Source organism: Nocardia sp. NPDC050712, assembly GCF_040654295.1.
Classification (GTDB): domain Bacteria; phylum Actinomycetota; class Actinomycetes; order Mycobacteriales; family Mycobacteriaceae; genus Nocardia.
Map to the genome: position 1 here is coordinate 1,307,304 of NZ_JBFAHT010000003.1, position 54,941 is coordinate 1,362,244.

Genomic DNA, 54,941 nt, shown 5'->3' on the forward strand with positions numbered 1-54,941 from the left:
GAATGAGCTCGATCAAGGCCTCGCGGCGCAGGGTCTGGGCATCGGGCAAATATTCCGCGATCTGCGGGACCTCGGGTGTACCCTGCCCGGCCGCGACCGCACGAGCAGCGGATTCCCAAGCGGCGGAGAATGCTTCCACCGCACCGAAGTCGGTCCGGACCGCGCCGAAGCTGTCGGAACCCGTGTCGGGACTGGAATCTCTTTCGGACTCGGCACTCATTCTCATGACCTACTGGCTCGGCGGATGTTCACAGTGTCCGCTCTGTCGGTCGGAAGGGTGTGCTGGAGAAAAATCTCCGCCACACCCGACGTCATCATGCCCCGAGCAGTATTCGGAATGATAACTTGCGGCTCTATAGCAATCACCCGATTTCGACTACGAGCGATGGGGGCGATTCAACACATGTACGAAGAGCGTACGGCGGTTGCCTGGAACATGGCTTCCGAAGATGTAATCGCCGAAAACACCTCTGCTGACAACAACTCTGAGCCGATCGAAGAAGACCACTCGGTTTGTAGTGACCTCTCGGGCGCCGCCCGGGGTCCGGCCGGGGCCATCGCCGCCGGCATCCACGAGGCCACCGTGGCCCCGACCGAGGTGGTCGACACCGCCCTGTGGCGGATCGCCGAGCAGAACCGGAAGACCAACGCCTTCAGCGTCATCCGCACCGAGCAGGCCAAGACCGAGGCCGCCGAGCTGGAGCAGCGTTCGGATCTGGAGGAGCTGCCGATGGCCGGCGTGCCCGTCGCGGTGGAGCACACCATCGCGGTAGCGGGCGAGACGATGCTGGCCGGCTCGGCCGCCAGCGATCCGGCTCCGGCCCGCTCCGACGATCCGCTGGTGCGCCGACTACGCGCGGCCGGCGCGGTCGTGGTCGGCCTGACCTCGGTGTCGGAACTGGGTCTGTGGGCCACCACCGACGGCGCGGGCCACATCACCCGTAATCCCTGGAATCCCAAGCGCACCGCGGGTGGCGCCTCCGGTGGCGCGGCGGCGGCGGTGGCCGCCGGGCTGGTGCCGGTGGCGCACGGCACCGACGGGCTCGGCTCGGTCCGCGTCCCCGCCGCCTGCTGTGGCGTCTACGGATTCAAACCGGGCCGCTACATCGTGCCGAATGCCGACGATCGGTCCGGAATGTCCGAAAGCGGCGTGCTGGCAACCACTGTCGGCGACGCGGCGCTGATGCTCTCGGTGCTGGCGGCGCGCCCGAACCTAGCGGAGGTGGACCCGCCCGGGCGACTACGCATCGCCCTGGTGGTGGCTCCACCGCTGCGCTTCCTGCGGGTCGACCGGCACTGGGCCACCGCGGCCCGGACCGCGGCGGCCGTCGCCGCCGCCGGTGGGCATCGCGTCGAACTCACCACCCTGCCCTACGGCAACGCCATGCTGGTGTCGCTGCTGCGCTGGCTGACCGCGGCGGTCCCCGCGGCGGCGCGGCTCATCTATCCCGAACGCCTGCAAACCCGGACCCGCTGGCACCTCGCGCTCGGCGAACTGGTGCTGCGCCTGCGGCTGGTGCGCCCCGCGCAGATCGATCGGATCGAGGCGCGCCTGCTGGAATTCTTCGAACGCTACGACGTCGTGATCACCCCGACGCTGGCCACCGCACCGCCGCGAGCCCGGGCCTGGAGCGCCCGCGGCTGGTTCGCGAATGTGCTGTCGGGCACCTGTTTCGCGCCGTTCGTCGCGATCTGGAACCTGGTCGGCTGGCCTGCCGCCTCGATCCCGATGGGCATGCATCCCCGCTCGAACACCCCGGTCGCCGCGCAATTGGCGGGGCCGCCCGGAAGCGAAGTCACCCTGTTGCGCCTCTCGGCGCAGCTGGAGGAGCTACGCCCCTGGGCCCGCACCGTGCACTGAGCTACCGGCGAGCGCTACCGCCTACGAGGCCGCCGCGGCGGCGGCGGGGCGCTCTCCGGTGGCCGAGAAGCCGCCGGTGACAGCCCGTCCGGCGAATTCCAGGATGGTCGGGCGGCTGTCGTCGGCACGCCAGGCCACCGCGAGCTCGCACGGCGCGAGCCCGGTGACCGGCCGGGCCGTCAGGCCGGGCCAGCGGTACATCGGCACGTTGTTCTCGGCGAGCAGGCAGACGCCGAGCCCGAGGCCGACAGCCTCCAGCTTGTCCTCGGTGGTGGCCGCTTCGGCGCCGATCTTGGCCTGGCGCCCGTTGCGGGCGTCGTTGCCGAGCCAGAAGTCGCGCACCGCACCGGCTTCGGAGGGCAGCGCGACGAACGGCTCGTCCAGCAGATCGCTGAACGCGATGCTCTCCTGCTCGGCGAGCGCGTGGTTCTCCGGCAGCAGCACCCAGCGCTGTTCGGTGCGCAGCACCTGCCAGCGGTAGCGGTTCTGGTCCGGCAGCGGCAGCCAGACCAGTGCCAGGTCGGCCTGGCGGCCGGACAGGCCGCTGGAGGGGTCGGTCCAGGAGGCGGCGTGCAAGGCGAGGCGGTGCCCGCTGGCGCTCTCCAGATCGTTGAGAAGCCCGCGCCCGAGCGCGGATTGGATGCCGACGCGCAGCACCTCACCCGCTTCCTGCAGCGAGACGTTGGTGACTTCCCAGAGTTCGAGAATCTTGCGGGCGCCTTCGAGCAGCTCCTTGCCGGCGACGGTCAGCGCGACACTGCGCTGGTTGCGGTCGAACAGGACCACGTCGAGCTGGCGTTCCAGCTGACGGATCTGACGCGAAAGGGTGGGTTGAGCGATGTGCAGGCGTTGTGCCGCGTTGGTGAAGTGCAGTTCTTCAGCGACGGCGACGAAATACCGCAGGTCGCGCAAATGCGGGTCCATAGCCCCTTGCTATCAGAATCAGTCCTGAATTTCCAGCCTTATCAGGCCAGAAAGTTCGGATACGGGTACCGAAACAAACGACAGGTTTGTTAGGGACAGCATATTCGCTCGACGGTTCGCATGCACCACCGCCTCCGCGAACTGATGGCATCCGCATCCCGGGTGTTGGGAACGATCTTTGCTGGTCGTTTGACCAGCGGTGATGCGATCGTGACCTGACCAGGCGGGCGAGGAGGCGCGCGGCCAGTGATCGGCCGGAAAACCGACGCTGACCGGGTGGTGATCGGAACACTTGGTACATTGTGAGATTAGTCACAAATGGTTTGGCCGGTGGCTCAGATGAGCCACCGGCCGCTGTGTCATCCGCCCGTTCAGACGTTGCGGGCGCGATCCTCGTAGGCCTTGCGCTTGGCCGCGTCGACATCGTCGAGGAACGCGTGGCTCGCGCCGAGCGCCCGCGCGATGCCGTCGCCCACCGCCTCCGGCAGCAGTCCGACCACCTGCGAGATGATGCCCGCCACCGCGGTCACCCGGACCTTGGACTTGGGCGCCGCGATCAACGCCACGATCGCGTCCGCGATCTCCTCCGGCTCGGCCGGACGCAGCAACTTCGGCGCGGTGACGCCGGCGCCGAGTTCGGTATTGGTCAGCGTCGGCAGCACCGAGGAGAAATGCACCCCGGTCTCCCGGTATTCCTCGCGCAGCGTGTCGGTGAAACCGAGCACCGCGTGCTTACTCGCGTTGTATGTAGCCAGTCCCGGAATATGGGTCTCACCGGCCAGCGAGGCGATATTGATGACGTGCCCGCTGCGCCGCGGCAGCATTCGCTTCAACGCCAGTTTGGAACCGAGAATCACGCCGTAGACATTGATATCGAGAATCCGGCGGGTGATCTGATCCGGCTCGTCGGCCAGCTTGCCGGTCGGCATGATGCCCGCGTTGTTGATCAGCACATCGATCGGGCCGACGGTGCGCTCCACCTCGTCCAGAAACGCCTCGAACGAGGCGGACTCGGTGACGTCGAGCTTGCCGTACAGCTCGAAATCCCGGGCCGCGCCCGACTCCTTGACGGTGGTCTCGTCGATATCGCCGATCGCCACCTTCGCGCCCAGCGCCTGCAGCGCGGTGGCGGTGGCCAGCCCGATGCCGCGCGCGCCGCCGGTGATGACGACGACCTTGCCGCGGATTTTCGTCGAGTCCATTGCTACCCCTTGAGTTTCAGCAGAGCGGGAATATCGATCCGGCGCAGGCCGCGCGCACCCGCGGCCCGCATCGCGCCCAGCGCGAACAGCAGATTCGCCGGCTTGGCCGGGTACCAGAACAGTTCCTTCTGCTGGGTCGGCAGGATCGGCTTGGTGATGGCCTGGGTCCGGCAGTACTTGCGCACGCCGTTGGCCCCGCCCCAGCGCGCACCGACGCCGGACTGACCCCAGCCGCCCATCGGCAGCGCGTAACTGAACAGGTTGGAGAAGACGTCGTTGATGTTGACCGCGCCCGCGGTCAGCTGCCGGGCGACGCGCTCGCCGCGCTCCTTGTCCCCGGTCCACACCGAGGCCGACAGCCCGTAGATCGAATCGTTGGCCAGCCGCACGGCTTCGGCCTCGTCGGCCACCTTGACCACCGGCAGCGTCGGACCGAAGGTCTCCTCGGTGATGCAGGACATGGTGTGGTCGACATCGACCAGCACGGTCGGCTCGAAGAAGGTGCCCTGCCCGGTCCGCTTGCCGCCGGTCAGCACCTTCGCACCGGCCGCGACGGCCTCCTCGACGTGGCGCTGCACGATGCTCACCTGGTTCTCGTTGGCCAGCGCGCCGACATCGTGCGCGATCTCGCGGCCGTCGATGCCCTGACGCAGCGCCCGCACGTTCGCGGTGAGCTTGGCGACGAACTCGTCGTAGACCGGCGCCTCCACGTAGACCCGCTCCACCGAGATGCAGACCTGGCCCGCGTTGAACATGCCGCCGAAGGCGATGCCGTGCGCGGCCCGGTCGATATCGGCGTCGGCCAGCACGATCGCCGGATCCTTGCCGCCGAGTTCGAGCGAGTAGGGGACCAGCCGCTCGACGCAGGCGGCGGCGATCTTCTTACCGGTCGCGGTCGACCCGGTGAACTGGATGTAGTCGGCGTTGCCGACCACCGCGGCGCCTGTCGCCCCGGCGCCGGTGACCACGGCGAATACCGGCGGCGCCCCGATTTCGGCCCAGCCCCGGGCCAATTCGAGCGCCGAGAGCGGCGTCACCTCCGACGGCTTCAGGATGACCGCGGCGCCCGCGGCCAGCGCCGGGATGACATCCATGATCGGCATGGCCAGCGGGAAGTTCCACGGCGTGATCACCCCGACCACCGGATACGGCTTGTAGGTGATGGTGAGCTTCTTGACCCGGGCCAGCGGGCTGTGCGGCGAGGGATGATCGTCGGTGAGGAAGCCGCCGGCCCGGCGCGCGTAGTAGCCGATCAGATCGCAGCCGAAGGCCGGGTCGATGAGTGCGTCGGCGCGCGGCTTGGAGGTCTCCGACTGCAGCACGTCGGCCAGGTGCTCGGTGTTGTCGATCAGCCAATCCTGCAGTTTCAGCAGCCATTCCTTGCGACCCTCCGGGCCGATCGCCTCCCACTCCGGCTGGTACAGCCGCAGCTCGCGCACCGTGGCGGCGACCTCGTCGGCGGACTGCACCGGCACGCTGCCGACCAGTTCACCGGTGCCGGGGTTGTGCACCTCGATGACGGACGGCGCCTCGGCCTTCTTGGATTCGGTATTGGTCACGCTGTTCTCCCACTGCATTGCGCTGAACACTGTGCTTCAACTCACTCGTCTATGATCGTGGCACAATCCGGACAGAGCTTCTTGGCCCAATCTGTCAATGGAACCGGGCTGATTTGTATCCAAAGCACAAATGGAGGTGGCCATGCCCGAGCCCGGCAGCGAGGAGATCCGGGACTGGCTGGCCGACTACGTCTACGAGACGATGCGCACCGAATCGCTGGAGCAGGTGGTCGATCGGCTCAACTCGGTCATCGTCGCGCGCATCCCGGAGCTCGCCGACCGCGATATGCGCCGCGACCTCACCGCCAGCACCCGCGCGCACGCCCGCGCCATGCTGCCCGGATTGACCAGTGACACCTTCGAATTCACGATTCCGGAGGAGGCGCACGCCTTCGCGCGCACCATCGCCCGGCGCGGCTTCGAGCTGCGGTTGCTGCTGCGGATCTATCACGTCGGCCAGGAGGCCGTGCTCGATTACATGACCGACGCCATCGATCAGCGGCAGGCGCCCTACGAGATCGAGCGCGCGGTGCTGCTGCGTCTGTTCGGTCGCTCCTCGAAATGGGTGAGCACCTCGGTCGAGTTGCTCACCGACACCTATATGGAGGAGCGCGAGCGAGTCTTCCGCGCCGCCCTGAACCGGCGCACCGAAACCGTGCACGCCCTGCTGAGCGATCTCGACGCCGCGAGCGCCGGGGCGGATACCGAGCAGGCCTCGATCCGGCTCGGCTACCGGTTGGCCGGCCAGCACCTGGCCTTCGTGCTGTGGACCGACGAACCCGGCGGCGAGATCCCGGGGGAGGGCGAGGCGATCGGGCTGCTCGATCGGGTCGCCGCGCGGCTGGCCGCCGCGCTCGGCACCGCCCGGGTGCTCACCGTGCCGTCGGGATCGAGCGACATGTGGGCGTGGGCCGGACTGGACGACGGTGCGCAGGCCGCGAAACTGACCGCGCCGGAGGAACTTACCCGGCTGGCCGACCTGGTGGAGGCGCCGGTGCGGGTGGCGTTCGGGGTGCCGGGCGCGCACGTGGCCGGGTTCCGGGCGAGTCATCGGGAGGCGGTGGCGGCGCGCAATGTCGCCGATCGAGGCGAGCCGGGGGCGCCGCGAGTGCACGCCTATCGGGAGGTCGAGATCGCTTATCTGGCCGGCGTCGACGACGCGGCGATGCGCGGCCTGATCGGCCGGGAATTACGCGCGCTCGCCGGGCGCGACAGCAACGCCGCCCGCCTGCGCGAGACACTGCACGCCTACCTGAGCAGCCATCGCAGCCCGGAGGCCACGGCCAAAGTGCTCGGCGTACACAAGAACACGGTCCGCTATCGGATCCAGCGGATCGAAGAATTACTCGGGCATTCGATCGAGGCACGCAGTCTCGCCTTGGCGACCGCGCTGGCCTGTGTGGCCGCGTACGGCCCCGATGCGCTGCCTTGATCGATCAGTCCAGGGAATCTCCGGCGCCGACCCGGCGCAGCGGCGGCTCGGCGGTCGGTGCCACCGGGGCCACTCTGGTATCGGGTAGGTCGGTCAGCAATTGGGTGGTGGCCGCCGCGATCGTGGCGACCGCTCGGTCGACGGCCGCCTTGGTCGTGCTGCTCAAGCCGGAAACCCCACCGACCTTGCGCACGTACTGCAGTGCGGCGGCATAGATTTCCTGTTCGGTAGCGGCAGGTTCCAGGCCACGCAGGAGGGTGATGTTGTCACGCATGCGTGCAGATTAGCCCGCTATGGGGCAATGCGGCAGGGTCAGAATTAAAGAAGGGGTAAATCCTCGCCCCGGTGCAGACTCCGAGCCGGGATTGCCCCGCGAACACGCGCAACGCATTCGCGATAAGACGAGCTAGCCCGGGATCTTTCAGGAACAATCGACGGTATGCCTGCCCGCGGGATACCTACCTTGACAACCTTCCCCTACGAGGAGCTCGACAAGCGGGAGGAAGACCACTGGTCCGGTGCCGCCGTCTCCGATGACGAACTGCGTGCCCTCGCGCTCGGCGGCTTCTACTCCGCCCGCTGGGACGCCTTCCACGACGCGCTGCTGCTCGGCCCGGAGCGCGAGCATCCGCTCGGCGACCGCCGCGAGCTCGCCATCGACACCCTGACCGGCGCCTGGGGCATCACCGACGGCACCGAGGCGCAGGCCTCGATGGAACAGCTGCTCGACGGCATGCACGGCCCGCTCTACGCGCTGGTGCATCCGCTGGTGATGGCCTCCATCAACGCCAGCGAACGGGACCGCTTCGGCGAGCGCGCCGATCGGCATCGCGCCTTCCTGCGGCAGGTCGGTTCCTTCCGCGGCATGGACAATCCGGAGGCGCTGGTCCGCGACTACGACATTTGGTCCCAGGCCATCAAGATCGGTTTCACCGATCACCTCTCCAAGCCGCTGCCCACCGATATCCACGCCTGGGATCTGGCCCGCGTGGTCGCGGTGGCCCGGATGGCGTTCACCGCCGGCTACCTCGACGCCGATGTGGCCTGGGCCTATTTGATGCGCGCGCTGCCCATCGCCCAGCGGAAATACCGGAACTGGCGGCAATTCGGCGACGCCTACCTGACCGGCTGGACCTACTGGCAGGCCTGTGAGGATCTGGCCGAGCTCAAGAACGGCGGCGTCGATCGCCGGATGGAACTGCTGCGGCTGTGGACCCGGCCGACCAGCCCGTGGCGGCGCATCGCGCTCAACGACCCGGCCTGACCCGGGCAGCGAAAACGCCGCGCGGAGTACCGCGCGGCGTTTTCGGCGTCTATCCGCTACAGCCCGTCGGGCAGTGAGCGCAGGATGCCGCGGCCGTAACGCTGGAACTGGGTGTCGTCCACCATGCCCAGCGAATGCCGCTCGACCAGCAGCTCCCACTCCGAATACAGCTGCGACACACTGGGATCCGCCGGACCCATGGCGCCGTCGGTGGCGGCGCGCCGGATCGCGAAGTTCAGCGCCAGGCTGACCCGCTCGGTGTCGGCGCGGTCGCTGCCGGTGAAGCGCAACGTCAGCTTGCCGTCGTTGACCTCGAGCGCGGGCTCGTGCCGGGTGGTGCCGATCTCGCCCGGCGAGGCCTTGGTGCCGTCGGTGCTGTGCGCCCACAGCACGGCCGCGATCGGCAGCTCGTGGGCGTAGCGGGTGCCGGAACCGATAGAGATGAACAGCAGCCGCTCGGTGGTGGCGGCCAGCAGACCCGGGCCGGTGCCGGCGGGAGGATGGGCCACGGCGACCGCGGTCTCGAGCACGTACTCCTCGGGCGTGACGAAGCGGTGCAGGGCGGCCACCGCCGACTTGGCTTCGCGCTTGGTCGCCATCCGGCGCACGGCGCGATCCACATCGGCGCGAACCGGGCCGTTCTTGTCCCAGGTCGGGTCGGGCGGGTGCAGATCGGGGGCGGCCACGTCGACGCGCTGGGTGGCCAGGATCTGCGCGTTGATCTTGTCGACGATCTCGCTGGCCTGCGGCACATCGTGCTCGGCGATCAGGACGGGCAGGGGAGTGCGGTCCGCGGGCACGCCGGTCAGCACCGGAGTCGGGTATCGCAGGTAGATTTCGATGACAACCGCGTCGTCGGCACGCCGATTCAGCCGGACCTTGAGTAGATCGGTGACCGGGACGTCCAGCACGCGCTCGCCATCGGTGCCGGGGCGTAGCACGATCAACCGCCCGCGGCCGTGACGCACAATCGCTGTGGGTGTCCGTAGCTCGACTATGTCCATACCCCCTGCGTTCGTTTCGGCATGATCGGGGCCCTCCACGGTTACACCTGCTGCCTTCTCCGGGCCGGACCTCTCATGTTCATGCTCTTGATGTGTCGTCGCCCACGATAGGCCGAACATGCCATGATTGTGAGCACTTGAGTTAACCCGGACCGGTGAGATCGGGAACCGACTGGGCCTCCCGGCCGTTTAGCTCACGAACTGCACCAACTGCCGAACTGCGCGATGTATCGAGTAGAACCGTACGCGGTAACGTGGCATGTCCGCATCCGAACCCGTCCGAGCGGGGCCCGGACGGGGACGGGATTTATGCCGCTGGGCATGTCGAAACACCGACGGGCCCGACGTTCTCGCTAGGCAGAACCGGAGACACCGGAAAGGACTGGCCGCCCGGCCGACGCTCTATGAACCGCAAGACAGTGTTTCGCACCCTGGCCATAATCGTGGGCATCTTGCTCGTGGTTATGCTGTTCAGCTATTTCGGTAACGACACGCGCGGGTGGAAGAACGTCGACACCTCCGTGGCGCTGCAACAGCTGAACGACAAAGGCAACGTCAAGAACGTGCAGATCGATGACCGCGAGCAGCAGTTGCGGATCGAGCTGAACAACGGAAACGACGCCACCAAAGGCTCGAACAAGATCCTCGCGAAGTACCCGAGCGGTACCTCCAACCAGATCTTCGACGCGGTGAAGGCGACCGGCACGCAATACAACACGGTCGTCAAGACCGAGGGCTGGCTGACCCAGATCCTGTTGTTCGTGCTGCCGATGATCATCCTGCTCGGCCTGTTCGTCTTCGTGATGGGGCGCATGCAGGGTGGCGGCCGCGGCGGCATGATGGGCTTCGGTAAGTCCAAGGCCAAGCAGCTGTCCAAGGACATGCCCAAGACCACCTTCGCGGACGTGGCCGGCGCCGACGAGGCCGTCGAAGAGCTGTACGAGATCAAGGATTTCCTGCAGAACCCGGTGCGCTACCAGGCCCTCGGCGCGAAGATCCCGAAGGGCGTGCTGCTCTACGGTCCGCCCGGCACCGGTAAGACGCTGCTCGCGCGCGCCGTCGCCGGTGAGGCCGGCGTTCCGTTCTTCACCATCTCCGGTTCGGACTTCGTCGAGATGTTCGTCGGTGTCGGCGCCTCCCGGGTGCGCGACCTGTTCGATCAGGCCAAGCAGAACAGCCCCTGCATCATCTTCGTCGACGAGATCGACGCCGTCGGCCGCCAGCGCGGCGCCGGCCTGGGCGGCGGTCACGACGAACGCGAGCAGACGCTGAACCAGCTGCTCGTCGAGATGGACGGCTTCGGCGATCGCACGGGTGTCATCCTGATCGCGGCCACCAACCGTCCCGACATCCTGGACCCGGCGCTGCTGCGCCCGGGCCGCTTCGACCGCCAGATCCCGGTCAGCAACCCCGATCTGGCCGGCCGCCGCGCCATCCTGCGGGTGCACTCCTCGGGCAAGCCGATCTCGCCCGACGCCGACCTCGAGGGTCTGGCCAAGCGCACCGTCGGCATGTCCGGCGCCGACCTGGCCAACGTCATCAACGAGGCCGCGCTGCTCACCGCCCGCGAGAACGGCACGGTCATCACCGGCGCCAACCTCGAGGAATCGGTGGACCGCGTGATCGGCGGCCCGCGCCGCAAGAGCCGCATCATCAGCGAGCACGAGAAGAAGATCACCGCCTACCACGAGGGCGGCCACACCCTGGCGGCCTGGGCGATGCCCGATATCGAGCCCGTCTACAAGGTCACCATCCTGGCGCGCGGCCGCACCGGCGGCCACGCCATGACGGTGCCCGAGGACGACAAGGGCCTGATGACCCGCTCGGAGATGATCGCCCGCCTGGTCATGGCGATGGGCGGCCGCGCGGCCGAGGAGCTGGTGTTCCACGAGCCGACCACCGGCGCCTCCTCCGATATCGATCAGGCCACCAAGATCGCCCGCGCGATGGTCACCGAGTACGGCATGAGCGGGCGCCTGGGCGCGGTGCGCTACGGCCAGGAGGCCGGCGATCCGTTCCTCGGCCGCTCGATGGGGCAGTCCTCGGATTACTCGCACGAGGTCGCCGGCGCCATCGACGAGGAGGTGCGCAACCTGATCGAGGCCGCGCACACCGAGGCGTGGGCCATTCTCAACGAGTACCGCGATGTGCTGGACGTACTGGCCACCGCGCTGCTGGAGAAGGAGACGCTGCACCGGCGCGAGCTCGAAGAGCTGCTCGCCTCGGTCGAGAAGCGGCCGCGGATCACGGCTTTCAACGATTTCGGCGAGCGCCTGCCCTCCGACAAGCCGCCGGTGAAGACCCCGCGTGAGCTGGCGCAGGAGCGCGGCGAGCCGTGGCCGCCCGCCGAGTCGCTGCCCGCCCCGGCGGGCGTCAAGCGCGAGCCCGCTCCGGCCAACGGCTACCAGCCGCAGCCCGAGGGCTACACCGGCCAGCCGCAGTACAACTACCCGCCGCCGGCCGACCCGGGTTACCGTCCGCAGCCGACGCAGGGCTTCCCGCGTCCCGCGAGCGGCACCCACGGTTCGCGCCCGGATTACGGCGCACCGGCCGGCTGGTCCGCGCCGGGCTGGCCGCCGCGCGAGGAGCCGCAGCAACAGCAGCAGCAGTCCGGTCAGCCGCCCTACCAGCCGTGGCGCAATCCGCAGCCGGGTCAGGGTCAGGGCCCCGAACGCGGCTACGACCGCGGCGGTTACGACGAGCCGTCCGACGGCGAGAACGAGAACCGCGATTGGGATGGCCCGAACAGCCGGCACTGAGCGGATTAAAGCGGTGCCCGCCCCCGTTGTCATCAGCGGGAGCGGGCGCCGTTTACGCTCGTACGGTGGGGTGCCGAGGGATTGCCGGTGCCCGGGATTTGGAGGTGTCTCGATTGTCGGCAAACCAGAACGGTGACAGCCACGCGGTCGGCGTCGCGAACGGTGCCGCCGAGCGGGCCCCCGGCAACGCGGTCAACGGCGCGGCGCCCGCGCCGCAGGAGCTGGTCGCCCTCGAAACCGGGAGCACCTTCGATCAACCCCGCGCCGAAGCCGCGATCCGGGAGTTGCTGCTCGCTGTCGGCGAGAACCCGGACCGCCCCGGCCTGCTCGATACTCCGGCCCGCGTGGCCCGCGCCTACCGCGAGATGTTCGCCGGGCTCTATCAGGAGCCGGACGCGGTCCTGAACACCACCTTCGACGAGGGCCATCAGGAATTGGTGCTGGTCCGCGACATCCCGCTGTACTCGACCTGTGAGCATCACCTGGTGTCGTTCCACGGCGTCGCGCACGTCGGCTACATCCCGGGCGCGCACGGCCGGGTGACGGGCCTGTCCAAGCTGGCCCGGCTGGTCGATCTGTACTCCAAGCGCCCGCAGGTCCAGGAGCGGCTGACCAGCCAGATCGCCGACGCTCTGATGCGCAAGCTGGATCCGCGCGGCGCCATCGTCGTGGTCGAGGCCGAGCACCTGTGCATGGCCATGCGCGGCATCCGCAAGCCCGGCGCCAGCACCACCACCTCGGCGGTGCGCGGCATGCTGCAATCCAACGCCGCCTCGCGTTCCGAGGCGCTGGACCTCATCCTGCGGAAGTGAGCGCCGCCCTCATGACCGAAAGCGGGACGCGGGGGACCGGTGTGGTGGTTCCGCGCGACGGTCGCTCCTGCGTGGTGATGGGGGTCGTGAACGTCACCAGCGATTCGTTCTCCGACGGCGGTCGCTACCTGGATCCGGGTGTCGCTGTGGCGCACGGGATCTCGCTGTACGAACTGGGCGCCGACATCATCGATGTGGGCGGCGAGTCGACCCGGCCCGGCGCGGCGCGGGTCGATCCCGAGACCGAGGCGGCGCGCGTGGTCCCGGTGATCCGCGGGTTGGCGGCGGCGGGCGTGCCGACCAGCGTGGACACCATGCGGGCCCGGGTGGCCGAGGCCGCCATCGGCGCGGGTGTCGCCATGGTCAACGACGTCTCCGGCGGCCGTGCCGACGCCGACATGGTGCGGGTCGTCGCCGCGGCCGGGGTGCCGTGGATTCTCATGCACTGGCGCGCCGAGGCGAACTACGAGCACACCGGCCCGGCCGAACACTACGACGACGTGGTTGCCGAGGTGTCGCGGGAACTGCGGCAGCAGGTCGAGCTCGCGGTGGCCGGCGGCGTCGCCTACGACAAATTGATCCTCGATCCCGGCATCGGCTTCGCGAAGAACGCCGACCACAACTGGGAGCTGCTGGGTGCGCTGACGGCCGGGGCCGAGCTGACCGGCATGGGCCTGCCGCTGCTGATCGGCGCCTCCCGCAAACGTTTCCTCGGATCGTTGCTGGGCGGCGCCGACGGCCCGCGCCCGCCGGCCGGCCGGGAGATCGCGACCGCCATTATTTCCGCGCTGGCCGCCGAACACGGTGCATGGGGTGTCCGTGTGCACGACGTGCGCGCCTCGCTGGACGCCATCGCGGTCACCGACGCCTGTACCCGGGCCGCCGCCCGGGTGCGCGACAAGCACCGGCGCGAGCGGGAACTGTGGTCCCGGAGGGAAGTACGGCATTGAGCACCGACCGCATCGAGCTGCGCGGCCTGCGCGTGTTCGCCCATCACGGCGTCTTCGATTTCGAGCGCCGGGACGGCCAGGAATTCGTCGTGGATCTGACGCTGTGGACCGATTTCACGGCTGCGGCGAAGTCCGACGACATCGCCGACACCGTGCACTACGGCGAGCTGGCCGAGAGCGCGGTGCGGATCGTGAGTGGCACGCCGCGCAATCTGATCGAGACGGTGGTGGCCGAGCTGGCCGACGAGGTGATGACCGATCCGCGCGTGCGGGCCTGCGAGGTGGTGCTGCACAAGCCGTCCGCGCCGATCCCGCATACCTTCGCCGATGTCCGGGTGGTCACCAGCCGGAGTCGCGAATGACGCGCGCGGTGCTGTCGATCGGGTCGAATCTCGGCGATCGGCTGGCGCAGCTGCGCAGCGTGGTGGACGGGCTGGGGGAGCGGGTGCGCGCGGTGTCGGCGGTGTACTCGACCGCGCCCTGGGGCGGGGTCGAGCAGGACGACTACCTCAATGCCATTGTCCTGGTGGACGATCCGGAGTTCAGCTGCCTGGACTGGCTGCGCGCCGGGCAGCGGCTGGAGCAGGCCGCCGATCGGGTGCGCGAGGTGCGCTGGGGCGCGCGCACGCTCGACGTCGACGTGGTGTGGTGCGCGGACGGTGCTCGGCCGATCCGCAGCGCCGACCCGGAGCTGACGCTGCCGCATCCGCAGGCCCAGCATCGGGCCTTCGTCCTGGTGCCGTGGCTGGAGGTGGACCCGGCCGCCGAACTCGAGCTCGACGGCGTCGCACACCCGGTGCGCGAACTGCTGCGCGGCCTGGACCCGGCCGAGCGTGACGGCGTGCGCCGCACCGAGCACCTATTGGCCACGACGACCCGCGGGGACGAACCGTGCAACACCAACTGAAGCCGACCCGCATCCTGGATCTGGTCGTGAACCTGCTGGTCGCGGCCGTGGTGGCCTGGGCGGCCACCCGTATCGCCTACGCCAATTTCCCGTCCATCTCGATCTTCGCGGGTGCGTCGTTGTTCCCGGTGGCGGTGATCGAGGCGGTGCTGGCGTTCATGATCCGGGCCAAGGTCAGCAACGACGAGATCGGGGCCGGCAGCTATCGGCTGCATCCGATCACCGCGGCCCGTGCTGTGGCATTGGCCAAGGCGTCGGTGCACGTCGGTTCGATCGCGGCGGGCGTCTGGCTCGGCTTCCTGTGTTGGGTATTACCCCAGCGCGGGACCTTGCGCGCGGCCGCCGCCGATTCGCCCGGCGCCATCGTCGGTCTGCTCGCGGGGCTGGCCCTGGTGGCGGCGGCTTTGTGGCTCGAGTATTGCTGTCGCGCGCCGGACGACCCCTCCGACGACGCCGCAACCACATAGCAAGCTGGTCGGTCGGAATTATTCCGATTGTCCCTGTGCCTGCCGCGTCATCCGAGCTACCCTGGCGGGCATGGTTTCACCCTCCCGTACCAGCACTTCCCGGGGACGACGGGACCAAGCGGGAAAAGTATTCATCGGTTCGCTGATTCTGCTCGGTCTGGTTGCCAGCGTTTTCCTGGTCTTCAGCGATAGCTTGCAATTTGTCAGAATCGGCTTGGTCGCGGCGCTCTGGGCCGCCGTGATCGGCGCGTTGGCCGCGACGCGCTACCGCAAGGAAGCCGCCGTGGACAAAGCCAAGGTGGGTGACCTGCAGAAGGTCTACGAGTTGCAGCTGGAGCGCGAGGTGACCGCGCGGCGCGAATACGAGCTCGGCGTGGAGGCCCGGGTGCGGCACGAGGTCGGGGCCGATGCCGCCGAAATGGCCGCGCTCAGAACCGAACTCAGCGTGCTACGGCACAATCTGCAGCGGCTCTTCGACGGAGAGCTACCCGTGGAACGGCCCGCACTGCGCGCCGACGCCACCAGACTCCAGGAATTACCGGGTGGCCCGGCCAACCCGGCGAACAATAGCTCCGCGAATGCCGACCCGTGGATGATGGGCCTGCCCGGTGCGCCCGCCGAACAAATGCGCAGCACCGTGACCCCGGTCTTCTCGCCGGATCACCCCGAGGCCCCGCAGTTCGCGAGCCCGTTCGACGAGCCGGTGACCGCCGAGACCCAGGCCGTGCCGCGCGAATACTACGAAGACGACGGCATCGAGGACGCCGAGATCACCGACGAACGCCGCTACCCCGAGCCGCCGCGTTCCGGCTCGTCCTGGTCCGGTGCCTTCACCGAGGCCAAGGCGCCCGCGGCCCCGCAGCCCAAGGCCGCCCCGCGCCGGCTGCCGCCGCCGGAGCCCGAGTCCCGCCCGAATCCGCGCCTGCACCCCACCACCACGGCCGCCCCGGCGCCGCACGTCGGCACGCCCACCGCGCGCCGGCGCCGCCGCGTGGACGCCGACGCCGAGTCCGGCCCGGGCTCGCGCAAGCTCTCCGTCGCCGAGATCATGGCCAACCTGCAGTCGGAGGAGAACGGCCGCGCCTAGGTCGCGGCCCTGACGCTCACCTTGGTGCCCTAGATCACCCCCGCCTGCCGTGGCGGCGGCCAACCTCGGGCCGATATCCTTTTGACGTAACGTCTGGTACCCGCACGCCGGGACTGGAACGGAAAACTCGAGAGGACAGTGTTGACCTCTAGAAGCATGACTTCTGACGGTGCCGGAGCCGAGAGCTTCGATCCCGCGCCCGCACGCCTGACGGTGGGAATCGTCTCGGCGGGACGCGTCGGTTCGGCGCTCGGCGTCGCCCTGGAACGCGCCGGGCACGTGGTGTTCGGCGTCGCCGCCATTTCCGACGCGTCCGTGCACCGGGCGCGCACCCGCCTGCCCGATTCGGAGATTCTCCCGGTCGAGGAGGTGGCCGCGCGCAGCGAACTGCTGCTGCTGGCCGTCCCCGACGCCGAACTGGCCGGGCTGGTCCGCGGCTTGGCCACGGCCGGGGTGGTGCGCCCGGGCACGATCGTCGCGCACACCTCCGGCGCCAACGGCGTCGGTGTGCTCGCCCCGCTGACCGCGCTCGGCACGCTGCCGCTGGCCATCCATCCGGCCATGACCTTCACCGGCCACGACGAGGATGTGGCGCGGCTGGGCAACGCCTGCTTCGGCGTCACCGCCGCCGACGACATCGGTTACGCCATCGCGCAGGCGCTGGTGATCGAGATGGGCGGTGAGCCGGTCCGGGTCGCGGAGGAGAACCGCACCCTCTATCACGCCGCGCTCGCGCACGGCAGTAATCACCTGGTCACCGTGATCGTGGACGCGCTCGCGGCGCTGCGCCTGGCCCTGGCCGGTCCCGGCCTGCTCGGCCAGCAACTGGTCGACGAGCAGCCCAACGGCCTGGCCGAACGCCTGCTGGCCCCGCTCGCCTCGGCCGCGCTGGACAACGCGCTGCGCCGCGGCCAGGCCGCGCTCACCGGCCCGGTCGCGCGGGGGGACGCGGCGGCGGTCGCCGCGCACCTGCAGGCGCTGGCCACCGTCGACCAGCGCCTGGCCGCGGGGTATCGCGCCATGTCGCTGCGCACGGCCGAGCGGGCGCAGACCAATCCCGCGTTGATCGAATTGCTGGAAGGACGTCCCTGATGGATCCGAAGATGCGTGACGCTTACCGTCCCGGCGAGCTGAAGCTGCACCACGATCCCGCTGTGGTGTCCGCGATCAGCAAGGCGCTGCGCGGCGTCGGCCGGACCGTCGGCCTGGTGCCCACCATGGGCGCGCTGCACGAGGGCCACCTGGCGATCGTGCGCGAGGCCAAGCGCCGCAACCGCGTCGTCATCGTGTCGATCTTCGTCAACCCGCTGCAGTTCGGCGCGGGCGAGGATCTCGACAAGTACCCGCGCACGCTCGACGCCGATGTCGAACTGCTGCGTGCCGAGGGCGTGGACGTGGTGTTCGCGCCGAGCGCCCTGGACATGTACCCCGACGGCCCGCGCACCACGGTGCAACCGGGCCCGGTCGGCGCCGAGTTGGAGGGCGCGAGCCGCCCCACCCATTTCGCGGGCATGCTGACCGTGGTCGCGAAGCTGCTGCAGATCGTCCACCCGACCGAGGCGTTCTTCGGTGAGAAGGATTACCAGCAGCTCACCCTGATCCGGCAGATGGTCCGCGATCTGAACTTCGACGCCACGATCGTTCCGGTGCCGACCGTGCGCGAATTCGACGGGCTGGCGATGTCCTCGCGCAACCGTTATCTCGATGCGGCGCAACGGGAATCGGCGCTGGCGCTCTCGGCCGCGCTGCTCGCGGGCAAGCTGGCCGGTGGTCTCGGCGCGGACGGCGTGCTCGCGGCCGCGCGCCAGGTGCTCGACGCCGCCGGCATCGAGGTCGACTACCTGGAGCTGCGCTCCACGACCCTCGGCCCGGCACCGGTCACCGGCAACGCCCGCCTGCTGGTCGCGGCCAAGGTCGGCAACACCCGGCTGATCGACAACGTCCCGATCGTGCTGTCGCCGACCGCCGCGGCGCTCGGAACCGCCGCCGGCCACCCGAACTCGAACTCGAACTCCCAGCCTGCCCAGGCGTCCTGAAAGGCCTTTGCGATGTTGCGCACCATGATGAAGTCCAAGATCCACCGCGCCACCGTCACCCACGCCGACCTGCACTACGTCGGCTCGGTCACCGTCGATCAGGATCTGCTCGACGCCGCCGATCTGCTCGAGGGCGAGCAGGTCGCCATCGTCGACATCACCAACGGCGCCCGCCTGGAGACCTACGTGATCGCCGGCGAGCGCGGCTCGGGTGTCATCGGGATCAACGGCGCCGCGGCACATCTCGTGCACCCGGGCGATCTGGTCATCCTGATCGCCTACGGCCAGATGACCGAGCAGGAAGTCCGCGAGTACGACCCGAAGGTGGTCTTCGTCGACGACCGCAACCGCCGGGTCGAGCTGGGTTCGGATCCGGCGCACGCGCCGGAGGGTTCGGATCTGATCTCCCCGCGCACGCTGAGCTTCAACTGACTGCCGTTCCCCACTCCGAGAACAAGGGTGAGCAATGCTGCTGACCATCGACGTCCGGAACACCCATGTCGAACTGGGGCTGTTCTCGGGCTCGGGTAATCACGTCCAGCTGGTGCGGCACTGGCGGTTGCACACCAACCCGCTGCTGACCGCCGACGAGTTCGCCATGCAGGTGCGCGGGCTGGTCGGCGAGCAGGTGGAGCAGGTGATGGGCGTGGCCGCGCTGTCCACGGTGCCGCCGGTGCTGCGCGAGATCCGGCTGATGCTCGAGCGGTACTGGCACCATGTGCCCAACGTCGTGGTGGAGCCCGGGGTGCGCACCGGAATTCCGCTGCTGGTCGACAATCCGAAGGAAATCGGCGCCGACCGGATCATGAATACCCTTGCCGCGCATCACCAATTCGGCACGGCCGCGATCGTCGTGGATTTCGGCACCGCCACCACGGTGGATCTGGTGTCGGCGAAGGGCGAATTCCTGGGCGGGGTGATCGCGCCCGGGGTGGAGATCTCCAGCGAGGCGCTGATCGAGCGGGCCGCGCTGCGCCGGGTGGAGCTGGCCCGGCCGCGGTCGGTGGTCGGCAAGAACACCGTCGAGGCGATCCAGTCGGGGGCGATCTACGGTTTCGCCGGCCTGGTGGACGGGCTGATCGACCGGATCCGCGACGAATTCGACGCCTTCTCCGGCGATGACGTGGCGGTGGTCGCCACCGGCATCAGCGCGCCGCTGATCGTCCCGGAGTCGGAGACCATCGAGCACCACGAACCGAATCTGACCTCCACCGGTCTGCGCCTGGTCTACGAGCGCAACCAGCAGCGCCGGAAGCCGTGATGGCGTGGATCACTGGCCGGGGTGCTGTTGCTCCGGCCGCGCGCGCTGCTATAGTCGCTGGCATGTCTTCCCGCGTGCGCACCCAGGAGTGTTGTCGAGGCTGATCAAGCCTCGACCGATCGAGGCTGACTTCAAGTCCCTCGGCCGATCAAACTCCTGGAGATTCGCTCATGCGTTCTTCTGTTCTTTCCCTTTCTGTTTCCGGTAGAACCGCACCCGGTCCCGCGCTGCCCACCCGGCTGCGCCCCGCCGACCTGCTGCGGCTCACCGACGAGGGCGCCAACGACGTCCTCGCGGGGAAATTCGATCATCTGCTACCCGCCGATGGCGTCTGGCCGGTCGACGAGCGCTGGGCCACTCGCCTGGTCGCCGACGACGAGGTCGATATCTGGCTGATCAGCTGGACCCCCGGGAAATCCACCGAATTGCACGACCACGCCGGCTCGCTCGGCGCACTCACCGTATTGAGCGGCGCGCTCGCGGAATTCCGCTGGGACGGCTCGCAATTGCGCCGCCGCACCCTGGGCGCCGGCGATCAGGCCGCTTTCCCCATCGGCTGGGTGCACGACGTCGAGCGCGCCGCCGAGCCCGCGGGGCTGGGCGATCCCACGCTGAGCGTGCACGCCTATTCCCCGCCCCTGACCGCCATGTCCTATTACGAGGTGACCGATCACGGCACCTTGCGGCGTACCCACACTGTCCTCACCGACCAGCCCGAAGGTGATATCCGATGAGCCATTTGACCATTGATCAGATGCTCGACAACGCCCGCGCGAAGCTGCAACGACGCTACGCATTCGAAATGCCCAGAGCCCTCGCCGACGGCGCGATTCTGGTCGACATCCGGCCGCAGGCCCAGCGCGATCGCGAAGGCACCCTGCCCGGCGCCCTGGTGATCGAACGCAATGTCCTGGAATGGCGGCTCGACCCCACCAGTTCCGCGCGCCTGGCGCTGGCCGCGGACCACGACGTGGAATGGATCATCGTCTGCTCGGAGGGCTATACCTCCAGCCTCGCCGCGGCTGCCCTGCAAGAACTCGGATTGCACCGGGCCACCGATCTGATCGGCGGCTATCAGGCGCTCAAAGCCGCCGGCCTGCTCAGCATCGCCGTCCGGGCCCCGCACTTCGCCCGTGAGGTCCAGTCGCTGGCCTCGTTGTAATCTGGTGGCGGCGCAACGGTTTTCGTTAACCCAGCGCTAATTCCGGGGCGGGCAAACCGGCCCGGGCCGCAAGTGCCCGGGCACCGTTAAATCGATTTCTCGTGACCGCTAGTGTTATCGGACGTGAGCACCGAGAACCCGCCTTCGTCCGGTCGCTCCGCAGGGAAGGGTCCTGCGGGGCAATCCAGTCGTCCCACTCCGGAAGTAGATGTTCCGGAGCAGATGCGGATTCGCCAGGACAAGCGCGAGCGGCTGCTGGCCGCGGGCGTCGAAGCTTATCCGGTGGTAGTGGCGCGTACGCACACCCTCGCCGAAATCCGTGCCGCGCATCCGGATCTGGCGCCGGGCGCCGAGACCGGCGAGCAGGCCGGTGTCGTCGGCCGCGTCATTTTCGTGCGTAATACCGGAAAGCTGTGTTTCGCGACGCTGCAGGAAGGTGACGGCACCAAGCTGCAGGCGATGATCAGCCTCAACGGCGTCGGCGAGGAGTCGCTCGCGGCGTGGAAGTCCGATGTCGACCTCGGTGACTTCGTGTTCGTGCACGGCGAGGTCATCTCCTCACGGACCGGGGAATTGAGCGTGATGGCCGATTCCTGGTCCATGGCGGCCAAGTCGCTGCGCCCGCTGCCGGTCGCGCACAAGGAAATGAACGAGGAGTCGCGGGTCCGGCAGCGCTATGTCGACCTGATCGTGCGCCCCGAGGCCCGGGAGATGGCCCGGACCAGGGTCGCCGTGGTGCGCGCGCTGCGCGCCGCGCTGGAGCGCCGCGGTTTCCTCGAGGTCGAGACCCCGATGCTGCAGACCCTGCACGGCGGCGCCGCGGCCCGGCCCTTCGTCACCCATTCCAATGCCCTGGATATGGACCTTTTCCTGCGTATCGCCCCGGAGCTGTTCCTCAAGCGCTGCGTGGTCGGTGGCTTGGAGAAGGTCTTCGAGGTCAACCGGAACTTCCGTAACGAGGGCGCCGACTCCACGCATTCCCCGGAGTTCGCGATGCTGGAAACCTACGAGGCGTACGGCACCTACGACACCTCCGCGGTGATGATCCGGGAATTGGTCCAGGAAGTCGCGCAGGAGGCGTTCGGCACCCAGGTTCTTACCCTTGCCGATGGCACCGAATACGACCTCAGCGGCGAGTGGGCAACCGTCGAGATGTACCCCTCGCTGTCTGATTCGATCGGCGTTCCGGTCACCCCGGAAACAACTGTCGAGGAATTGCTGAAGCTTGCCGATCAGGTGGGTTTGGAAATTCCTGAGGGCAAAGGCTACGGTCACGGCAAACTTGTCGAGGAACTGTGGGAACACGTCTACGGCGACAAACTCTATGCGCCGACTTTTGTGCGCGACTTCCCCGTGGAGACCTCGCCGCTGACCCGTCAGCATCGCAGCAAACCTGGAGTTACCGAGAAGTGGGATCTCTATGTGCGCGGCTTCGAGTTGGCCACCGGCTATTCGGAGTTGGTGGACCCGGTGATCCAGCGTGAGCGGTTCGTCGACCAGGCCAGGCTGGCCGCACAGGGTGACGACGAAGCCATGGTGCTCGACGAGGACTTCCTTGCCGCGATGGAGTACGGTATGCCTCCGACGACCGGAACCGGTATGGGAATCGATCGGTTGTTGATGGCTCTGACGGGATTGGGAATCCGGGAAACGATACTCTTCCCAATTGTGCGGCCGGTCACCCGCTGAGCACCACCGGCGACTGCTTGTCCGGTCGCTCGGAAAAGGTCAGCGTTTCAAGATTCGGATCCCGTCTTGGAATTTTCCGAATTCGAGGTATTCTTGCCTCGGGTAATCGGCCTCGTATGCGGGTCGCACGATTTCGAGAGGACGTTCATCTCATGGCAAAGAAGGTCACCGTTAGCCTGATCGACGATGTCGACGGTGAGTCCATCGCGGACGAGACCATCGAGTTCGCGATCGACGGTGTGTCGTACGAGATCGACCTGTCGACGGCGAATGCGTCGAAGCTGCGCGACGGGCTGGATCAGTGGGTTTCGAGTGCTCGCCGGGTGAGTGGACGGCGTCGTGTCAAGGCCACCGCCGGTGCCGCGACGAGCCCGAAGAGCCGGGTTTCCATCGATCGTGAACAAAGCGCGGCAATTCGTGAGTGGGCGCGCCGGAATGGACACAAGGTGTCCGCACGCGGTCGTATCTCGGCCGACATCACCGACGCGTACAACAAGGCCTCGAAGGCCTGAAGTTCTTTTCTTCAACTGCCGCCCGGGCAAATCGTGCGACGCCGGGGCGGCAGTGTTGTATCCATAGGCCGACCGCATCAGTAGCAAACCAGTGTTCGCTGCGATCTTGCTAGTGGTACCCGTAGGCGGCACCATGGTTACTGTGTCGTGGTCACTGATCGTATGGAGAGTTGAGGTACCTGCGCAGTGACGGGTTCTTTCGTAGGTTCGCTGCTCCGGTTCATGGATGACACGGGCGCCTGGCAGGAGTTCATGCTCGCGCCCGAGCAGCAGCGCATCACCATCGGCCGCTCCATCCACGCCGATCTGTCCATGCCCTGGGACGCCGAGGTGTCCCGGCTGCACGCCGCCGTCGAATATCTGGGCGCGCACTGGACCATCGTCGATGACGGGCTCTCCCGCAACGGCACGTTCGTCAACGGTGACCGGCTGGCCGGCCGGCGCCGCCTGATGGCGGGGGACAAGATCCGGGTCGGCAGCTCGATGGTGGAATTCCGGCACTACGGCGCCGTGGCCGACGACCCCACCCGCACCGCCACCGCGACCATGCCGACCCTGCGCTCGCTCACCGACACCCAGCGCTCGGTGCTGGTCGCGCTGTGCCGCCCGTACAAGAACGGCGCCGGTTTCGCCACGCCTGCCTCCAACCAGCAGATCGCCGAGGAATTGTTTCTCAGCGTCGACGCCATCAAGACCCATCTGCGGGCGCTGTTCGCGAAATTCGGGGTGGAGAATCTGCCGCAGAACCAGAAGCGAGTCCGCTTGGCGGCATTGGCCCTGCAGAGCGGCCTGATCTCTGATAGAGATCTCTAGCCACGCCACCAGCGTGGACGATGACGTAAGTAGCCGAGCGCCTGGACCATGGTCGCTCCCGCCGGAAAACGGTTGACTTATGTCATCACCGGACCGAACGATTTGCCCGGTCCGGGCTTCTCAGGCAGGAGATTTTCTATGAACGCGCTTCGTATCGCCGCGCTCGTCGCGGCCACGCTGGCTTCGGGCTTGATCGGTGGTGTCTTCTACGCCTACGCGATCTCGGTGATGCCCGCGCTGAATCGGACCGATGATCGCACCATCGTCGATGTCATGCAGAAGATCAACGTGGTGATCATCAATCCGTGGTTCATGATCGGGTTCATGGGCACCGTCGGCTTCGGCGTCGCGGCCGCCGCGCTGCACCTGGGCAAGGACCACCGGACCACGCTGGTCTGGATCGCGATCGCGTTGGTGCTCAACGTGATTGCCTTCATGGTCACCTCCGGCCTGAACGTGCCGCTCAACGACAAGCTGGCGGCCGCGGGCGATGTTGCCCAGATCCAGAACCTGGCGCAGGTGCGCGCCGACTTCGAAGCCACCTGGGTGCGCTGGAACGTGGTCCGCGCGGTGCTGCACACGCTGGCCTTCCTGGTGCTGTGCGGTGCGCTGTTCGTGGCCGGTCAGCAGCAGGGCAAGAACTCGACGGCGGGCGCGGCCACCGCGGCGGTGCCCGGTCAGTTCTCCGCGCCGAACCACAACCCGCCGACCCGTCCGTTCACCGCGCAGCCGGCCGGCGCCCCCTACGGCGGCCCGCAGGCCCAGCCGCCCCGTCCGGGCCACCCCGGCGCCTGATCGGACCGGACCGGCCACTTCGGGTCGTTCGTGCCCGGATCGCCCGATCGCTCCCTACGCTGTGCACCGGCGTGGGGAGCCGCGGCGTATACAGGTGGTAGTCCGGACGGCTTCGCGTCGCGGGATCCCCAGGTCGGTGTTCGCTGTGGGCAAAACCCGAGCGGAAACGAAACTCGCAACGCTCACGTTATGAGTGAATGACCGTGCTGTCGCTGGTCACCAATAGGGTGGACTGGAGGCGGCCTGTACCCCTGCCAACTAGAGTGGGAGGCAGGGGCCGCAACCCCCGGGCTTCATGGCAGGCTGACGACCACAGGTTGAATGCACTGAAGCGTCGGACGCCAGTGAAGGCTTGAGCAGGAGAGTGAGGGAGCGATGTTCGAGAGGTTCACCGACCGCGCGAGGCGTGTCGTTGTCCTGGCCCAAGAAGAGGCCCGGATGCTCAACCACAACTACATCGGCACCGAGCACATCCTGCTTGGGTTGATTCACGAGGGCGAGGGCGTCGCGGCGAAGTCGCTGGAATCGCTCGGCATTTCGCTCGAGGGTGTACGTAGCCAGGTGGAAGAGATCATCGGCCAGGGCCAGCAGGCCCCGTCCGGGCACATTCCGTTTACCCCGCGCGCCAAGAAGGTGCTCGAGCTGTCCCTGCGCGAAGCGCTGCAGCTCGGCCACAATTACATCGGCACCGAGCACATCCTGCTCGGCCTCATCCGTGAGGGCGAGGGCGTGGCCGCCCAGGTGCTGGTGAAACTGGGCGCGGATCTGAATCGCGTGCGCCAGCAGGTAATTCAGCTGCTGTCCGGGTACCAGGGCAAGGAGCCGGTCGAGTCCGGCCCGCGCGGTGAGGCCGGTACGCCGTCCACCTCGCTGGTGCTCGATCAGTTCGGCCGCAACCTGACCCAGGCCGCGCTGGAAGGCAAGCTCGACCCGGTCATCGGTCGCTCGAAGGAAATCGAGCGCGTCATGCAGGTGCTGAGCCGCCGCACCAAGAACAACCCCGTCCTCATCGGTGAGCCCGGTGTCGGTAAGACGGCGGTCGTGGAGGGCCTGGCCCAGGCGATCGTCAACGGCGAGGTCCCCGAGACCTTGAAGGACAAGCAGCTCTACACCCTCGACCTGGGTTCCCTGGTCGCGGGCAGCCGTTACCGCGGTGATTTCGAGGAGCGCCTGAAGAAGGTGCTCAAGGAGATCAACACCCGCGGCGACATCATCCTGTTCATCGACGAGCTGCACACGCTGGTCGGTGCGGGCGCGGCCGAGGGCGCTATCGACGCGGCCTCGATCCTCAAGCCCAAGCTGGCCCGCGGTGAGCTGCAGACCATCGGCGCGACCACGCTCGACGAGTACCGCAAGTACATCGAGAAGGACGCCGCCCTGGAACGCCGCTTCCAGCCGGTGCAGGTGGGCGAGCCCACCGTCGAGCACACCATCAACATCCTCAAGGGCCTGCGCGACCGCTACGAGGCACACCACCGGGTTTCCATCACCGATGGCGCGCTGGTGGCCGCGGCGACCCTGGCCGATCGCTACATCAACGACCGGTTCCTCCCGGACAAGGCGATCGACCTGATCGACGAGGCCGGTGCGCGCATGCGCATCCGCCGGATGACCGCACCGCCGGACCTGCGCGAATTCGACGACAAGATCGCCGATGCGCGTCGCGAGAAGGAAAGCGCTATCGACGCGCAGGACTTCGAGAAGGCCGCGCGCCTGCGCGACAAGGAGAAGCAGCTCGTCGCCAAGCGGGCCGAGCGCGAAAAGCAGTGGCGTTCCGGTGATCTGGACGTCGTGGCCGAGGTCGACGACGAGCAGATCGCGGAGGTGCTGGCCAACTGGACCGGTATCCCCGTCTTCAAGCTCACCGAGGAGGAGACCACCCGTCTGCTCCGCATGGAGGACGAGCTGCACAAGCGGATCATCGGCCAGGAAGACGCGGTCAAGGCCGTGTCCAAGGCGATCCGCCGCACTCGTGCCGGCCTGAAGGATCCGAAGCGCCCGTCCGGCTCGTTCATCTTCGCCGGCCCGTCCGGTGTCGGTAAGACCGAGCTGTCCAAGGCGCTGGCGAACTTCCTGTTCGGCGACGACGACGCGCTCATCCAGATCGACATGGGCGAGTTCCACGACCGCTTCACCGCTTCGCGGCTCTTCGGTGCCCCTCCGGGCTACGTGGGCTACGAAGAGGGCGGCCAGCTCACCGAGAAGGTGCGCCGCAAGCCGTTCTCCGTGGTTCTGTTCGACGAGATCGAAAAGGCGCACCAGGAGATCTACAACACCCTGTTGCAGGTCCTCGAGGACGGCCGTCTCACCGACGGCCAGGGTCGCACGGTCGACTTCAAGAACACCGTGCTGATCTTCACCTCGAACCTGGGCACCTCGGATATCTCGAAGGCCGTCGGCCTGGGCTTCGCCCAGTCCAACGCCGAGGGCTCGAACTACGAGCGGATGAAGCTCAAGGTCAACGACGAGCTGAAGAAGCACTTCCGGCCCGAGTTCCTCAACCGCATCGACGACGTCATCGTCTTCCACCAGCTCACGACCGATCAGATCGTGCAGATGGTGGACCTGATGATCAACCGCGTCGGTGTCCAGTTGAAGAACAAGGACATGGCGATGGAGCTGTCCGCGCAGGGCAAGGCGCTGCTGGCCAAGCGTGGCTTCGATCCCGTGCTCGGTGCCCGGCCGCTGCGCCGCACCATCCAGCGCGAGATCGAGGATCAGCTGTCGGAGAAGATCCTCTTCGGCGAGATCGGCCCCGGCCAGACCGTCTTCGTCGATGTCGAAGGCTGGGACGGCGAAGGCTCCGGCGAGGACGCCAAGTTCACCTTCACCCCGCGGGCGAAGCTGACCAAGGCGACCATCGACGACAAGGCCGCCGAGATGGTTGTCGCCGGTGCGGGCGAGGGCGAAGCCGCCACCGCCTCCGGCGAGTAACAAACAGCAGAAAAGCCCGCCCGCACTGGATCCCAGTGCGGGCGGGCTTTTTCGGCTCTGGTTCAAACTATGACGCGCATCACATTATTTCCGTTTCCCGAGGGTCGTCGGATATGAATATTCTTGTCGATCCAAGTTAGAAACACTTCGATTCGCCTGGGGCGCAAGACAATCCAAGGCAGTCGAAGTCGGGAGGGAATTCAATATGTTCCGTGAAACCGTCGTGCGCGCAGGCCGTAAGGTGCTGGTCGGCGTACTGCCGTTTGCGGTTGTGGCCACTTTCGCCGGAGCGGGCGCCGCGTCGGCGACCGATTACGCCGCGCAGCAGGCGCGGTGGGCCGAGAATTTGGTGGCCTCGGGTAATGCCGAAGGTATCGATTACAAGACCACCGTCGCGCCGGATCTGAGCACCATTTCCACCGCGCTGACCAATGGCCGGTTCACGCTGACCGCCGATTCTTCGACGGTGAACGTGGAATCCGCCACCGGCGCCAAGGTGACCGAGCTGCCGCTGCAGGTCAAGACCGTCGCCGGCAACACGATTCCGCTGGTGCCGCAGGTGTCCACCGACGGCAAGTCGCTGGTGCTGACCCCGCAGGTGTCGCCGGCCGCGGCCACCGAGCTGCAGGCCATCGCCACCAACCCGCAGGCGCAGAACCCGGACCCGGTGCTCAACGGTGTCGCGGCCGGCGCCTTCGTCGGCGTGGCCGTGGCGGCCATCCTGTGCCTGCCCGCGCTGAGCGCTGTCATCATCGGCTACCTCATCTGCGTGCCGCTGGCCTCGATCAGCAACGTGATCTTCGCCGCCGCGATCGGTGCGATCGTCGGTGCGGTCGCGCCGCAGGTGGTCCCGCAGGTCCTGCCCTGATCGCCTGATCAGGCGGTAATCGCCGGTTGACCGATGCCCGTCGCCACTGAATTCCAGTGGCGGCGGGCATTTCTCGCTGCCCGGCGCCTGTAATGTGTTGCGTGTCACATTACTTCCGTCCCGGGTGGGTCGTCGGCTAGAAATATCCCTGTCGATAAACGATAGAAATACTTCGATTCGCCTGGGGTGCAAGGGGATCCATGGGGGGTCGGGGTCGGGAGGGAAATCATTATGTTTCGTGGAACTGTCATGCGCGCAGGCCGTAAGGCCCTGATCGGCGTATTGCCGTTTGCGATCGTCGCCACTTTCGCCGGCGCGGGCACCGCGTCCGCGACCGATCCCACCGCGCAGCAGACGCGGTGGGCGGAAAGCCTGGTGGCCTCGGGTAATGCCGAAGGCATCGAGTACAAGACCACTGTCGCGCCGGATCTGAGCAGCATTTCCAGCGCGCTGACCAACGGCCGGTTCACGCTGACCGCCGATTCTTCGACAGTGAACGTGGAATCCGCCACCGGCGCCAAGGTCAGCGAATTTCCGCTGTCGCTGAAGACGGTCGCGGGCGCCACGATTCCGCTGCTGCCGCAGGTGTCGGCGGACGGTAAGACGCTGGTGGTGACCCCGCAGGTGTCGCCGGAGGTCGCTGCCGAGCTGAAGAACATCGCGACCAACCCGGGCGCGCAGAATTCGGATCCGGTGCTCAACGGCGCCGCGGCCGGCGCCGTGGTCGGACTCGGTATCGCCGCCGTGGTGTGCCTGCCCGCCCTGGCCGCGTTCATCGTCGGCTACTTCGCGTGCCTGCCGGTGGCCGGCATCGGCAACGTGCTGTGGGCCGCGGCGATCGGCGCGATCGTGGGCGTTGTCGCCCCGGATGTCATTCCGCAGGTGCTGCCCTGATGATCGCCTGATCGGGCGTTGTTTCGAAATGCTCCCCGGCACCGGAATCGGTGCCGGGGAGCATTTTATTGTCAGTCCGGCCGGTGGAAATGCGCGAGCACCGGCGCGAAGTCCGGCGCCAGTTCGGCGGGCACGATCACCTCGTCGATGCCGTATTTCTCCCGTCGATCGTCGAGCACCGCTACGGCGGTCGCCGGGTCCAGCAGGCCGGCGGCGCCGGCCTGCTGTAATCCGGCCGCGGTGAGACCGAGGCGCGCGCCCAGGAAATGCGGTAGCCGGTCGCCGAGGCCGACGAGCTGATGGGTGAAACGAATATCGCGATCGGTGTTGTCCCGCACGATCCGCACCATTTCCGCCAGTTCGGTCACGGTGGCTTGCGGTGTCGCGGCGAGCAGGATTCGGTCCGCGATATTCGCCGCGGCGGCAAGCATTCGCGCGCCACTCGCCGCCACCACGATTTCCGGCGCCGGATCGACTTGTTCGCGGACCGCCGCCACGGCGTCGAGCAATTGATTTCGGCGCTGGGCCGCCGAACCCCATGCCATTCCCAGCTTTTCGGCTTCGGCCGCCGCGTCGGGCCGTCCGGCGCCGACGCCCAATTCGAAACGGCCGTCCGAAAGCAATTGCAGCGCGGCGACTTCCCGCACCAGTGCGCCGGTATGCCGCAGCGGCACCGCCAGCACGTTCGGCCGCAGCCGCAGCGTGCTCGTCACGGCGGCGGCCGCCGCCAGCGCCGGAAACGGCGAGGGTGTGTACAGGGTGTCCGGCAGTAGCGCGGTCCGATAACCCTGCCGCTCGGCGTCCCGCACCGCTCGCACCCATTCGTGCCCCGACCTGGGCACTACGATGATCCCGAATTTCATCTCCATGCTTCGAGCCTGCGCCACGGCCGCGCCCGAAACATCGGTCGCGCTGCGACACTTGCCCTACGTATCGCGGCGTACGCCCGCGGCTGCCGGCTACTGCCAGCCGGGCTGCACCAGTCCGGACTCGTAGGCCATGACGACGAGCTGCGTGCGGTCGCGGGCGCCGAGTTTCATGAGAATCCGGCTGACGTGTGTGCGGGCGGTGGCCGGGCTCATGAAGAGGCGCTCGCCGATTTCGGCGTTGGTGAGGCCCTCGGCGACCAGCGACATCACCTCGCGCTCGCGCTCGGTGAGCTCGGCGAATCGGGCCGGCGGTGGCTGCTTGGCGTGTGCGGAGAATTCGGCGATCAGGCGGCGGGTGACGCCGGGGGAGAGCAGGGCGTCGCCGACGGCCACCACGCGCACGGCCCGGACCAGGTCGGCCGGTTCGGTGTGCTTGACGAGGAAGCCCGTCGCACCGGAACGCATGGCCTCGAACACGTATTCGTCGAGTTCGAAGGTGGTGAGCACGACGACCTTCACGGCGGCGAGTTTCGGATCCTCGGCGATCATGCGGGTGGCGGCCAAGCCGTCGAGGATGGGCATCCGGATGTCCATGAGGACCACGTCCGGTTCGAGGGTGCGGGTCATCCGGACCGCTTGCTCACCGTTGTCGGCCTCGCCGATCACCTCGATGCCGTCCTGCGCGTTGAGCAGGGCGACGAAACCACCCCGGACCAGTGCTTGATCGTCGGCAACCAGTACCCGTACGTTCACGATGCCTCCAGAATCGGCCCGAACCTCACCTATCCTGCGCCGAGGGGCGACCCGATGTCGCCGATTCCGCGCGGTCCAGCGCCCGGAGCGGCAGGCGCGCCGCGACCCGGAATCCGCCGCTCGGGCGGGGGCCCGCGGTCAGCGCCCCACCGAGGGCGTGTGCGCGTTCGCGCATGCCGACGATGCCGTTGCCGCCGGAGAAACCGGAGCGCGGCTGGTTACCCACGGGACGGGTGTTGTCGATGGTGATGTCCACCGATTCCGCCGCGTAGCGGACGGTGACCAGGGCGTCGGCGCCGGGTGCGTGCCGGGCGACGTTGGTGAGGGATTCCTGGATGATGCGCGCGGCGGCCACGTCGATGACGCTGGGCAGCTTCTGGGGTTCACCCAGGACGCGGGTGCCGACCTGCAGGCCGGCGGTGCGGCTGCGCTGGAGCAGTGCGTCCAGATCTTCGATGCCGGGTGCGGGCGCTCGCGGTGCGGGGCGGGGTTCGGCCGGGGGTTCCTGGGCCGCCGCTCGGGCCATCCGGCGCTGGCTGAACTCGTCGACCGACGAATCCGGCTCCTCCGCAACGGGTTCGGTCACCGATCCGGTGCGAATGGTCTGCAGGAGCGTATGCACCTCGGCGAGAGCCTCTTTGCTCGCGGTCTTGATGGCCGCCAGGGCGGAGGCGGCCTGCTCGGGCTTGCGGTCGAACAGCTCCAGCGCCACCGAGGACTGCACGTTGATCAGTGAAAGACTGTGCGCCAGAACATCATGCAGCTCGCGCGCGATCGCGAGGCGTTCCTCGCCGGCGCGCCGGGCGCGCTGGGCTTCCTCGTCTCTGCGTGCCGCCGCGGCCCGCTGTCTGCGCGCGTCCAGCACGGCGCGCCGCTGCCGGATGCCCTCGGCGATGCCGACGAGCACCGTCATCCAGGCCAGCAGCCCGAACACCTGCCAGCCGTTGGTGTCGTGCCCGAACCAGCTCGGTACCGGCCAGACGAAGGCCAGATACCCCAGCGGCACGATCGGGTAGGTCCACCAGCGCGATCCGACCGTCGCGGCGGTCAGGAACGCGGCGATCAGCGAGAGGAAGATCGGCCCGTACCCGTACCCCAGGCTCAGGTACAGGGTGCAGGCGGCGAGCACGACCAGCAGCACCACCATGGGCGCGCGTCTGCGGAACAGCAGCGCGACCGGACCGGCGAGCAGTAACGCGTAGCCCAGCCCATCCAGCGACTGCACTCCGGTCTGACCCAGATTCGCGCCGCGACCACCCATGACCTGCACGGCCGCAATGATCACCGCGAGAACCAGATCCCCGACCCAGCCACGTTTCGAAATGTCCGGCGCCTTCACGCCCTCAGCCTATGCGGATCACGGCCGTTCAGCGTGCGCCGCAGTACGTATGTCGAACGTCGCCGCGCGGCGGATGTGGCACGGCCCGAGCGCGACGATTCTCGGAGTATGAAAGATTCCATCGTGGTCACCGCGGGGCTGACCAAACGTTACGGCACGCACACGGCCGTCGACGGCGTCGCGATGCGCGTCGAATCCGGCGAGATCTACGGCTTTCTCGGCCCGAACGGCGCGGGAAAAACGACCACACTGCGCATGCTGGCCGGGTTGATCCGGCCCAGCGCGGGCTCGGCCACGGTACTCGGGCACGCGCCGGGTGATCCGGAGGTGGTGCGCCGCACCGGCGTGCTGATCGAGGGTCCCGGTTTCTATCCGTATCTGTCCGGCCGCGACAACCTGCGCGTGCTGGCCGGATACCGCGGGGTGGGCCGCGCGGCGGTCGAGGACGCGCTGGCCCGGGTCGGCCTGGCCGACCGGGCCGGGGACAAGTTCCGCACCTACTCCCTGGGCATGAAGCAGCGGCTGGGTGTCGGCGCGGCGCTGCTGGGGCACCCCGATCTGCTGATCCTGGACGAGCCGACGAACGGCCTGGATCCGGCCGGTATGGCCGAAATGCGTTCGCTCATCACCGCTCTCGCGGGCGACGGCCACACCGTGCTGCTGTCCAGCCACATGCTCAGCGAGGTGCAGGAGATCTGCGACCGGGTCGGCGTGATCTCCGGCGGCCGCCTGCTCACCGAGTCCACCGTGGCCGAATTGCGCGGCGCCGCTTCGCTTCTGCTGCGCGCGGAACCGCTGGAGCTGGCCTTCCCCGCGGTGCGCCAGGCCGTCGGCGGCAACGCGCTGCTGACCGCGGGCGGTATCCGGATCGAGGCGGGCCCGGAGGCGGCGCCCGCGGTGGCGCGCGCGGTCGTCGCGGCGGGCGCGGACCTGCTGGAGCTGCGGGTGGACGAGAAATCCCTGGAAGAAGTCTTTTTCGAGCTGACGGAATTGGAGACGGTGCAATGAGGGACTTGCTGGCGAGTACGCGGGCGGAGCTGCTGCGGCTGCGCAAGTGGCCCGCGTTCTGGATCATTCTCGGCACCTGGTTGCTGCTGAACCTGACCTTCAGCTACCTGTTCAACTATCTGGACTACACCGGCGGCGAGCGCAGCTCGATGTCGGACAATCTGCCGAAAGACGTGCTGCTGCACCAGATGCTGCCGGCGGCGGTGCCGGAGGTGTTCACCCAGGGCATGGCGATGTTCGGCGGTGCGCTGATGCTGATTCTGGGTGCGCTGGTGCTGGGTAGCGGCTACGGGTGGGGTACCTGGAAGACCGTGCTCACCCAGGGGCCGTCGCGGCTCACCGCGATCGGGGGCACGCTGGTCGCCCTGGCGCTGGTGGTGGTCGCGCTGGTCTGCGCCGCCTTCCTGGCCGACCTGGCGGTGGCCTCGCTCATCGCGGTGTCACAGTCGGAGTCGCTCGCGCTGCCCGCGGCCGCGCTCTCGGTGAACGGAATCCTCACGGGCATCATGATTCTCGGGATGTGGACGCTGGCGGGCGCCTGCATCGGCACCATCGCGCGCGGTCCGGCGCTGGCCGTCGGCCTGGGCCTGGTGTGGGTGCTGGTCGTGGAGAACCTGCTGCGGGGCGTCTCGGGCCTCTTCGGCCCGTTGGCCGCGGTGACCGATCATCTGCCCGGCACGGCGGCGGGTTCGCTGGCGGGTGCGATGCGCAGCGTCGAGGGTCCGGCCACGCCCGGGGTCCTGGACATACTCACGCGCGGCGAATCGCTTGTGGTGCTGGGGATCTACCTGGTGGTGTTCACGGCGGGGACCCTGTGGCTGGTGCGCAGGCGCGACCTCGTCTGAGGACGGAACCGCCGGCCGCGAAAGCGGTCGGCGGTTTTTTCGCTGTCAGGGCGGGGGCGCGGCCAGGAGCGCGTGCGCCAGGCGGCCCAGCGCGGCGACGATCTCGGCGTTGCCGATTCCGCGCTCGCGCTGGTTCAGATAGACCTCGGCGGCCAGCGGCGCGAGCAGCGGCTCGACCAGCGAATCCGCCTCCGGTACAGCGGCTTCGCCCAGCAGCGCCCGGACGTGCACCCGCCAGAATTGGTAGGCGCCCGTGTCGAACCGGGCCCGGCCGATCTCCGCGCCGAGCACGAGATGGGCGTGGCCGTCGAGCAGCGCGACCATGGCGGCGTAGAAGGCCGCGAGCCGCTCGGCGGGCGGTGCGCCGGGCCCGAGCGGCGGCGCGCCCCGGAGCAACTGCTCCTGGATGACGCGTTCGTGCTCGTCGAGCAGCGGCAGCGCGACGGCGGCGACATTCGGGAAGCGCCGGTACAGCGTCCCGCGGCCGACGCCCGCGGCCTTGGCGATGTCGTCCATGGTCACCGTGCGGGGATCGCGGCTCGCGAACAGCTCGGCGGCGGCGGCGAGGATCTTGCCCCGATTGCGGGCGGCGTCCGCCCGCTCGGCGGGTGCGGTATCGCCGGGGGCGGCGAGCAAGTCGCGATCCGCTGGATTCATAGCGCTCACCGTAACCTCCCGGAATAAGTGGACACTGTGTCCGGTTCTGCTCTAGCGTAGGCATGAAACGGACACAGTGTCCACTTATGGAGGAATCATGACCGCCCTGCTGCACCTCGACGCCAGCGCCCGCCCCAACTCCCTGAGCCGCGAGATCTCGGCGACCTTCGCCGCGGCCTGGCGGGCCGAGCATCCGGACGGCGATTACCGCTACCGCGACCTCGCCGCCGACCCGGCGCCGTTCATCGACGCCGCCTGGACCGAGCTGTGCGATGCCGTACTCGCCGCCGGCACAACAGATCTCGATCGGCTGGCCGATCTCGCGCGCACCCCGGCCCAGCGCGCCGCCTGGGCGATCGTGGAGCCACTGCTGACCGAGGTGCGCGCCGCCGACGTGGTGCTGATCGGCACCCCGATGTACAACTACTCGATCCCGGCCGTCCTCAAGGCCTGGCTGGACCAGCTCACCTTCCCGCGAATGTCGCTGGCGCCCAGCCGTTTCGTGGTCGCCACCGCCCGCGGCGGCGCGTACTCGCCGGGTGCGCCGAAGGAGCGGTTCGACTACCAGGAGCGCTACCTGCGGGACTTCTTCGCGGGACATTTCGCCGTCACCGACACCGTGTTCCTCACCGCCGAATGGGCCAACTCCCGCCAGGATCCGGCCCTCGCGCACCTGCGTGAACAGCACGACGTCTCGCACCGGGAAGCGCTCGCGGCGGCACGGCGGCTGGGCAAGGAGTACTGAGATGAGCTGGGTCGTCCTCGGGATCGCCGGGCTGGTGGAGATCGTCTGGTCGCAGAGCATCAAACCGACGGAGAACTTCACCAGGCCGCTGCCCACGCTGCTCTGCTTCGCGCTCGGCACGCTGGCGGTCTACCTGCTCTCCCGGGCCATGCAGTCGCTGCCGGTCGGCACCGCCTACGCGGTGTTCACCGGCATCGGCGCCCTCGGCGCCATCGGGCTGGGCATCGTGGTGCACCGGGACCCGCTCAGCGTGGGCCGAATGCTCGCGCTGGCCCTGATACTCGGCGGTATCGTGCTGGCCCGGGTGACCAATCCGGAGTGATGAGTAGGGTCGTTCGAATGGATCAGCCAGTTCGGATACCGGATCTGTCCGACCGACCACACCAGCTCACCGTCGAACGGGTGATGGCCGCGCCGCCCGGCCTGCTGTACGCCGCCCTGACGCAGGGCTTCGACATCTGGTTCGCCGCACCCGGATCGGTGCTGATGAAGCCAGCCGTGAACGAGCCGTTCTTCTTCGAGACCGAACACGAGGGCAAGCGCAACCCGCACTACGGCCGGTTCCTGCGGCTGCAACCGGAGCGGCTGGTGGAGTTCAGCTGGGTGACCGGCGCCGCCGGCACCGAGGGCGCCGAAACCGTCGTCACCATCGAGTTCGTGCACCAACCGCGCGGTATCCGACTTCGGCTGCGGCACAGTGGTTTTGCGACCGAAGCGGCGCGCGACCGGCATCGCGCCGCGTGGCCGCGGGTGCTCGAACAACTCGATCGCCGCACCGCGCCGTGAGCGCGCTGACCACAAGCCGGTAACCGCCTCGCGGACCGATCGCGGCGAGTAGGTTCGTGGCGACGAATCGAAACCCCTTGAAAGGACCGTGATGCCAACACGTACCGCACGCACCGCCTGGACCGGCGGGCTGCAGGACGGCTCCGGGCAGGTCGACCTGGCCAGCTCCGGCGCCGGCAAGTTCGACGTGTCGTTCCCGAAGCGTTCGGCCGAGAACGCCGACGGCACGACCAGCCCGGAGGAGCTCATCGCCGCCGCGCATTCGTCCTGCTTCGCGATGGCGCTCTCGGCGCAGATCGCGAATGCGGGCGGGACCCCGGAGAGCTTGGACGTGAGCGCCGATGTCACCCTGGGGCCGGACTCGGCGGGCGGTTTCCGGATCAGCGAGATCAAGCTGACGGTGCGCGGCCGGGTATCGGGCCTGGACGCCGACGGGTTCGCCGCCGCGGCGGCGGCCGCCAAGGCGGGCTGCCCGGTGAGCAAGGCCCTGGCCGGCGTCGACACCGTCACCCTCGACGCCGCGCTCGTGTAATTCGCACTGCCGCTTGGTTCTTCGCGTACCACGGGTACGCGGGGAGCCATGCGTCAGGCGCGGAAGTAGGGGCGGGCGGTGCGGTGGTACATCGCCGGGATCGCGATCAGCACCGCAAGCACGTGGCCGGCCCGGAGTATCGCGATGCCGACGCCGCTGGCCGTGACGTTGTCGAAGAGGTCACCGAAGTCGTTGGCGGACAACACGGCTCGGATCGGCTCCACGAGGAGCGAGGCCAGACCCAGCAGGCCGAGACCGAAGGTCAGGACCAGGCGAGCCCAGCGGTCGCCGTGCGTCATCCGGATGGCCACGGCCAGCACGACGAGGTAGATCACCGCGCGCATGGCCAGACCGGTCGCCAGGCCGCCGAGATCGGCGCCGGACCGTTCCACGATCAACGCCGCCTGCGCGAGCGCCTCGGCCACGCCGGCGAGCAGGGCGGCGACCAGTGCGCCGAAGGCCAGCGTGACCGAGCGCGGCGCCCGTGCGGGCTCCCGGATCGGTGCGAGCGAAAGACTGTGGGGCCATACGGAAAAGGCAGTGCCGGTCATGAGACCGACACTGCCCTCGACGTTCTGGTTCCGGATCACCCCGCGGTAGCGACCGGTTCTCGTACCTCGGTGCTATTGCGAGCGGCGAATTCGGTCAGCGCCGCGAAGCCGAGCCCGAGCGCGGCCCACAGGGTCGCGGTCTGGGCCAGCGAGGCCACCCGGAACTGCCACAGCAGACTCGGCGGGAAGTCCGCCTTCACCTCGTCCACACCCGGCAGGAAGACGTACCCGAGCGTGAGCAGCAGCACGAAGACCGCCACCCCGGCGATCAGCCGGACGGTGCCGAGCTGCGCCGCGAGCAGTTTGTAGACGTAGGTCCCGGCGCCGACAGCGGCCAGGCCGAGCAGCACCGCGGCGACCCAGAGCAGCGTGCGGTCGTTGATCGTCTCCGGGTCGCCCACCGCGGGCGGGTTCGCCGGATATTTGAAGAAGGGCACCGCGACGATCGCGAGCCAGCCACCGGCCGCGAGGGCCAAGGCCAGCCGCGGTCCGGTCAGCGTGCTGTGCCGCCGTGCGACATGGGCGACCGAAGCGAAGATGGCGCCGAGCGCGAGCCCGGCCAGGCCGAGCGCCAGGAATTGGCCGCCCTTCTGCCCGTCCCGGCTGACCAGGGGTTCTTCCTCGTCGCCGTGCGAATGACCGGCCTCGGCGCCCGGCGACTCGGCCGCCGCGGCGGCTTCCTCGATGGCGATGGCGGCGTCGATCTTGGGTTCGCCGACGAAGTAGCCCACCGACGCGGCCAGCAGGCCGGCGATCAAGCCGGCCAGCAGACCACGGATCAGCAGGGTCTTGAGACTTCCGATCAATGGCACGGGAGCCCCAGCAGGTGGCGTCCGTCGTGCATCAGCTCATGCATGAACATCCCGCTGCGCGAGATGGCGCCCTGATCGAAACCGACCAGGTACAGCGTGAGCAGTGCGAGAAGAACGACACCTACCGTGACCAGCACGGTTGCCAGCGAATCGGTTGCCCGGGTGGGGGTATGCGCGATGGCCATGAATTCCTCCTAGGGATACGCGTCCCCGTCGAGTGGTCCGTGCGATGGGTGCCGGTGTCTGGCTTCCCGGCACCTGGGAGCACCCGGTGCATGGATCACAGTGGCGCGACCGCTCCGGCTTCACACCGGATTACCGCATCACCCTCGCGTCTGTCCTTCGAACTGTGACAGGAGCAGGCAGCTGCCGTCAACACGCGTATCCGAGATATGGGAATGCCCGGCGCGCCGCAGCTCGCCGGGCATTTCGTGGCAGCTCAGGAGGCGGCGGCGGGGGAGACCTCGAGCACGACCTCGAACTCCAGCAGCGAGGCGCCGGTCGACACCGGCTTCTTGTCGCCGCTGCCGGCATGCGCGGTGCGGGCCGGGCCGTCGCGCCACGCGGCGAACGACTCCTCCGAATCCCACTGGGTGACCACGAAATACCGGTTGTCCCCGGCGGTCGGGCGCAGCAGCTGGAAGCCCAGGAAACCGGGCGAGCCCTCCACCGCGTGCGCACGCTGGGCGAACCGCTTCTCCAACTCGGGGCCCGCGCCCTCCGGAACCTCGATCGCGTTGATCTTCACTACAGCCATGACCCGAGTCTATGCGGCAGAATCTGGGCGGTGTTGTACGACGAGGGCGGGGCAGGCACGCCGATCCTGCTGCTACATGGCTTGATGGGCAGTGCGCGCACCTGGGGCGATCACCTGGACTGGCTGCGCGGATACGGGCACGTCTACACCTTCGACGCGGCCGGTCACGGCCGGCCGGCACCGGCCGAGCTGACGACCGAGGCCTTCGTCACCGACCTCACCGCCGCCACCGCGAGCGTCGCCGAGCCGATGGTGGTGATCGGGCACTCGATGGGCGCGCTGCACGGCTGGGTGTTCGCCGCCCAGCATCCCGAGCGGGTCCGCGGGCTGGTGGTCGAGGACATCGCGCCGGACTTCAAGGGCCGCACCGCCGCGGGCTGGGCCGCCATGATCGAGGCCTGGCCGCAGCCGTTCCCGGACGCCGACGCGGTCCTGGACTACTTCGGCCCGGTCGCCGGGCGCTACTTCCTGAACTCCTTCGAGCACGGTCCCGACGGCTACCGCCTGCACGGCTCGGTCGCCACCTTCCGCGACATCTCCGAGGAGTGGGGCACCCGCGACTTCTGGACCGAATGGCAGGCGGTGCGCGCACCGACGCTGCTCATCGAGGGCGAATTCACCATCACCCCGCCGGGGCAGATGCGCGAAATGGCGGCCGGCAACCCGAACGCCACCTACGCGCTGATCCCCGATGCCGGGCATCTCGTGCACGACGACCAACCCGAGCTCTACCGCGCCGAGGTAGAGGCGTTCCTGCGGCGCCTGAGCTGACTCAGGCGACCGGGCTGCCCTCGCCGGCCAGCGCGAACAATCCGTCCTCGGTCTGCTCGATCAGCCCGTCGACGAGCAGCGAATCCAGCGCCCGCGCGCGCTGCCCGGGATCCCGCGTCCACGCGAGATCCAGGCGCACCCGCTCCACCGGCCCGGTCGCGGCGCGCAGCACGTCCAGCAGCCGGCCCCGGGCCTGGCGGTCGGTGCCCTCGTATTTCTGCACTCGGCGCACTGTTTCGGAAGCGGGCCGCCCGGCCTCGATCCAGGCGCAGCGCGGCAGCGGGCACACCGCGCACTGCGGATTGCGCGCTGTGCACACTGTCGCACCGAGCTCCATCAGCGCGGCCGAGAATTTCGCGGCCGCGGCGACCTCCACCGGCAGCAGCGCCTCGGTCTCGGGCAGGTCGCGGGTGGCCGGATTCCCGGCCTCGGCCCGCCCGTGCACCGCCCGGGCGACCACCCGGCGAACATTGGTGTCCACCACCGGCACTCGCTGGCCGTAGGCGAAGCAGGCCACCGCCCGGGCGGTATACGCGCCGATACCGGGCAACCCGAGCAGCACGTCCACCTCGGCGGGCACCTCGTCGCCGTGCCGCTCGGCGAGCACCCGCGCGCACTCGTGCAACCGCAGGGCCCGCCGCGGATAGCCCAGCTTGCCCCAGGCGCGCAATACCTCGGCCTGCGACGAGGCCGCCATCGCCGAGGGCACCGGCCAGCGCGCCACCCACTCCAGCCAGATCGGCTGCACGCGCACCACCGGCGTCTGCTGCAGCATGATCTCGCTCATCAGGATCTGCCACGCGGTCACGCCCGGCCGCCGCCACGGCAGGTCCCGCGCGGTCTCGGTGTACCAATCCAGCAACACATCAGCGTCGATCGCCGAACCCCGCAATGCCTACTTCACCATCCCTGCCGCGTCGCGGCGAGTCGATATTTGCCGTGCCGTAACGCACCGGACTCGCTGGTAACCCATTGCCTTGTGCACAATGAACGGTATGCCTGATTCCAACCCGATCAGTGCCTGGAAGTCCCTGCGCGAAGGCAACGACCGTTTCGTAAGCGGCACGCTGTTGCATCCTAGCCAAGGGGCTGCCGACCGGGCGAAACTTGTGGACGGCCAGCACCCCTCCGCGATCCTGTTCGGCTGCGGCGATTCCCGCGTCGCCGCCGAGCTGATCTTCGATCAAGGGCTCGGCGACATGTTCGTGGTGCGCACCGCGGGCCACGTCGTGGACAGCTCGGTGCTCGGCTCGATCGAATACGGCGTGCAGGTGCTCAACGTGCCGCTGATCGTGGTCCTCGGCCACGACAGCTGCGGCGCGGTGAAGGCCACCATCGACGCCCTGGACGGCGGAGAGGTCCCCGGCGGCTTCATCCGCAGCGTGGTCGAGAAGGTCTCGCCCTCCATCCTGATCGGCCGCCGCGAGGGCCTGAGCACGGTCGACGAGCTCGAAGCCCGGCACGTGGTGGAAACCGGGCGGCTGTTGATGCAGCGCTCCATGCTCATCTCGAACCGGGTCGCGACCGGGGAACTCGCGATCGCCTGCGTCACCTACAAACTCGCCGAGGGCCAGGTCAATCTGCACCGGGTGACCGGCAATATCGGCGAACTGGCCTAGCGCACCCGTTTTCCGGGCGGGGTCGCCGGATCTTCGCTGACGCGGCAACCGTTCTGGACTCGACACGCCGAGGTCGGAAAGACCGGTTGCCCAGCGCTGCCCTTACCGTGGGGGGGTGCTGGAACCGACTGGACCGCTGCCTCCGGAGATCTACTGGCGTCGTCGCGTTTTCGCTATCGGGGCGCTCGTCCTCGCGATCGCGGTGGTGATCTGGCTGGCGATGATGATCGCACGCGGCGGAAATTCCACCGACGATCCGAAGAACGCGGCGGCCAGCGCCTCCATGACGACGAAGAAGTCCGGCGAGAACAAGCCCTCCTACACCACCGATGCCGCCGCCGCGGGCGCGTCCAGCGCGGCGGCGAGCTCGGCGCCGCCCGCCAGCGGATCGCCCGTGGCACAGGGGCAGTGCTCGGATCAGTCCCTGGCGGTGAAGGTGACGGTGGAGCAGCCCACCTACAAGTCGGGCGAGCAGCCGGTGTTCGGCATCGTGATCACCAATATCTCCTCGACGGCGTGCTCGCGCGATGTGGGCTCGGGGTTGCAGCAGATCTCGGTGTACTCCCTGGACGGCCAGAAGCGGCTGTGGTCCAGCACCGACTGCTACCCGGACGGTCAGCCCGACGTGCGCATGCTGAACCGGGGCGAGCAGGCCGCCTTCCAGGTGACCTGGTCCGGATCCACCTCGCAGCCCAATTGCGCGGGCGCGCGGGTGCCGGTCACCTCGGGTGCGTATTCGGTGGTGGCCCAGCTCGGTTCGGTGCGCAGCGCGGCCGAGCCGTTCAACATCGCCTGAGGCCTAGAAGGACGGATCCTGCTCCTTCTTGGCCCGGCGCTTGCCCCGGGGGATGCCGGTCACCCGGATGGCCGCGGTCAGGTCGGCGACCTCGTGGATCTTCATTTTGGAGCCCTTCATGCGCTCGGTGCCCGGCGGCACCACGGCATCGGTGAAGCCGAGCCGCTCGGCCTCCGCGAGCCGGCGGCCGATGCCCGTCACCTTGCGCACCTCGCCCGCCAGCCCGACCTCGCCGAGGATCACCCAGCCCGCGGGCAGCGCCTCCTCGGCGACCGCGCTCGCCAGCGCCAGCGCGATCGCCAGATCGGCCGTCGGCTCCAGTAGCCGCATGCCGCCGACGGTGGCCGCGTAGACGTCGTGCTTGCCGATGAACACCTTCGCCCGGCTCTGTAAGACGGCCAGCACCATGGCGACCCGGTTGTAATCCAGCCCGCTCACCGCGCGGCGCGGCTGCGGGATCTCGGTCTCCACCGTGAGCCCCTGCACCTCGGCCACCAGCGGCCGCTTGCCGTCCATGGCGACGGTGACGGCGGTGCCGGACACCGATTCGGTCCGGTGGTGCAGGAACAGGCCGGACGGGTCGTCCACGCAGGTGATGCCGTCCTCGTGCAGCTCGAAACAGCCGACCTCGTCGGCACTGCCGAAACGGTTCTTCAGGCCGCGCAGCATGCGCAGCGAGGAGTTCTTGTCGCCCTCGAATTGCAGCACCACGTCGACCAGGTGCTCGAGCGTGCGCGGGCCCGCCACGTTGCCGTCCTTGGTGACGTGCCCGACCAGCAGCACCGCGATCCCGCTCGTCTTGGCCAGCGAGGTGAGCGCGGAGGTCACCGCGCGCACCTGGGTGACGCCGCCGATCACGCCGTCGACCTCCGGCGCGAGCATGGTCTGCACCGAGTCCACCACCAGCAGGGTGGGGCGCACCTGTTCGACATGCCCGAGCAGGATCGAGAGATCCGATTCCGCGGCCAGATACACCCGCTCGTGCACCGCGCCCGTGCGATCGGCCCGCAACCGCACCTGGCCCGCGGATTCCTCCGCGGTGACGTACAGGGCCGTCTCGTCGCGCTGACTGGCCCAGCGGTAGGCGACCTCGAGCAGCAGCGTCGATTTGCCGACGCCCGGCTCGCCGGACAGCAGCACCACCGAGCCCGCGACCACGCCGCCGCCGAGCACCCGGTCCAGTTCGCTGACCCCGGACGAACGCGCCTGGGTGACTTTGGAATTGATCTGGGAGATCGGCGCGGCCGCCGTGCTGGGCAGCATGGCCCGGCGGGACGGACTCGCCGCGGCGGCCGAGACCACCACCTCGTCCACCGTGCCCCAGGCGCCGCAGTCCGGGCACTTTCCCACCCACTTGGCGACCTCGTGGGAGCAGGCGGAGCACCGGAAGATCGGCTTGGTCTTGGCCACACGCGCACCCTACGGAGCGCCACCGACAAAACGAAGGCCGCCGCACCCTGGGGTGCGACGGCCTCGGTTCGATTCGGGGTGCGGTCAGTGCCCGCCGCCGCCGTGGCCCTCTTCGGCCGGGCCGGACTTGTCGGTCACCTTGCGCTCGGCGTGCGCCGCGTCGACCGGCACGTCGACGACCACGGTGCCGTTGTTCTTGAAGTTGAACCGGACCTTGTAGGTCAGACCCGGGGTGATGTCCTTGGTCAGGCCGGTGATCTCGATCGTGGCGGGGTTGGCCGCCGGATCGTCGGCGGCCGGCGTGGCCGTGCCGGACGGGGCCGGGGTGGTGGTCGGCGTGCCGTGCGAATCGCCGTGCGAATCCGTGCCGTGCGAGTCACCGGCCGCCGGGGCACCGGCGGGCGCGGTAGCGGTGAGCACGTTCTGCTGCGGCTTCAGCACGATCGCGGACTGCCCGGCCGGCGGGGTGATCTTCACCGGGCCGAGGTCGGTGTCGACACTGGTGAGCTCGTCGGTGACGGTCTCGCTGAGGTTCACGATGGACAGCGCGATCAGCGCCTTCTCACCCTTGACGTTGGTGTAGCCGTTGCCGGGGAAGACGATGTGCACATTGCGCAGCGCGATCTTCTCGACGTCGGCGCTGTTGCCGTTGACCGCGGCGACCTGGTCGGCGGTCTGCGAGATCTGCCCCGCACTACAGCCGGTCAGCGTCAGCGCCGCGCTCGCGGCGAGTGCGGCAACCGCGACCATGCGGCGGTTCACAGCATTCAGGGCAGTCACGGGTTGTCCTCCATGTCCGATCTTTCGCAAGCGGCCGGCTCGCTCCGCTACAGAGAGTAGTAGGGCAGAAGCGTAGTAGCCGCTTCCGCGCGCGTGCATGTCGGGCTGTGTTGGCTGGGCGGCATCGGTCACGAACCGTTTGCCGCGCCCGGGCTCCGAGCATCCTTTGGATAACGGTTCGCTACCGCCTGTTCCGGTTGCCGAGCGGCTGCGGGAAGGGTTCAGGGGGCTGGGCGGGGAATGTGTGTGCGGATAACTTGTTGTGGCACAACGTAATGCACACCAGACCCGTTCTGTCAACCCCCGCGATATGCTCGTTGTGGCCCTGACCTGCACAGTTGATCGCGCCGTTACCGAGTCGCATGTTAAACTGTGAACATCGAAAGGGGCACGGGACACATGATTTTTAAGGTCGGAGACACCGTCGTTTACCCCCACCACGGAGCGGCGCTGATCGAAGCAATCGAGACTCGCACCATCAAGGGTGTGCAGAAAGAGTATCTGGTCCTAAAGGTCGCACAAGGCGATCTGACTGTTCGCGTTCCTGCGGAGAACGCCGAATACGTCGGCGTTCGCGATGTCGTCGGCCAGGAGGGTCTCGACCGAGTCTTCCAGGTGCTGCGGGCGCCGCATACCGAGGAGCCGACCAACTGGTCGCGGCGCTACAAGGCCAACCTGGAAAAGCTGGCCTCCGGCGATGTGAACAAGGTCGCCGAGGTCGTTCGCGACCTCTGGCGGCGTGAGCAGGACCGCGGCCTGTCCGCGGGCGAGAAGCGCATGCTGGCAAAGGCGCGTCAGATCCTCGTCGGTGAGCTCGCGCTCGCCGAGGGCACCGACGACGGCAAGGCCGAGACGCTGCTCGACGAGGTTCTCGCAGCCGCTTCCTGACGTGTGAGCACTGATAATTCCGACAACGGCGCTGCCGTCGTCGCCTTGGTTCCTGCCGCCGGCCGCGGCGTACGTCTGGGTGAAGCAACACCCAAGGCGTTCGTCGCGGTCGGCGGCACACCTATGGTGCGACTGGCCGTCGACGGTCTGATCGCCTCGGGGGCGGTCGACCGGATCATTGTCATGGTCCCCGCCGAATTGGTCGAAACCGCAGTCGCCCTGCTGCCGGCTTTCGATCCGACGGGTGGACCGCGCGCCGAATCGGCGTCGCAACCCGGCGGGTGCGGGGGATTTCTCCCACCCAGCAAAGTGCAGGTCGTGATCGGCGGCGCCGAGCGTACCGATTCGGTGCGCGCCGGTATCGCCGCCGCGCCCGAGGCCGCCCATTTCCTGGTGCACGACGCCGCGCGTGCGCTCACCCCGCCCGGCCTGATCGCCCGGGTCGTCGCCGAGCTGCGCGCCGGGCACCCCGCTGTCGTGCCCGCGCTGCCCGTGGTCGACACCATCAAGTCCGTCGACGCGACCGGCCTGGTGACCGGCACGCCCGATCGCGCCGAGCTGCGCGCGATCCAGACCCCCCAGGGCTTCTCCGCCGAACTGCTGCGCGCGGCCTACGCGCTCGACGTGCAGACCACCGACGACGCGGGCCTGGTCGAACTGCTGGGCGCCAAGGTCCGCACGATCCCCGGTGACCCGCTGGCTTTCAAGATCACCACGCCGCTCGATCTGCTGCTCGCCGAGCAGCTGCGGTCCGCGCGGGTGGGAGCATCGTGACCATGCGTGTAGGCATCGGCAGCGACGTCCATCCGATCGAGCCCGGCCGGCCGTGCTGGATGGCCGGTCTGCTGTTCGACGGCGACGACGGCTGCGCCGGCCATTCCGACGGCGACGTCGCGGCGCACGCGCTGTGTGACGCGCTGCTCTCGGCCGCCGGGCTGGGCGACGTCGGCGCGGTATTCGGCACCGGCCGCCCGGAGTGGGCCGACGTTTCCGGCGCTGCCATGCTGACCGAGGTCGTCCGGCTGGTGGACGATGCCGGGTTCGATGTTGTCAATGCGGCTGTACAGGTCATCGGGAATCGGCCCAAGATCGGTCCGCGCCGCGCCGAGGCGCAAAAAGTGCTCGGCGAACTGCTCGGTGCACCGGTCTCCGTGTCCGGTACCACCACCGATGGCCTCGGGTTGACCGGCCGCGGCGAGGGCGTCGCCGCCATTGCCACCGCGTTGCTCTGTTGTCGCTGACGCCGCCCGCCGGCTCCGCCCGAGCCGGGCCCAGTACGCCCTGTCCCACCGACTAGGATCGAATGCCGTGACTCTGCGCCTTTTTGACACCGCTACGAGGACCATGCGCGATTTCGCGCCGCTGGTCCCCGGACGTGCGTCGGTGTACCTCTGTGGCGCCACCGTGCAGGGGGAGCCGCACATCGGCCATGTGCGCAGCGGAGTCGCCTTCGACGTGCTGCGGCGCTGGCTGCAGGCGCACGACTACGACGTGCTCTTCGTCCGCAACGTCACCGATATCGAAGACAAGATCCTGACCAAGGCCGCCGAGGCGGGCCGCCCCTGGTGGGAGTGGGCCGCCACCTACGAGCGCGCCTTCCAGCAGGCCTACCGGCTGCTCGGCGTGCAGGCGCCCTCGATCGAGCCCAGAGCCACCGGGCACATCACCCAGATGGTCGAGCTGATGCAGCGCCTGATCGACCGCGGGCACGCCTATGCCTCCGAGGGCAACGTCTACTTCGACGTCGTCAGCTATCCCGCCTACGGCGAGCTCTCCGGGCACAAGCTCGAAGACGTGCACCAGGGCGAGAGCGCCGGTCAGGGCAAGCGCGACGCCCGCGACTTCACGCTGTGGAAGGCCGCCAAGCCCGGTGAGCCGCACTGGCCCTCGCCGTGGGGCCCGGGCCGGCCCGGCTGGCACCTGGAATGCTCCGCCATGGCCGAGGCCTACCTCGGCCCGGAATTCGATATCCATTGCGGCGGAATGGATTTGGTGTTCCCGCACCATGAGAACGAGATCGCGCAGTCCAAGGCGGCCGGGGACGGGTTCGCCCGCTACTGGCTGCACAACGGCTGGGTGACCATGGGCGGGGAGAAGATGTCCAAGTCGCTGGGCAACGTGCTCTCGGTGCCCAATGTGCTCAAACGCGTTCGCGCCGTGGAACTCCGCTACTACCTCGGCGGCGTCAACTACCGGTCCATGCTGGAGTACTCGGACAAGGCGCTCAACGACGCCGCGCTGGAGTACCAGCGCATCGAGGCCTTCGTGCACCGGGTGATCGACCGCGCGGGCGAGGTCCCGGTCGGCAAGTGGACCGCCGAGTTCGCCGAGGCCATGGACGACGACCTCGCGGTGCCGCGCGCCCGGGCCGAGGTGCACCGGGTGATGACCGAGGGCAACAAGGCGCTCGACGCCGGTGAGCTCGGGGCGGCCCGCGAACTGGCGAGCCAGGTCCGGGCGATGCTGAACATCCTCGGCGTCTGCCCGCTGGACCCGCTGTGGCACACCCCCAAGGATTCCTCGGACGCGATGCAGGCGCTGGACGTGCTGGTGCGCGCCGAGCTGGAGCGCCGTCAGCAGGCGCGCAAGGACAAGGATTGGCCGGCGGCGGACGCGGCCCGGGACCGGTTGTCCTCCGCCGGTATCGAAGTGACCGACACACCCACCGGTCCGGAATGGTCTCTGGGCTTACCTGGAAAGGCCAACTAGATGGCAGGCAACTCGCAGCGCAAAGGTGCTATCCGCAAGGGCGGCACGAAGAAGGGCCAGGTCAGCGGCTCCGGCGGTAAGCACCGTCGCGGCTTGGAGGGGCGCGGCGCCACCCCGCCCGCGGAGGCCCGCACCAAGCACCCCGCGGCCAAGCGCGCTGCCGCGAAAGCGAAGGCGGCGGCCAAGGCCCAGCACGCGCCCCGGGGCGGCCGGCCGAGCACCCGCAAGGGTGACGACGGTCCCGAGCTGGTGCTCGGGCGCAATCCCGTGCTGGAGTGCCTGCGCGCCGAGGTGCCCGCTACCGCGCTGTACGTGGCCGTCGGCACCGAGAACGACGATCGGCTCACCGAGAGCGTGAAGCTGGCCGCGGACGCCGGCATCTCCATTCTGGAGGTGCCGCGCACCGACCTGGACCGGCTCAGCACCAACGGCATGCATCAGGGTGTCGCGCTGCAGGTGCCGCCCTACCGCTACGCGCACCCGGACGACCTGGTGGAACGCGTGCGCGGCACGGGCGAGCCCGCCCTGCTGGTGGCCCTGGACAACATCTCCGACCCGCGCAATCTCGGCGCGGTCATCCGTTCGGTGGCGGCCTTCGGCGGCCACGGCGTGCTGATCCCGTCGCGGCGCAGCGCCAGCGTCACCGCGGTCGCGTGGCGCACCAGCGCGGGTGCGGCGGCTCGGCTTCCGGTCGGTCGTGCCACGAATCTGACTCGCACGCTGAAGGATTGGGCCGCCAAGGGCTACCAGATCGTCGGCCTTGACGCCGGCGGCGACACCACCCTGGACACCTTCGAGGCCACCACGGACACCGTCATCGTGGTCGGCTCCGAGGGCAAGGGGCTCTCGCGCCTGGTTCGCGAAACCTGCGATTCCATCCTGAGCATTCCGATGTCCGGACCGGTCGAATCGCTGAACGCCTCGGTGGCGGCGGGCGTCGTGCTCTCGGAGGTGGCGCGCCAGCGTCGCGCCTGATCGCGAATCGGGTTACGGCGTTAGGCAGCAAATCGGCGGCGCCACCGTAGAATTCGAGTGTGGTCATACCCGAGGTCCCGATTGGGCAGCCTGTTGAGCATCCGCATGCGAACACGGTGCTCTTTCTCGGCGCCGCCAGCATTTTCTGTTGCGGCGCGCTCGGCCCGGTGGCGTGGGTGCTGGGCAAACGAGCGCTCGATCAGATCGAGGCCTCCGGCGGCGGCTTCGGTGGCCGCTCGCAGGTCGTGATCGGGTACATGCTCGGGATCGTCGGCACGGTCCTGATGGTGATCATGGCGATCCTGTTCATCCTGGTCGCCCTGAATTCGGCCTGACGCTCAGTCCAGTACCGGGCGCTCACCCGGCTTGGTGTCCCAGGCCGGCCATTCCGTGCTGACGCTGCCGGTCCAATGCGGCTGGCGGCGGTCGCGGAACGCCGCCATCGCCTCGCCGCCGTCGATGCTCTTGGTGACGTGCTGGTTCAGGTCGGTCTCCAACTGCCCGACCATGGTCGGGCTCATGCCGAGGCCCTCCCACATCAGCCGCTTGGTCAGCGCCACCGGCAGCGGCGCCGAGCCGTTGGCCAGATCGTGCGCGATGGCGAGCGCGGTCGGCAGCACCTCGCCCGCGTTCAGGCAGCTGTTGGCCAGGCCCATCGCCTTGGCTTCCTCGCCGTCGAAGGTGCGCCCGGTCAGCATGATGTCGGCGGCGTTGGCCATGCCGACCAGCCGGGGCAGCGTCCAGTGCGCGTAGCCGTCGGCGAGCACGCCGCGGCGCACCTGATTCAGGCCGTAGACGGCATCGCGTGCCATATAGCGCAGGTCGCATTGCAGCGCCAGCGCCAGCCCGATGCCGACGGCATGCCCGTTCACCGCGGCGATCACGGGCTTACGCACCTGCCACGGTGGCGGGTCGATGGTGGCGCTGACCTCGCCGGTTCGATTGGAGAGGTCGGCGCCGGCGCAGAACGCGGGCGGTGTTCCGGTGATGACCACCGCCCGGATCGCGTCCTCCGCGTCGCAGCGATGTAGTGCCGCACTCAGTTCGGCGGCCATCGCCGGGGTGACGGCATTCTGCTGGGCGGGCCGGTTGAGCGTGAGCACGGCGATGCCCGCTGAGACATCGACGAGCAGTTCCGAACTCATGACACAGCATGGTAGCCGGGTCGCGGAGACCGCGAGTATGGCTCAGCGCAGAACTTGGCGGCCGATCGCGTACTTGTGCACTTCGGTCGGGCCGTCGTACAGGCGGAAAGCGCGCATATCGCGGAAGATCATCTCGACCACCGTCTCATCGCTGATGCCGATGCCGCCCAGCACCTGCACGCCGCGGTCGGTCACCTTGAACAGCTCCTCGGAGACGAACGCCTTCGCGACCGAGCTCTCGTGCCGGGCCTTGTGGCCCTGATCCATCAGCCAGCAGGCGTGCCAGATGGTCAGGCGGCACTGGTGCAGCGCGATCTCGTTGTCGGCCAGCATGAACGACACGCCCTGGTGCTCGCCGATCGGCTTGCCGAAGGCGGTACGGGTCTTGGCGTAGTCGACGGCGATGCTCTGCACCCGCTCGGCCGCGCCCAGCCAGCGCATGCAGTGCGTGAGCCGGGCGGGGGCCAGGCGCAGCTGGGCGTAGCGCAGGGCCTGGCCGGTCTCGCCGAGCAGCGCCTCCTTGGGCAGGGTCAGGTTCTCGAAGCGGACCACGCCGTGGCCGCCGACGTAGTTGCGGTCCATGGTGTTCATGGTGCGCTCGATGACGATGCCCGGCTGGTCGCCGTCGGTGAGGAACAGCGTCGGCCCCTCGGGGACATGCGGATTCGCGGCGACGCGGGCCATGATGATCCAGGTCTTCGCGCCGTTCGCGCCGGTGATCAGCCATTTGCGGCCGTTGATGACGAAGTTCTCGCCGTCGAAGACGGCCTCGGTGGCCAGCTGGTTCGGATCCGAGCCCGCGCCGTCGGGTTCGGTCATCGCGAAGACCGTGCGCTGCAGGCCGTTGATGGCCGGCACCAGGTGCCGTTCGATCTGCTCCGGGTTGGCGATCTTGGAGAGCAGGTACATGTTGCCCTCGTCGGGGGCGGCGCAGTTCATGGCGACCGGGCCCAGGGTGGACCAGCCCGCCGCCTCGTAGATCACCGCCTGCTCGACGTGGGTGAGGCCGCGGCCGCCGAATTCCACCGGCGCCTGCACGGTCAGCAGCTTTTCAGCGCGTGCCAGTTCGACCAGTTCCTGGCGCAGCTCGTCGGTCGGACCGTGCGCGGTCAGGCGCGGATCCTTTTCGAACGGAATGATTTTGTCGATGACGAACTGCCGGACGCGGTCGCGTTCGGCGGTGAGGTCGGCGGGGAGCGAGAAGTCGATCATCGGTGGTCACCATTCCGTCGGCGGCGTTTGAGGTCAGCATACGAAACCCGGCAAGACCGACTGAAGGCGGCTGCCATCACTGCGGGGCGGACCGGGGCGACCTGCGCTGACGGCGGCTGTCAGCGCGCTGTCGGCGGGCTGTCGGCGCGGCTCGGCAATGTCTGGTTCAGCAAGAGAGCAGGGCCCCAGCGGCCCGCCGTGAACCACCGAGGAGACACCGAAATGTTCACCACCGCCGCCATCGCCCAGATCCTGATCGCCCTCGCCTTCGTGAGCATTCCGCTGGTGCGCCACCGCTTCGGGCCCGCGGCCCAGGCCGCCGCCGACCGGGAAGTGCGCCGCCAGGGCGTGCGCCCGGAGGTGCTGGGCGAGAACGGCCTCCGCTTCGACGCCGGCGGCCACGAGACCTGGGCCCCGGTGTCCTTCGCCCTGATGATGCTCGCCGCGGCCGCACTGAACCTGGCCGGCAACGAGTGGGGCCGGACCCTGTCCTGGGTCTTCCAGATCATCGTCCTGCTCGCCAATGTCCTCATCGTCTACAGCAACCTGACCGCGGTGCCGAGCGTCACCGCCGCCTTCGCCGAGAAGGGCGATCCCGAACTGGCCCGGATCGACGTCAAGGCCTTCCTCGACGCCGCCGAGAACGCCTTCCCCCGCTGGGTGATGCGGCACCTCACCTACGCCCGCCACACCATCGTCTTCGGCGGCTCCCTGCTGGTCCTGATCGCCTTGATCACCGCCTGATTCCGGAACCGCGAAAAAGGCCCGGCGCTGAGCGCCGGGCCTTTTCGGTGCTATTCGACCAGCGCGATCACCCGGACCAGGCGACCCTCGTTGAGCATCGGATTGACCACCGTGAAGCCGAACATGCCGTTGGGTGCGGCGGCGGCACCGTCGACGACCTCCGGCAGGCTCGATTCCGGAATGGTCAGTTGCGGGGGCGGCGCGTCTTCGTCGCTCTCGGCCACCGACGAATCCAGAATGGCGACCCGGGCCCCCGCGCGGTACTCGTCGTCCCAATCCTCGGGCAGCGAACTATTACTGAGCGCGACCGTCTCGTCGTGATTCAGGATCAGCCCGAAATAGAGCCCGTAGCGCGGATCGGTGAACGGCACCGCCGCGGCGGCGGACCCGGCGCCGGCCACCGTGAATCCCACCGCGGCCACTCCGGCAAGAACGCAAACCCGTCGCATACTCATGCTCCGATCCTCCGGCCCGCCGAGCGAATGGCCCCGCAATCCTCACTCGCGTGTCGTGATCACCAGCAGTGGCCGCCCCGGGCTCGCGCCGGAATTGTCGAAACCGATGGCGACGCCGCCGTCCTCGACCGCGGCGGCGTCGCGGAATACCTCGGGAAAGCTGACCCCCACCTCGGCCGGCGAACCGACCCGGAAGAACTCGTCGTCCTCGAAATTCCCCAGGATGATGACAGTGGCGCTGGACTGGAAGATTCCATCCAGCACCGCGGGCACCGGGCTGTTGCTCAGCGCCGCCGTTTCCCCGTGACTCAGCGCGACGAAGAAGGTGCCTTCGTCGGTATCCGCGTAAATGCTCGCCGCCGCTGCCGTTCCGCACTGCAAAGCGCCCGCGACGGCGGCTCCGGCCGTCAGCAGCCCCAGCGCCGTGAGTGCGCGTCGAATTCTCATGATTGTCGCTCCGATACCCCGACCAGCCGGCGAATTGGCGCCGGTCCAACTGCGTCCCCTGGAGCAGCGGCTCAACATAACCCGAATTCAATTGCACCGCACGGGACTCCGTTGGCATTCCGGCCTGCGATATGCGGTGCGAATAGGTTCTGGAAGGCTGTGCTGGTGCGGATCGGGTTACTCGGTCCCGTCGCCGTGACGGACGGCGCCGGGGCAGCGGTGGAGGTCGGCGGCGTTCGGGTGCGGATGTTGCTGGCCCGGCTGGCGCTGGCCGGCGGGCGGCCGGTATCGGTGGACGCGCTGGTCGACGGGCTGTGGGGCGAGCAGACACCGGCCGAGGCCGCGGGGGCGTTGCAGGCGCTGGTGTCGCGGCTGCGCAAGGCGCTGCGCGGAGTGGGGACGGTCGAACTGGTGGCGGGTGGTTACCAGCTGCCGGTGCGGGCCGAGGACGTCGACGCGTGGCGGTTCGAAGAACTGGCGGCGCAGGGGCGGCGGGAATTGAGTGCGGGGCGGGTCGAGGCCGCGGCCTCGATGCTGCGGGACGCGCTGGAGTTGTGGCGGGGCAGCGCGCTGGCGGACGTGCGGGACGCGCCGTTCGCGGAGCTCGCCGCGAGCCGGTTGGCGGACCTGCGGGCGAGTGCGGCCGAGGACCGGTTCGACGCGGAGCTGCGGTCCGGCGCCCACGCCGAGGTGCTGGCGGATCTCGAAGCCGCCGGAGTGGAAAGGCCGCTGAGTGAGCGGCTGGCCGGGCTGCGGATGCGCGCGCTGGCCGCGGCCGGGCGGCAGTCCGACGCGCTGGCGGTGTACGAGCAGGTGCGCGCGCGGCTCGGTGACGAACTCGGGGTCGATCCGTCGGCCGAGCTGCGCGAGGTGCATCTCGCCTTGCTGCGGGGCGAACTCGATCGACCGGCCGGCCGGCGGACGGTGGCCGCGACAGCGATGGTGCCGAGTCGAATTCCAGTACAGCGCAACAGCTTCGTCGGGCGCGAGACGGAATTGGCCCGAGTCGCCGCACTGCTCGCCGACGCTCGCCTGGTCACGCTGGCCGGGCCCGGCGGCGCGGGCAAGACCCGGCTCGCGGCCGAGGTGGTGTCCCGGCACCGCGCGGCCCAGCGCGGCCGGGTGTGGTTCGTCCCGCTGGCCGGGGTGCGCGATGCCGGGGAGCTGACCGATGCGGTGCTCGGCGCGATCGGGTCCCGGGACCAGCGCGCCTCTGGTACCGAGCCGGGGATCGACCGGATCACCGGTCTCCTCGATGTCGGTGAGGCGATCCTGGTGCTGGACAACTGTGAGCATCTCATCGAGTCCGCCGCCGAGCTCGCGGATCGACTGCTGGAGGCGTTGCCGGATCTCCGAATCCTGGCGACCAGTCGCGAGCCGCTGGTCATCACCGGCGAATCGCTGTTCCCGCTCGAACCGCTGCGCATACCGACGGGGACACCGGATCTGGTTGAAGTGGCACAGGCGCCCGCAGTCCGGCTGTTCGTCGATCGGGCGCTCGCGGCCCAGCCGGATTTCGTGCTCGACGCCGCGACCATGGAACCGGTGCTGGAGATCTGCCGCCGCCTCGACGGCGTGCCCCTGGCGCTGGAACTGGCCGCGGCCAAGCTGCGCTCGATGCGCGTCGCGGAGATCGCCTGTCGCCTGGACGACCGCTTCCGGCTGCTCACCACCGGCAGCCGGACCGCGCTGCCGCGCCAGCGCACCCTGCTCGCGCTGGTCGAATGGAGCTGGGATCTGCTGGACGAGCCGGAACGCGTACTGGCGCGCCGGCTTTCGCGGTTTCCGGGCGGCGCCACACTCGACGCGCTGGAGGCCGTGTGCTCGGATGCCGCCCTGCCCGCGGCCGAGGTGATGTCGGTGATCGGCTCGCTGGTCGAGAAGTCCGTCGTGCTGGTCACCGAGGCCGGGCGATACCAGATGCTGGAGACGATCCGCGCCTACGCCGCTGTCCGATTCGACAGTGCCGAAGACGATCTCGGGCTGCGCCTGGCCGAGCACTACCTCGCTGTCGCCGAGGCGAACGAGCCGCTGCTGCGCACCCGCGAGCAGCTGCGTGCCCTCGCCGTCTTCGACGTCGAATACGAAAACTTGCTTGCCGCACTGCGATCCGCGCCGGTGCGGGACAACCCGGAACTGGCGGC

General features: G+C 68.7%; 61 protein-coding genes and 1 riboswitch (2 of these 62 cut by a window edge). Of the genes, 40 read left to right on the top strand and 21 right to left on the bottom strand.

From position 1 onward, the window contains the following. On the bottom strand, nt 1-220 hold the beginning of the coding sequence (locus tag AB0H76_RS26440; protein ID WP_357329181.1) for a serine/threonine-protein kinase. 2,447 nt of this gene lie to the left of the window's left edge; 220 of the gene's 2,667 nt are visible here — the first part of the coding sequence; the start codon lies at nt 218-220; the stop codon falls past the left edge of the window. Between the two features lie 216 nt (nt 221-436). Here AB0H76_RS26440 and AB0H76_RS26445 point away from each other — a divergent pair, with 216 nt between their 5' ends. Beyond that, complete coding sequence (locus AB0H76_RS26445) at nt 437-1,861, top strand: amidase family protein (RefSeq protein WP_357329183.1); 1,425 nt, start codon at nt 437-439, stop codon at nt 1,859-1,861. 21 nt (nt 1,862-1,882) lie between these two features. Here AB0H76_RS26445 and AB0H76_RS26450 read toward each other — a convergent pair whose 3' ends face one another. The 3 genes from AB0H76_RS26450 to AB0H76_RS26460 all read right to left on the bottom strand — a co-directional run bounded on the left by AB0H76_RS26450 (nt 1,883) and on the right by AB0H76_RS26460 (nt 5,546). Beyond that, on the bottom strand, nt 1,883-2,785 hold the full coding sequence (locus tag AB0H76_RS26450; RefSeq protein WP_357329185.1) for a LysR substrate-binding domain-containing protein: 903 nt from the start codon (nt 2,783-2,785) through the stop codon (nt 1,883-1,885). A 371-nt stretch (nt 2,786-3,156) separates the two neighbouring features. After that, nucleotides 3,157-3,987 carry an SDR family oxidoreductase gene (locus AB0H76_RS26455; protein WP_357329186.1) on the bottom strand — a complete coding sequence of 277 codons (831 nt, stop codon included), beginning with the start codon at nt 3,985-3,987 and terminating at the stop codon, nt 3,157-3,159. Between the two features lie 2 nt (nt 3,988-3,989). Next, nucleotides 3,990-5,546, bottom strand: a complete 1,557-nt coding sequence (locus AB0H76_RS26460; RefSeq protein ID WP_357329188.1) for an aldehyde dehydrogenase family protein — start codon at nt 5,544-5,546, stop codon at nt 3,990-3,992. Between the two features lie 142 nt (nt 5,547-5,688). Between AB0H76_RS26460 and AB0H76_RS26465 the strand changes: the two genes are divergently transcribed. Beyond that, nucleotides 5,689-6,978 carry a helix-turn-helix domain-containing protein gene (locus AB0H76_RS26465; RefSeq protein WP_357329190.1) on the top strand — a complete coding sequence of 430 codons (1,290 nt, stop codon included), beginning with the start codon at nt 5,689-5,691 and terminating at the stop codon, nt 6,976-6,978. 4 nt (nt 6,979-6,982) lie between these two features. Here the strand turns inward: AB0H76_RS26465 and AB0H76_RS26470 are convergent, their stop codons facing one another. Next, entirely contained in the window at nt 6,983-7,252 is a 270-nt protein-coding gene (locus AB0H76_RS26470; protein WP_357329192.1) for a DUF2277 domain-containing protein, read from the bottom strand. A 189-nt stretch (nt 7,253-7,441) separates the two neighbouring features. Here AB0H76_RS26470 and AB0H76_RS26475 point away from each other — a divergent pair, with 189 nt between their 5' ends. Then, nucleotides 7,442-8,242, top strand: a complete 801-nt coding sequence (locus AB0H76_RS26475; protein ID WP_357329194.1) for a DUF1266 domain-containing protein — start codon at nt 7,442-7,444, stop codon at nt 8,240-8,242. A gap of 56 nt (nt 8,243-8,298) precedes the next feature. On the opposite strand, the gene AB0H76_RS26480 is transcribed toward AB0H76_RS26475, so the two are convergent. After that, on the bottom strand, nt 8,299-9,246 hold the full coding sequence (locus AB0H76_RS26480) for a hypothetical protein (protein WP_357329196.1): 948 nt from the start codon (nt 9,244-9,246) through the stop codon (nt 8,299-8,301). Nucleotides 9,247-9,650: 404 nt separating this feature from the next. Here AB0H76_RS26480 and ftsH point away from each other — a divergent pair, with 404 nt between their 5' ends. The 20 genes from ftsH to AB0H76_RS26580 all read left to right on the top strand — a co-directional run bounded on the left by ftsH (nt 9,651) and on the right by AB0H76_RS26580 (nt 29,192). After that, nucleotides 9,651-12,005, top strand: a complete 2,355-nt coding sequence (gene ftsH, locus AB0H76_RS26485; protein WP_357329198.1) for an ATP-dependent zinc metalloprotease FtsH — start codon at nt 9,651-9,653, stop codon at nt 12,003-12,005. A 221-nt stretch (nt 12,006-12,226) separates the two neighbouring features. Then, a complete protein-coding gene (folE, locus tag AB0H76_RS26490; protein ID WP_357329918.1) occupies nt 12,227-12,817 on the top strand; it encodes a GTP cyclohydrolase I FolE in 591 nt (196 codons plus the stop codon). 11 nt (nt 12,818-12,828) lie between these two features. Beyond that, on the top strand, nt 12,829-13,767 hold the full coding sequence (gene folP, locus AB0H76_RS26495; RefSeq protein ID WP_357329920.1) for a dihydropteroate synthase: 939 nt from the start codon (nt 12,829-12,831) through the stop codon (nt 13,765-13,767). Then, nucleotides 13,764-14,129, top strand: a complete 366-nt coding sequence (gene folB / locus AB0H76_RS26500; protein WP_357329200.1) for a dihydroneopterin aldolase — start codon at nt 13,764-13,766, stop codon at nt 14,127-14,129. The genes folP and folB overlap by 4 nt, the downstream gene beginning before the upstream one ends. Further along, nucleotides 14,126-14,674 (top strand): 2-amino-4-hydroxy-6-hydroxymethyldihydropteridine diphosphokinase, encoded by a 549-nt coding sequence (gene folK / locus AB0H76_RS26505; RefSeq protein WP_357329202.1) that lies wholly within the window; start codon nt 14,126-14,128, stop codon nt 14,672-14,674. Before folB ends, folK begins: the two co-directional genes overlap by 4 nt. Further along, nucleotides 14,659-15,141 (top strand): DUF3180 domain-containing protein, encoded by a 483-nt coding sequence (locus AB0H76_RS26510; RefSeq protein ID WP_357329204.1) that lies wholly within the window; start codon nt 14,659-14,661, stop codon nt 15,139-15,141. The genes folK and AB0H76_RS26510 overlap by 16 nt, the downstream gene beginning before the upstream one ends. Before the next feature lie 193 nt (nt 15,142-15,334). Beyond that, nucleotides 15,335-16,228: a DUF6779 domain-containing protein gene (locus tag AB0H76_RS26515; RefSeq protein ID WP_357329205.1), complete on the top strand. Its 894-nt coding sequence runs from the start codon at nt 15,335-15,337 to the stop codon at nt 16,226-16,228. A 156-nt stretch (nt 16,229-16,384) separates the two neighbouring features. Beyond that, nucleotides 16,385-17,320 carry a DUF2520 domain-containing protein gene (locus tag AB0H76_RS26520; RefSeq protein ID WP_357329207.1) on the top strand — a complete coding sequence of 312 codons (936 nt, stop codon included), beginning with the start codon at nt 16,385-16,387 and terminating at the stop codon, nt 17,318-17,320. Between the two features lie 11 nt (nt 17,321-17,331). Beyond that, entirely contained in the window at nt 17,332-18,264 is a 933-nt protein-coding gene (gene panC / locus AB0H76_RS26525; protein WP_357329209.1) for a pantoate--beta-alanine ligase, read from the top strand. A gap of 12 nt (nt 18,265-18,276) precedes the next feature. After that, the gene (panD, locus tag AB0H76_RS26530) at nt 18,277-18,696 is read left to right on the top strand and encodes an aspartate 1-decarboxylase (RefSeq protein ID WP_357329211.1); all 420 of its coding nucleotides are present in this window, start codon (nt 18,277-18,279) and stop codon (nt 18,694-18,696) included. Nucleotides 18,697-18,730: 34 nt separating this feature from the next. Further along, nucleotides 18,731-19,525 carry a type III pantothenate kinase gene (locus AB0H76_RS26535; RefSeq protein ID WP_357329213.1) on the top strand — a complete coding sequence of 265 codons (795 nt, stop codon included), beginning with the start codon at nt 18,731-18,733 and terminating at the stop codon, nt 19,523-19,525. Nucleotides 19,526-19,695: 170 nt separating this feature from the next. Further along, nucleotides 19,696-20,259, top strand: coding sequence for a cysteine dioxygenase family protein (locus AB0H76_RS26540; RefSeq protein WP_357329214.1), 564 nt, complete (start codon nt 19,696-19,698; stop codon nt 20,257-20,259). Continuing rightward, nucleotides 20,256-20,687 carry a rhodanese-like domain-containing protein gene (locus tag AB0H76_RS26545; RefSeq protein WP_357329216.1) on the top strand — a complete coding sequence of 144 codons (432 nt, stop codon included), beginning with the start codon at nt 20,256-20,258 and terminating at the stop codon, nt 20,685-20,687. Before AB0H76_RS26540 ends, AB0H76_RS26545 begins: the two co-directional genes overlap by 4 nt. A 222-nt stretch (nt 20,688-20,909) precedes the next feature. After that, on the top strand, nt 20,910-22,376 hold the full coding sequence (gene lysS / locus AB0H76_RS26550; RefSeq protein WP_357329218.1) for a lysine--tRNA ligase: 1,467 nt from the start codon (nt 20,910-20,912) through the stop codon (nt 22,374-22,376). Nucleotides 22,377-22,528: 152 nt separating this feature from the next. Beyond that, nucleotides 22,529-22,888, top strand: a complete 360-nt coding sequence (locus AB0H76_RS26555; protein ID WP_357329220.1) for an Lsr2 family protein — start codon at nt 22,529-22,531, stop codon at nt 22,886-22,888. Nucleotides 22,889-23,110: 222 nt separating this feature from the next. After that, nucleotides 23,111-23,701, top strand: a complete 591-nt coding sequence (locus AB0H76_RS26560) for an FHA domain-containing protein (RefSeq protein ID WP_357329222.1) — start codon at nt 23,111-23,113, stop codon at nt 23,699-23,701. Between the two features lie 138 nt (nt 23,702-23,839). After that, on the top strand, nt 23,840-24,496 hold the full coding sequence (locus AB0H76_RS26565) for an anthrone oxygenase family protein (RefSeq protein ID WP_357329224.1): 657 nt from the start codon (nt 23,840-23,842) through the stop codon (nt 24,494-24,496). A 375-nt stretch (nt 24,497-24,871) separates the two neighbouring features. Further along, nucleotides 24,872-27,430, top strand: a complete 2,559-nt coding sequence (locus AB0H76_RS26570; protein ID WP_357329226.1) for an ATP-dependent Clp protease ATP-binding subunit — start codon at nt 24,872-24,874, stop codon at nt 27,428-27,430. Between the two features lie 205 nt (nt 27,431-27,635). Further along, nucleotides 27,636-28,298: a hypothetical protein gene (locus AB0H76_RS26575; RefSeq protein WP_357329228.1), complete on the top strand. Its 663-nt coding sequence runs from the start codon at nt 27,636-27,638 to the stop codon at nt 28,296-28,298. A gap of 249 nt (nt 28,299-28,547) precedes the next feature. Continuing rightward, nucleotides 28,548-29,192, top strand: coding sequence for a hypothetical protein (locus AB0H76_RS26580; RefSeq protein ID WP_357329230.1), 645 nt, complete (start codon nt 28,548-28,550; stop codon nt 29,190-29,192). Nucleotides 29,193-29,263: 71 nt separating this feature from the next. Here the strand turns inward: AB0H76_RS26580 and AB0H76_RS26585 are convergent, their stop codons facing one another. From AB0H76_RS26585 to AB0H76_RS26595, 3 genes are all read right to left on the bottom strand, one after another. After that, nucleotides 29,264-30,061, bottom strand: coding sequence for an LLM class flavin-dependent oxidoreductase (locus tag AB0H76_RS26585; protein ID WP_357329232.1), 798 nt, complete (start codon nt 30,059-30,061; stop codon nt 29,264-29,266). 90 nt (nt 30,062-30,151) lie between these two features. Then, nucleotides 30,152-30,814 carry a response regulator transcription factor gene (locus AB0H76_RS26590; RefSeq protein WP_357329234.1) on the bottom strand — a complete coding sequence of 221 codons (663 nt, stop codon included), beginning with the start codon at nt 30,812-30,814 and terminating at the stop codon, nt 30,152-30,154. 25 nt (nt 30,815-30,839) lie between these two features. After that, nucleotides 30,840-32,153, bottom strand: coding sequence for a histidine kinase (locus AB0H76_RS26595; protein ID WP_357329236.1), 1,314 nt, complete (start codon nt 32,151-32,153; stop codon nt 30,840-30,842). Between the two features lie 108 nt (nt 32,154-32,261). Between AB0H76_RS26595 and AB0H76_RS26600 the strand changes: the two genes are divergently transcribed. Both AB0H76_RS26600 and AB0H76_RS26605 read left to right on the top strand, forming a co-directional pair. Further along, nucleotides 32,262-33,161 (top strand): ABC transporter ATP-binding protein, encoded by a 900-nt coding sequence (locus tag AB0H76_RS26600; protein ID WP_357329238.1) that lies wholly within the window; start codon nt 32,262-32,264, stop codon nt 33,159-33,161. Beyond that, the gene (locus AB0H76_RS26605) at nt 33,158-34,006 is read left to right on the top strand and encodes an ABC transporter permease (RefSeq protein WP_357329240.1); all 849 of its coding nucleotides are present in this window, start codon (nt 33,158-33,160) and stop codon (nt 34,004-34,006) included. The genes AB0H76_RS26600 and AB0H76_RS26605 overlap by 4 nt, the downstream gene beginning before the upstream one ends. Before the next feature lie 45 nt (nt 34,007-34,051). Here AB0H76_RS26605 and AB0H76_RS26610 read toward each other — a convergent pair whose 3' ends face one another. Continuing rightward, entirely contained in the window at nt 34,052-34,663 is a 612-nt protein-coding gene (locus tag AB0H76_RS26610; protein ID WP_357329242.1) for a helix-turn-helix domain-containing protein, read from the bottom strand. Nucleotides 34,664-34,760: 97 nt separating this feature from the next. Here AB0H76_RS26610 and AB0H76_RS26615 point away from each other — a divergent pair, with 97 nt between their 5' ends. The 4 genes from AB0H76_RS26615 to AB0H76_RS26630 all read left to right on the top strand — a co-directional run bounded on the left by AB0H76_RS26615 (nt 34,761) and on the right by AB0H76_RS26630 (nt 36,726). Then, a complete protein-coding gene (locus tag AB0H76_RS26615) occupies nt 34,761-35,408 on the top strand; it encodes an NAD(P)H-dependent oxidoreductase (RefSeq protein WP_357329244.1) in 648 nt (215 codons plus the stop codon). Nucleotide 35,409: 1 nt separating this feature from the next. Then, the gene (locus AB0H76_RS26620) at nt 35,410-35,730 is read left to right on the top strand and encodes a multidrug efflux SMR transporter (protein ID WP_357329246.1); all 321 of its coding nucleotides are present in this window, start codon (nt 35,410-35,412) and stop codon (nt 35,728-35,730) included. Nucleotides 35,731-35,747: 17 nt separating this feature from the next. Further along, nucleotides 35,748-36,194 carry an SRPBCC domain-containing protein gene (locus AB0H76_RS26625; RefSeq protein ID WP_357329248.1) on the top strand — a complete coding sequence of 149 codons (447 nt, stop codon included), beginning with the start codon at nt 35,748-35,750 and terminating at the stop codon, nt 36,192-36,194. A gap of 91 nt (nt 36,195-36,285) precedes the next feature. Then, entirely contained in the window at nt 36,286-36,726 is a 441-nt protein-coding gene (locus AB0H76_RS26630) for an OsmC family peroxiredoxin (protein WP_357329250.1), read from the top strand. Nucleotides 36,727-36,779: 53 nt separating this feature from the next. Here AB0H76_RS26630 and AB0H76_RS26635 read toward each other — a convergent pair whose 3' ends face one another. The 4 genes from AB0H76_RS26635 to AB0H76_RS26650 all read right to left on the bottom strand — a co-directional run bounded on the left by AB0H76_RS26635 (nt 36,780) and on the right by AB0H76_RS26650 (nt 38,846). Further along, complete coding sequence (locus AB0H76_RS26635; RefSeq protein WP_357329252.1) at nt 36,780-37,277, bottom strand: hypothetical protein; 498 nt, start codon at nt 37,275-37,277, stop codon at nt 36,780-36,782. Between the two features lie 35 nt (nt 37,278-37,312). Next, the gene (locus AB0H76_RS26640; RefSeq protein WP_357329253.1) at nt 37,313-38,089 is read right to left on the bottom strand and encodes a CbtA family protein; all 777 of its coding nucleotides are present in this window, start codon (nt 38,087-38,089) and stop codon (nt 37,313-37,315) included. Then, nucleotides 38,080-38,274 (bottom strand): CbtB-domain containing protein, encoded by a 195-nt coding sequence (locus tag AB0H76_RS26645; protein WP_357329255.1) that lies wholly within the window; start codon nt 38,272-38,274, stop codon nt 38,080-38,082. The genes AB0H76_RS26640 and AB0H76_RS26645 overlap by 10 nt, the downstream gene beginning before the upstream one ends. A 31-nt stretch (nt 38,275-38,305) precedes the next feature. After that, a riboswitch (cobalamin riboswitch) is annotated at nt 38,306-38,468 on the bottom strand. A 60-nt stretch (nt 38,469-38,528) separates the two neighbouring features. Then, complete coding sequence (locus AB0H76_RS26650; RefSeq protein ID WP_357329257.1) at nt 38,529-38,846, bottom strand: antibiotic biosynthesis monooxygenase; 318 nt, start codon at nt 38,844-38,846, stop codon at nt 38,529-38,531. Nucleotides 38,847-38,876: 30 nt separating this feature from the next. Between AB0H76_RS26650 and AB0H76_RS26655 the strand changes: the two genes are divergently transcribed. Then, nucleotides 38,877-39,617: an alpha/beta hydrolase gene (locus AB0H76_RS26655; protein ID WP_357329259.1), complete on the top strand. Its 741-nt coding sequence runs from the start codon at nt 38,877-38,879 to the stop codon at nt 39,615-39,617. 1 nt (nt 39,618) lies between these two features. Here AB0H76_RS26655 and AB0H76_RS26660 read toward each other — a convergent pair whose 3' ends face one another. Beyond that, the gene (locus tag AB0H76_RS26660) at nt 39,619-40,509 is read right to left on the bottom strand and encodes an A/G-specific adenine glycosylase (RefSeq protein WP_357329261.1); all 891 of its coding nucleotides are present in this window, start codon (nt 40,507-40,509) and stop codon (nt 39,619-39,621) included. 103 nt (nt 40,510-40,612) lie between these two features. Between AB0H76_RS26660 and AB0H76_RS26665 the strand changes: the two genes are divergently transcribed. Continuing rightward, nucleotides 40,613-41,236, top strand: a complete 624-nt coding sequence (locus AB0H76_RS26665) for a carbonic anhydrase (RefSeq protein WP_357329263.1) — start codon at nt 40,613-40,615, stop codon at nt 41,234-41,236. 115 nt (nt 41,237-41,351) lie between these two features. Beyond that, nucleotides 41,352-42,032, top strand: coding sequence for a hypothetical protein (locus tag AB0H76_RS26670; RefSeq protein ID WP_357329265.1), 681 nt, complete (start codon nt 41,352-41,354; stop codon nt 42,030-42,032). Between the two features lie 3 nt (nt 42,033-42,035). Here the strand turns inward: AB0H76_RS26670 and radA are convergent, their stop codons facing one another. After that, a complete protein-coding gene (gene radA / locus AB0H76_RS26675) occupies nt 42,036-43,442 on the bottom strand; it encodes a DNA repair protein RadA (protein ID WP_357329266.1) in 1,407 nt (468 codons plus the stop codon). An 84-nt stretch (nt 43,443-43,526) separates the two neighbouring features. Continuing rightward, a complete protein-coding gene (locus AB0H76_RS26680; protein ID WP_357329268.1) occupies nt 43,527-44,222 on the bottom strand; it encodes a hypothetical protein in 696 nt (231 codons plus the stop codon). A 399-nt stretch (nt 44,223-44,621) separates the two neighbouring features. Between AB0H76_RS26680 and carD the strand changes: the two genes are divergently transcribed. From carD to AB0H76_RS26710, 6 genes are all read left to right on the top strand, one after another. Continuing rightward, nucleotides 44,622-45,110 carry an RNA polymerase-binding transcription factor CarD gene (gene carD, locus AB0H76_RS26685; RefSeq protein ID WP_040686206.1) on the top strand — a complete coding sequence of 163 codons (489 nt, stop codon included), beginning with the start codon at nt 44,622-44,624 and terminating at the stop codon, nt 45,108-45,110. 3 nt (nt 45,111-45,113) lie between these two features. Further along, nucleotides 45,114-45,884, top strand: coding sequence for a 2-C-methyl-D-erythritol 4-phosphate cytidylyltransferase (gene ispD, locus AB0H76_RS26690; RefSeq protein WP_357329270.1), 771 nt, complete (start codon nt 45,114-45,116; stop codon nt 45,882-45,884). 2 nt (nt 45,885-45,886) lie between these two features. Further along, nucleotides 45,887-46,351 (top strand): 2-C-methyl-D-erythritol 2,4-cyclodiphosphate synthase, encoded by a 465-nt coding sequence (ispF, locus tag AB0H76_RS26695; RefSeq protein WP_357329922.1) that lies wholly within the window; start codon nt 45,887-45,889, stop codon nt 46,349-46,351. A 67-nt stretch (nt 46,352-46,418) separates the two neighbouring features. Further along, a complete protein-coding gene (cysS, locus tag AB0H76_RS26700) occupies nt 46,419-47,819 on the top strand; it encodes a cysteine--tRNA ligase (RefSeq protein ID WP_357329272.1) in 1,401 nt (466 codons plus the stop codon). Then, complete coding sequence (gene rlmB / locus AB0H76_RS26705; protein WP_357329274.1) at nt 47,820-48,794, top strand: 23S rRNA (guanosine(2251)-2'-O)-methyltransferase RlmB; 975 nt, start codon at nt 47,820-47,822, stop codon at nt 48,792-48,794. A gap of 59 nt (nt 48,795-48,853) precedes the next feature. Continuing rightward, on the top strand, nt 48,854-49,129 hold the full coding sequence (locus tag AB0H76_RS26710; RefSeq protein WP_357329276.1) for a DUF4190 domain-containing protein: 276 nt from the start codon (nt 48,854-48,856) through the stop codon (nt 49,127-49,129). Between the two features lie 3 nt (nt 49,130-49,132). Here AB0H76_RS26710 and AB0H76_RS26715 read toward each other — a convergent pair whose 3' ends face one another. Continuing rightward, nucleotides 49,133-49,939, bottom strand: a complete 807-nt coding sequence (locus AB0H76_RS26715; protein WP_357329278.1) for an enoyl-CoA hydratase-related protein — start codon at nt 49,937-49,939, stop codon at nt 49,133-49,135. A gap of 42 nt (nt 49,940-49,981) precedes the next feature. Next, the gene (locus AB0H76_RS26720) at nt 49,982-51,151 is read right to left on the bottom strand and encodes an acyl-CoA dehydrogenase family protein (RefSeq protein ID WP_357329280.1); all 1,170 of its coding nucleotides are present in this window, start codon (nt 51,149-51,151) and stop codon (nt 49,982-49,984) included. Nucleotides 51,152-51,373: 222 nt separating this feature from the next. On the opposite strand from AB0H76_RS26720, the gene AB0H76_RS26725 reads away from it, so the two are divergent. After that, nucleotides 51,374-51,895, top strand: a complete 522-nt coding sequence (locus AB0H76_RS26725) for a hypothetical protein (RefSeq protein WP_357329282.1) — start codon at nt 51,374-51,376, stop codon at nt 51,893-51,895. Nucleotides 51,896-51,945: 50 nt separating this feature from the next. Here AB0H76_RS26725 and AB0H76_RS26730 read toward each other — a convergent pair whose 3' ends face one another. After that, nucleotides 51,946-52,350 (bottom strand): hypothetical protein, encoded by a 405-nt coding sequence (locus tag AB0H76_RS26730; RefSeq protein WP_357329284.1) that lies wholly within the window; start codon nt 52,348-52,350, stop codon nt 51,946-51,948. Nucleotides 52,351-52,392: 42 nt separating this feature from the next. Then, nucleotides 52,393-52,797: a hypothetical protein gene (locus tag AB0H76_RS26735; RefSeq protein ID WP_357329286.1), complete on the bottom strand. Its 405-nt coding sequence runs from the start codon at nt 52,795-52,797 to the stop codon at nt 52,393-52,395. Between the two features lie 165 nt (nt 52,798-52,962). Here AB0H76_RS26735 and AB0H76_RS26740 point away from each other — a divergent pair, with 165 nt between their 5' ends. Then, on the top strand, nt 52,963-54,941 hold the 5' portion of the coding sequence (locus AB0H76_RS26740; protein WP_357329288.1) for a BTAD domain-containing putative transcriptional regulator. Its footprint extends 1,168 nt past the window's final position; the window shows 1,979 of its 3,147 coding nt (coding positions 1-1,979); its start codon is at nt 52,963-52,965; its stop codon lies off the right edge, out of view.

Excerpts from the sequence above, each read along its gene's own strand:
- ispF (WP_357329922.1), top strand. The coding sequence starts at position 45,887 with ATGCGTGTAGGCATCGGCAGCGACGTCCATCCGATCGAGCCCGGCCGG.
- AB0H76_RS26585 (WP_357329232.1), bottom strand. The coding sequence starts at position 30,061 with ATGGAGATGAAATTCGGGATCATCGTAGTGCCCAGGTCGGGGCACGAA.
- AB0H76_RS26600 (WP_357329238.1), top strand. The coding sequence starts at position 32,262 with ATGAAAGATTCCATCGTGGTCACCGCGGGGCTGACCAAACGTTACGGC.
- AB0H76_RS26565 (WP_357329224.1), top strand. The coding sequence starts at position 23,840 with ATGAACGCGCTTCGTATCGCCGCGCTCGTCGCGGCCACGCTGGCTTCG.
- folP (WP_357329920.1), top strand. The coding sequence starts at position 12,829 with ATGACCGAAAGCGGGACGCGGGGGACCGGTGTGGTGGTTCCGCGCGAC.
- panC (WP_357329209.1), top strand. The coding sequence starts at position 17,332 with ATGCGTGACGCTTACCGTCCCGGCGAGCTGAAGCTGCACCACGATCCC.
- AB0H76_RS26520 (WP_357329207.1), top strand. The coding sequence starts at position 16,385 with ATGACTTCTGACGGTGCCGGAGCCGAGAGCTTCGATCCCGCGCCCGCA.
- AB0H76_RS26445 (WP_357329183.1), top strand. The coding sequence starts at position 437 with ATGGCTTCCGAAGATGTAATCGCCGAAAACACCTCTGCTGACAACAAC.
- AB0H76_RS26605 (WP_357329240.1), top strand. The coding sequence starts at position 33,158 with ATGAGGGACTTGCTGGCGAGTACGCGGGCGGAGCTGCTGCGGCTGCGC.
- AB0H76_RS26535 (WP_357329213.1), top strand. The coding sequence starts at position 18,731 with ATGCTGCTGACCATCGACGTCCGGAACACCCATGTCGAACTGGGGCTG.
- AB0H76_RS26625 (WP_357329248.1), top strand. The coding sequence starts at position 35,748 with ATGGATCAGCCAGTTCGGATACCGGATCTGTCCGACCGACCACACCAG.
- AB0H76_RS26465 (WP_357329190.1), top strand. The coding sequence starts at position 5,689 with ATGCCCGAGCCCGGCAGCGAGGAGATCCGGGACTGGCTGGCCGACTAC.
- AB0H76_RS26545 (WP_357329216.1), top strand. The coding sequence starts at position 20,256 with ATGAGCCATTTGACCATTGATCAGATGCTCGACAACGCCCGCGCGAAG.
- AB0H76_RS26635 (WP_357329252.1), bottom strand. The coding sequence starts at position 37,277 with ATGACCGGCACTGCCTTTTCCGTATGGCCCCACAGTCTTTCGCTCGCA.
- AB0H76_RS26450 (WP_357329185.1), bottom strand. The coding sequence starts at position 2,785 with ATGGACCCGCATTTGCGCGACCTGCGGTATTTCGTCGCCGTCGCTGAA.
- AB0H76_RS26620 (WP_357329246.1), top strand. The coding sequence starts at position 35,410 with ATGAGCTGGGTCGTCCTCGGGATCGCCGGGCTGGTGGAGATCGTCTGG.
- AB0H76_RS26560 (WP_357329222.1), top strand. The coding sequence starts at position 23,111 with ATGGATGACACGGGCGCCTGGCAGGAGTTCATGCTCGCGCCCGAGCAG.
- AB0H76_RS26730 (WP_357329284.1), bottom strand. The coding sequence starts at position 52,350 with ATGAGTATGCGACGGGTTTGCGTTCTTGCCGGAGTGGCCGCGGTGGGA.
- AB0H76_RS26580 (WP_357329230.1), top strand. The coding sequence starts at position 28,548 with ATGCGCGCAGGCCGTAAGGCCCTGATCGGCGTATTGCCGTTTGCGATC.
- carD (WP_040686206.1), top strand. The coding sequence starts at position 44,622 with ATGATTTTTAAGGTCGGAGACACCGTCGTTTACCCCCACCACGGAGCG.
- AB0H76_RS26630 (WP_357329250.1), top strand. The coding sequence starts at position 36,286 with ATGCCAACACGTACCGCACGCACCGCCTGGACCGGCGGGCTGCAGGAC.
- panD (WP_357329211.1), top strand. The coding sequence starts at position 18,277 with ATGTTGCGCACCATGATGAAGTCCAAGATCCACCGCGCCACCGTCACC.
- AB0H76_RS26650 (WP_357329257.1), bottom strand. The coding sequence starts at position 38,846 with ATGGCTGTAGTGAAGATCAACGCGATCGAGGTTCCGGAGGGCGCGGGC.
- AB0H76_RS26725 (WP_357329282.1), top strand. The coding sequence starts at position 51,374 with ATGTTCACCACCGCCGCCATCGCCCAGATCCTGATCGCCCTCGCCTTC.
- AB0H76_RS26720 (WP_357329280.1), bottom strand. The coding sequence starts at position 51,151 with ATGATCGACTTCTCGCTCCCCGCCGACCTCACCGCCGAACGCGACCGC.
- AB0H76_RS26610 (WP_357329242.1), bottom strand. The coding sequence starts at position 34,663 with ATGAATCCAGCGGATCGCGACTTGCTCGCCGCCCCCGGCGATACCGCA.
- AB0H76_RS26735 (WP_357329286.1), bottom strand. The coding sequence starts at position 52,797 with ATGAGAATTCGACGCGCACTCACGGCGCTGGGGCTGCTGACGGCCGGA.
- AB0H76_RS26555 (WP_357329220.1), top strand. The coding sequence starts at position 22,529 with ATGGCAAAGAAGGTCACCGTTAGCCTGATCGACGATGTCGACGGTGAG.
- AB0H76_RS26470 (WP_357329192.1), bottom strand. The coding sequence starts at position 7,252 with ATGCGTGACAACATCACCCTCCTGCGTGGCCTGGAACCTGCCGCTACC.
- rlmB (WP_357329274.1), top strand. The coding sequence starts at position 47,820 with ATGGCAGGCAACTCGCAGCGCAAAGGTGCTATCCGCAAGGGCGGCACG.
- AB0H76_RS26645 (WP_357329255.1), bottom strand. The coding sequence starts at position 38,274 with ATGGCCATCGCGCATACCCCCACCCGGGCAACCGATTCGCTGGCAACC.
- AB0H76_RS26615 (WP_357329244.1), top strand. The coding sequence starts at position 34,761 with ATGACCGCCCTGCTGCACCTCGACGCCAGCGCCCGCCCCAACTCCCTG.
- AB0H76_RS26665 (WP_357329263.1), top strand. The coding sequence starts at position 40,613 with ATGCCTGATTCCAACCCGATCAGTGCCTGGAAGTCCCTGCGCGAAGGC.
- lysS (WP_357329218.1), top strand. The coding sequence starts at position 20,910 with ATGCGGATTCGCCAGGACAAGCGCGAGCGGCTGCTGGCCGCGGGCGTC.
- AB0H76_RS26540 (WP_357329214.1), top strand. The coding sequence starts at position 19,696 with ATGCGTTCTTCTGTTCTTTCCCTTTCTGTTTCCGGTAGAACCGCACCC.
- AB0H76_RS26570 (WP_357329226.1), top strand. The coding sequence starts at position 24,872 with ATGTTCGAGAGGTTCACCGACCGCGCGAGGCGTGTCGTTGTCCTGGCC.
- ftsH (WP_357329198.1), top strand. The coding sequence starts at position 9,651 with ATGAACCGCAAGACAGTGTTTCGCACCCTGGCCATAATCGTGGGCATC.
- folK (WP_357329202.1), top strand. The coding sequence starts at position 14,126 with ATGACGCGCGCGGTGCTGTCGATCGGGTCGAATCTCGGCGATCGGCTG.
- AB0H76_RS26455 (WP_357329186.1), bottom strand. The coding sequence starts at position 3,987 with ATGGACTCGACGAAAATCCGCGGCAAGGTCGTCGTCATCACCGGCGGC.
- AB0H76_RS26575 (WP_357329228.1), top strand. The coding sequence starts at position 27,636 with ATGTTCCGTGAAACCGTCGTGCGCGCAGGCCGTAAGGTGCTGGTCGGC.
- AB0H76_RS26480 (WP_357329196.1), bottom strand. The coding sequence starts at position 9,246 with ATGGACATAGTCGAGCTACGGACACCCACAGCGATTGTGCGTCACGGC.
- AB0H76_RS26715 (WP_357329278.1), bottom strand. The coding sequence starts at position 49,939 with ATGAGTTCGGAACTGCTCGTCGATGTCTCAGCGGGCATCGCCGTGCTC.